Raw genomic sequence first — 56995 nt, forward strand, 5'->3', positions numbered from 1 at the left:
CGCCCCGGACCTGAGGGCAGCGGCCGAAGCGGCCGCGGCAGCCATCGCCTTCAATCAGGGCGAGGTGTGCATCGCCGGGTCGCGGCTGCTGGTCGAGCGCTCGATTAAGGCGCGCTTCCTGGCACTGGTGGCGGAGGCGCTGCAGGCGTGGGCGCCGGGTCATGCCCTGAATCCCGACACCCGCGTCGGCGCCCTGGTGGACGAGGGCCATCTGCGCACCGTGCTGGGCTTCATCGAAGCCGGCCGCGCCGAGGGTGCGCGACTGGTGAGCGGCGGCGCGCGGGCCCTGAGCGAAACCGGCGGCAGCTACGTGACCCCGACCATCTTCGACGGGGTGGACAATGCCATGCGCATCGCCCGGGAAGAGATCTTCGGCCCGGTGCTCGCGGTGATCGACTTCGATGACGAAGAAGAGGCCGTGCGCATTGCCAACGACACCCCCTATGGGCTGGCCGCCGCCGTCTGGACCAGTAACCTTTCCCGCGCCCATCGCGTGGCCCGCGCCTTGCGTGCGGGCAGTGTCTGGGTCAACCAGTATGATGGCGGCGACATGACGGCGCCCTTCGGTGGCTTCAAGCAATCCGGCAACGGACGCGACAAGTCGCTGCACGCCTTCGACAAATACACCGAACTCAAGGCGACCTGGATCAAGCTCTGAACAGGCGCGGCGGCCCGGGCGTTCGCGCCGGAGCCGCAGGCAGAGGACTCTCACCATGCAACAACACGTCGACAGTTACTACGCGGCTTCGCGCAACCTCCACACCGAATACCCGGCGCTGCAAGACAGTGTCGACAGCGACGTCTGCGTCATCGGCGCCGGTTACACCGGGCTTTCCACCGCGCTGTTCCTGCTGGAGCACGGCTTCAGCGTGACGGTGCTGGAAGCGGCGCGGGTCGGCTTCGGCGCCTCCGGGCGCAATGGCGGCCAGATCGTCAACAGCTACAGCCGCGACATCGATACCATCGAGCGCCAGTTGCCGCCCAGGCAGGCGCAACTGCTGGGCGAGATGGCCTTCGAAGGCGGGCGCATCATTCGCGAGCGCATCGCCCGCTACGACATCCAGTGCGATCTCAAGGACGGCGGCGTGTTCGCCGCCCTGACCGGCAAGCAGCTCGGTCACCTGGAAGCCCAGCAGAAGCTCTGGGAGCGCTACGGCCATACCCAGTTGCAACTGCTCGACAAGGCCGCCATCGGCAAGGTGGTCGGAACCGATCGCTATCTGGGCGGCTTGCTGGACATGAGCGGCGGCCATATCCATCCGCTCAACCTGGCCCTGGGCGAGGCGGCGGCCGTGGCGTCCCTGGGCGGCAAGATTTACGAGCAGAGCGCGGCAGTCCGTATCGACCGTGGCGCCAATCCGGTGGTGCATACCGCCAATGGCCAGGTGAAGGCGCGCTTCGTGGTGGTGGCCGGCAACGCCTACCTGGGCGGACTGGTGCCGGAGCTGGCCGCCAAGTCCATGCCCTGCGGCACCCAGGTGCTCACCACCGAGCCGCTGTCCGAGGACATGGCGCGTAGCCTGCTGCCCCAGGACTATTGCGTGGAGGACTGCAACTACCTGCTCGACTACTTCCGCCTCAGCGCCGATCGCCGGCTGATCTACGGCGGTGGCGTGGTCTATGGCGCGCGAGATCCGGCGGACATCGAGGCGATCATCCGGCCGAAGATGCTGCAGACCTTCCCGCAGCTCAAGGGCGTGAAGATCGACTTCACCTGGACCGGCAACTTCCTGCTGACGCTGTCGCGCCTGCCCCAGGTGGGCCGCCTCGGCGACAACATCTACTACTCCCAGGGCTGCAGCGGTCACGGCGTCACCTATACCCACCTGGCGGGCAAGGTGCTGGCCGAGGCCCTGCGCGGCCAGGCCGAGCGCTTCGATGCCTTCGCCGGCCTGCCGCACTATCCCTTCCCGGGCGGGCAGCTCCTGCGCGTGCCCTTCACCGCACTGGGCGCGACCTACTACCAGCTGCGCGATCGCCTCGGTATCTGACCCTGTCCGCCCGCCGCGTACCGGCGGGTTCTCTGGAGATAAGCCATGTCCCCTATGCCCCTGATCGGCGTGACGGCGTGCCGGCAGACGCTCGGCAAATACGATTCCCATACCGTTGGCGACAAGTACGTCGAGGCGGCGGGTCATGCCGGTGTGCCGGTGGTGCTGCCGGCGCGCAGCGTGCCGAGCGACCCGCAGGCGCTGCTGGCGCACCTGGACGGCCTGCTGTTCACCGGCTCGCCTTCCAACGTCGAGCCCCATCACTACCAGGGATCGGCGAGTCTCGCCGGCACCCAGCACGATGCCGCCCGCGACGCCTACACCCTGCCGCTGCTGCGCCTGGCCATCGACCGCGGCATCCCGGTGTTCTGCATCTGCCGCGGCTTCCAGGAGCTGAACGTGGCCCTCGGCGGCAGCCTGCACCAGCGGGTGCAGGACCTGCCCGGGCATGACGACCATCGCGAGCCCCAGAGCGAGCTGCTCGCCGAGCAGTACGCGCCCACCCATCCGGTCGCGGTGCCGCCCGGTGGGGTGTTCGAACGCCTCGGCCTGCCGGCCAGCTTCCAGGTGAATTCGCTGCACAGCCAGGGCATCGCGCGCCTGGCGCCCGGGCTGCGTATCGAGGCCCAGGCGCCGGATGGCCTGGTGGAAGGGGTCTCCCTGGCCGACGCCCCGGGCTTCGTCGTCGGCGTGCAGTGGCATCCCGAGTGGAATTTCCGCGACAACCCCGAATCCCTGGCGCTGTTGGACGCCTTTCGCGACGCCTGCCAGCGCCATGCCGCCGCGCGCTAGGCACCTTGCCGCCTACGCCGGACTCTGAATAACAATTCCAACCGCAGGGCAGAGACCTATGACTGAACAGCGCAAGGGCACGCCGGCCGGCGGCTCGGATACCGCCGGGCCGGCAGCCCTGGCCGATCCGTCCGCCAAGGGCCTGGCTGCCGGCTCCCTGGGTTTGCTCGCCTGCGTGGTGCTGGGCATTTCCACCATTGCCCCCGTCTACACCCTGACCGGTGCCCTGGGGCCCACCGTGCGCGAGGTGGGCGTCTATCTGCCCGCCGTCTTCATCGTCGGTTTCCTGCCGATGCTGCTGGTGGCCCTGGGGTATCGCGAGCTGAACGCCGTCGATCCGGACAGCGGCACCTCCTTTACCTGGTCCACCCGCGCCTTCGGACCCATGATCGGCTGGATCGGTGGCTGGGGGCTGGTGACGGCCACCACCATCGTCCTCTCCAACCTCGCTGGCGTGGCGGTGGACTTCTTCTACCTGTTCCTCGCCCAGCTCAGCGGGCGGGCGGAGTTGGCCACGCTGTCGCAGCACCTGCTGGTGAACATCGTCACCTGCTGCGTGTTCATCGCCATCGCGGTCTGGATCAGCTGCCGCGGCATCGGCATGACCATGAGCGTCCAGTACGGTCTGGTCGCCCTGCAGCTGCTGGTGCTGATCGGCTTTTCCCTGGCGGCCTTCAGCGCCGCGCCGGAGGCGGCGCCGGTGGTCTTCCACCCGGAATGGTTCAATCCCTTCAACGTCGAATCCTTTTCCGCCTTCGCCGCGGGGCTGTCGCTGTCGATCTTCATCTTCTGGGGCTGGGATGTCTGCCTCACGGTGAGCGAAGAGTCGGTGGGCAGCCAGAAGGTGCCAGGGCGGGCGGCCACGGTCACGGTGCTCTTGATCCTGCTGCTGTACCTCTTCACCGCCGCGGCGACCCTGCAATTCGCCGGCATCAGCGAAGCCGGCCTGGGCCTGGGCAATCCGGAGATCCAGGAAAACGTCTTCGCCCACCTGGCCGGACCGGTGATGGGGCCGCTGGCGATCCTGATGTCCATCGCGGTGCTGGCCAGTACCGCCGCCTCGCTGCAGTCCACCTTCATCTCCCCGGCCCGCACCCTGCTGGCGATGGGGTACTACGGCGCGGTGTCGCGGCGCTTCGCCCACATCTGCCCGAGATCGCGCACGCCGCGCTATGCCACCGTTGCCGCCGGCATCGCCACCGGCGGCTTCTATGTGGTCATGCGCATCCTCAGCGACAACGTCCTGGCCGACACCATCACCGCCCTGGGCATGATGATCTGCTTCTACTACTCGCTGACCGCCTACGCCTGCGTCTGGTATTTCCGCCGCAGCCTGTTCGCCAGCCTGCGCCATGCACTGCTGCGCGGCCTCTGTCCGCTGCTCGGCGCCCTCATCCTTTCGGTGATCTTCTGGCAGACCGCCCTCGCCAGCCTCTCGCCGGACTTCGGCAGCGGCTCCCACCTCGGCGGCATCGGCCTGGTGTTCATCATCGCCGTGGTGATCCTGGGGCTGGGTCTGGCGCTGATGCTGTTCGCCCGCTGGCGTGCGCCGGCGTTTTTCCAGGGCGAGACCCTGGAGGCACTGCCGCACCAGGGCTGAATGGGGGCGGGCAGGGCGCCCGTCCCAAGGCTCAGTGACCCATGACCGCTGAACCGCTCGCCCGGGTGCCGGCGGGAAAGCCGTGGCGCCGGGCACTGGTGGCGATGGCCAGGGCGCCCAGGGCCAGCGCCACCACGGCCCAGCTCAGGGCCTGGGGGCCGATGCCTTCCAGCAACAGCCCGCCGAGGATGCCGCCCCCGGCGATGGCACTGTTCCAGGTCACCACGTTCATCGCCAGGGCCGCATCGGCACCACTCCCCGCGGTATCCGCCAAGGCGGTTTGCAGCAGGGTGGCCGCGCCGCCAAAGGTCAGGCCCCAACCGAAGACGCCCAGGTACTGCAGCAGCGCCGAGTCACGATTGAGCCCCAGCAGCAGCGCGATCGCGGCGAAGCCGGCAAGACTCACCAGCACGGCCCGCCGCAGGCTGTGATCGACGATCCGCCCGGTGATCCAGATCCCCGCCAGCGAGGCCACCCCGAAGGTCAGCAGCACCCGGTCGACCTGATCGCCCAGGCCGGCCTGGGCGACGAAGGGCGCGATATAGGTGTAGAGCAGGTTGTGGGCCAGCATCCAGGTAAAGACCACGCCGAGGATGGCGCGAATGCCGGGCGTGGCGAACACCTCGCGCAGTGGCAGGCGCTGGCCTTCGGTCTGCCCCGGATAGTCGGGCACCTTGGCCAGGACCCAGACGATCAGGCCCAGGGTGAGGGCGGACATGCAGGCGAAGGCCAGCCGCCAACCCAGCAGACCACCGAGCCAGGTCCCCAGGGGCACGCCCAGGGACAGGGCGACCGGTGTGCCGATCATGGCGATGGCCATCGCCCGGCCTTGCAGGCGCGGCACTACCAGACGCCGGGCATAGCCGGCCAGCAGACTCCAGGCCAGGCCGGCCGCGGCTCCGGCGGCGAAGCGGGCGCCCAGGGTCAGCGCATAGCTGGAGGAGAGGGCGGTGAGGGTGTTGAACAGCAGAAAGCCCAGGATGGTCGCCAGCAGCACCCGGCGGCGGCGCCAGCGCGCCGTTGCCAGGGTGAGGGGGATGGCGGCGGTCAGCGAGCCGGCGGCATAGGCGGTCACCGTCTGCCCGGCCAGGGCAGGGGAAACCTGGAGCCCCTGGGCGATCTCGGGGAGCAGGCCGGCTGGCAGGGTCTCGGTCATGATGCAGATGAAACCGGTCATGGCCAGCGCCAGCAGCGCGGCGACTGGCAGGCGTTCAGGATCGGAGGTCGCGGTCACGGGTAGGCTCCTTAGATATGTATCGATCGGTACATATCTAAGCAGCAGATGCTCTGGCTGGTCAATTAATTCTGTATCGTCTAGTATAAAAATCGAATCTGACGAGGAGTATGGCTGTGGCTCAGCTAGGGCGTCCGCGGTCCTTCGACCGGACCCAGGCAATCGATGACGCGCTGCTGCTGTTCTGGCGCTATGGCTATGAGGCGACCTCCCTGAGTCGGCTCAAGGCGGCAATCGGCGGCGGTATCACCGCGCCCAGCTTCTATGCGGCCTTCGGTTCGAAGGAGGCGCTGTTCAAGGAGGTGGTCGCCCGCTACATGGAAACCCATGGCCGGGTGAACGATCCGCTGTTCGACGAGACCCTGGCCCCGCGAGAGGCGATCGCCGCGGCCCTGTCGCGCTCCGCGCGGATGCAATGCGATGAGCGCCTGCCCAAGGGTTGCCTGGTGGCGCTCGGCACCCTGGGCTCCTATGCGGATGAAGACTCCAGCCTGCCGCTGCCCCTGCGCGAGGCCCGCGCCCGGATCCGCGCCGGTCTGCTGGCCTGCGTCGGGCGCGGTATCGCCCGCGGCGACCTTGCGCAAGGCACCGACGCTCATGCCCTGGCGACGCTGTTCGAAGGCTTTCTGCTGGGCATCTCACCCATGGCGCGGGATGGCGTGGCATTGCCGGTCATCGAGGGCGCCATCGCAATGGCGATGACGCTGTGGGACGGCCAGCGGTCTTGATCGCACGGGCATGTCGTCAGGGGGCCTGTCGTTCACCGGTGGGCGCGGCGGGCGAGAGGTCTGCCAGCGCGATGCGGTCGATGACGTCCTGATAGGGGACGAGATCGAGAAAGGCCTCGACCTGGGTCGCCCGTTCCCCGGCCATCTTGAAGATCCAGACGTATTCGTTGCGATAGGGCGCGCCATCGCGCGCCGTGGCCGTACCCATCCAGCGCACCACGACCTGGTCTTCGCTCGCCCAGATACCCTGGACCCGAGGCACGATGGGCGTGGCCAGGCGCTGCGCGAAGGGGCGTACGGCGCGCCGCAGAAAGTCCTCGCGACCGTGGTAGGTGCCCGCCGCCGGCCCGCTGCCCTGGATGGTCCAGACCACCGTGGGTGAGAGCAGGTCGTCGAAGAGACTGCCACGGCCCGCGCTCCAGTTCGCGAAGGCCCGCTCGACCAGGCGCTGGTTGCGTTCAGGGGTGGCTTCGGCGGCTGCGACACCGCTCCAGGGACCACTCAGGACGGTGAGCGACAGCAGCAGGCTGCTGGCAAGACGCTTGGCTGGATTCATGGCGGTACGCTCGCAAAGGACGGGATGAGGTAGGCAGCGGCGCCGCCAAAACGGCACCCGCCCGAAACCCACCTTAGGCCGCTGGCGGCGGCCGCATAACCGGCGCGCGACTGGACACTCCGGTTAGCGCGCCTTGACGCCAGAGGTCACGAGTCGGTTCCGGCCGCCGGATGAAGCCGGGCGGTCAGCGTCCACGCCATCTCCGCTCACCCCACCAGCGGTGGCGTCCGCGGTGGTATTTGACGCTTGGAGCCGGTTGCCTCATAGGCGGCGGCCAGGCGGAGCAGGTTGGTGTCGTCATAGGCGCGACCGGCGAAGGTCAGGCCCACCGGCATGCCGATGTCGGCCATCACGCCCATCGGCACGGTCACGGTCGGTACGCCCAGGTGGCGGATGGCGAGGTTGCCGTTGGCTACCCAGACGCCATTGCTCCAGGCGATGTCGGCCGAGGCCGGGTTGATCTCGGCATCCGCCGGCGCCACGTCGGCCACGGTGGGAAAGAGCACGGCGTCCAGGCCCTGGGCCTGCAGCCAGTCTTCCAGGTCCAGCTGGCGTGTCCGTTCCAGGCCGCGCAGGCCGTCGGGGAGGCTGGTGATCTGCTCCAGGGTCTTGAGGCCCCGTTCGGCCATGCGCACGTATTCGGCCATGCCGGCGGCCAGGTCGCCTTCCCGATTGGGCAGGGTGCCGGGCTCGTGGGGAAAGATCAGCTCGCCTTCGACGTCCACCAGGCGATTGAGCCTGGGATCGTTGTTGTCGCGCAGGAAGGTGTCGAAGCCCCAGGCGGACAGGTCCCAGAGTTCGTCATGAAGAAACTCGCTGGGGACGATCCCGCGGTTGAACACCGTGGGCGCGCCGGGGCGGTCGCCTTCGCAATTGGAGACCAGCGGGAAGTCCACCTCGATCACGCTGGCGCCGGCGGCTTCCAGCGCCGCGCGGGCCTGTTCCCAGAGGGCAATGACCGAGTCGCGGGTCTGGATGCGCTGACCGGTGGGACCGCCGATGCCGGGATGCTCGCTGGTGCCGGCGTCCGGGTCCTGGTTGATGAACATGCGCGGCACGCCCAGGCGCTTGCCGGCCAGGGCATTGGGACCGGCCGCCAGGGCCGGATAGGACGCCGGGCGTACCGCCGAGGCCGGCGGCAGCGGCACCCAGGGTTGCAGGCGCCAGAGGTCGCCGGAGGTGTCGGGATCGTCCGCCACCACCACGTCGAGCACTTCCAGCAGATCGGCCATGGTGCGGGCATAGGGCACCACCACGTCCATGGTCGGTGTCAGCGGCCAGTTGCCACGCACCGAGATGACCCCGCGCGAGGGGGTGTAGGCGCACAGGCCGTTGTTGGACGCGGGGCCGCGCCCGCTGGACCAGGTCTCCTCGGCCAGGCCGAAGGCGGCGAAGCTGGCCGCGGTGGCGGTGCCGGCGCCATTGGAGGAGCCGGAGGCGAAGGGTGCGGTCAGGTAGCCGGCGTTGTAAGGACTTTCCGCGCGGCCATAGACGCCGCGCTGCATGCCGCCGTTGGCCATGGGCGGCATGTTGGTCTTGCCCAGGCAGATGGCGCCGGCGGCGCGCAGCCGTTCGACGGTGAAGGCGTCGCGCTGGGCGACCAGGTCCTTGAAGGCCGGACTGCCGGAGGCGGCAGTGAGGCCCTTGACCAGGTAGCTGTCCTTGGCGGTGTAGGGGATGCCGTCCAGCGGTCCCAGGGTCTCGCCGCGGGCGCGGCGACGGTCGGACGCGGCGGCTTCGGCCAGGGCCTCGGGGTTGCGCACCACCACGGCGTTGAGCGCCGTGGCGCTGGCGGGCGGGTCGTAGGCGTCGATCCGGGCCAGGTAGGCCTCGACCAGTTGCACCGCAGTGGTCTGGCCGGTTTCGAGTGCGCGACGCAACTCGGCGATGGAGCGTTCGGTAACTTCGATCATGGTGGGTCGCCGTTGAGGATTCCGCGGTCCGGGGGCGGCGGCTGCCAGAGCTCCCGGGAGAAAAAAAAGCACCGGTGCAGTGTACACCCGAAGCCTGCCGGCTTCTGATTGCGCCCGCGCATGGAGGCCTTGCCGGATCGCCCATGCAGGTTGGCCTGGCGACCTCTATCCTTGGCCTGAATTGAACCTCTTCGCCATGCCTGGCGGCGATCGGCAACCGGAGTCGAGCATGTTGAAACGCCTGAGCAACGAGCGCACGGTGCTGCGCTTTTCCATTGCCGTCACGGTGCTGCTGGCGGTCGTGGGTATCGCCTTCGGAGTGCTGTCCGGCTCCTATGCCATCGTCTTCGACGGCTTCTATTCACTGACCGACGCCTTCATGAGCGGCGTGGCGCTGCTGGTGGCCATGCTGATCCACCGGCATGCGCAGGAACCGGAGGGCGATCGGCGGCTGGCCGAGCGCTTCAACATGGGTTTCTGGCACCTCGAACCCATGGTCCTGGCCCTGAACGGCAGCGTGCTGTGCATCGTGGCCTGTTATGCGCTGGTCAACTCGATCATCAGCCTGATGAGTGGCGGCAAGGCCCTGGCGTTCGGCATGGCGCTGCTCTATGCGCTGGTCGCGGCCCTGAGCTGCTTCGGTTTCGCCGCCCTCGTGCACCGGCTGAACCGCGACATCCAGTCGGACTTCCTCAGGCTCGACATCAAGAGCTGGATCATGTCGGGCAGCATCTCGGCCGCCCTGGTGGTGGCCTTCCTGGTCGGCGCCCTGGCCCAGGGGACGGCCTATGCCTGGATCACGCCCTACATCGATCCCCTGGTGCTGTCGATCATCTGCGTGCTGATCATTCCGATACCGCTGAAGCTGGTCTGGCAGGCCTTCAGCGAGATCCTCATGGTGACCCCGCCGGCGCTCAAGCAGCAGGTCGATGAAGTCGCCCGGGGCATGGTCACGCGCTTCGGCTTTCTCGACTATCGCGCCTATGTGGCCAAGGTCGGACGGGCGCGGCAGATCGAGCTGTACTTCATCGTGCCCCTGGGGTGGCCGGCCAAGACCCTGGACGAATGGGACGCCATCCGTGACCAGATCGGCGAGGCCATCGGCGGCGAGGGGCCGGACCGCTGGCTGACCATCGCCTTCACCACCGATCCGGCTTGGTCGCGCTAGCCATGTACTGCTAGCGCGCTGTGCAGAGGCGTTCGACGTCCGCGGCCAGTTGCTGGAGGATGACGCGGTCTTCGGCCTGCCCGAGTGTGGCCTCGGCCCGGGCCAATGCCAGGCGTGAATGCCGCAGGCATTCGCGCCTGATCCGCGCATCACCCTGGACCGCCAGGCGCGCGAGGGCTTTCTGCAGGCGCATGCCCACTTCCACCAGCGGCGCCGCATCGCGCCCCACCGGCAGGAAGAAGTCGTCGAACAGATCGTCCAGCGACAGGTCCGGCACTTCGATCCGCGGATAGCGGGGCTCGACCGGCTCGCGTCTTTCGGTGAGGGCGGTCAGCAGGCGTTGCGCGCGACCGAGGATGGCGATGGCGGTACCCGAGTCGCTGCGGGAGGGCACCAGTGCCCCGGTGGCGATCTCGCCCAGTACCGTCAGGCCGAAGCGCGGATCCTGGTCGTGTACCCGGCGGGCATCCAGGGTGAAGGCGGCGCGCAGGCGCTCGTCCTTTTCCGCAGGCAAGCCCTCGACCCAGAGCAACGGCTGCGCCGGATCGAGGAAGGCCCCGGGCAGGGCGGCCAGGCGCAGGCGACCCTGGTCGCCGCAGAGGTCCGCCAGCAGCGGCATGTCCACCCGTTGCAGATAACCGGTGCGGTCGGCCATGACCGGGCGGCCACTGGCGGGCTCATCGACGGGCGCCGCCACCCCGCCCAGGTAGGGGTGGGTCAGCCAGCGCTGCAGACTGTGTGTGGCGGCGTCTTCGATGCTGTCGCTGGTGGCATCCAGTTGGCCCAGTCGCGACAGATGGTCGATCCAGCGCAGCAGGGTGAAGACGATCAGCAGGATCACCACCAGGGTCACGGCAAAGAGCACCACCCGGCCGTTGTCGCCGTAGAGGCCGGTGCTCAAGGCGATGATGCCGACCAGGCTGAACAGGAAGGAGCCGAGAAAGGTGGCCAGGGCGTTCTGCGTGGTGCTGTCTTCCAGCAGCAGCGGATAGGCACGGGGCGTCACGCTACTGGCGGCGGCGTTGTAGGCCGTCACCATGGTGCTCAGCGAAAAGGTGGTCACCGCCAGCATGCTGCTGGCGATGATGGTGAGGATCTTGTCGACGGCATCGGCGCCGACCTTGGCCGGCAGCGTCGCCGGGATATGGTCCCGCAGGAGCAGGGCGAGGAGGGCGGTGGCCACGCCGGCGACCGAGAACAGCGTGGCGCGAAACCACAGGCGTCGCTGGAATCCGCGCAGGACCCAGCCCAGGCGGGCCAGCACCGGCCGTCAGCCCATGGCCGGCGGGACGGGGGTGGCGCTCAGCTGGGCGAGACGCTGGTCGGCCTGTTGCCTGAGCTTGTCGCGCATCTGCCGGGCGGCTTCGCGGGCATCGCCGGATTTTAGGCCGTTGCGGTCGGCGTCCACGGTGGTGAGCACTGCACCCAGGGCGCCATGCACCAGGCGGCCGCCGGCCAGGGTGTCGCTGCGCAGCGGTTCGACGGTGAGCGGCGTGGCGATGACGGCGAGATCTAGGGCTTCCAGGCACAGCTGAGCGGTGGCGATGGGGATCTGCACGGCGTTGGCCGCGGCCAGGTTGAGCGCCTGCTGGCGGCGTTCGCCCTCCGCGGTGGCGCCGCTGGCCTGACGATCGGCTTCGAGGTAGTTGGCGAATGCCTGGACGTCGGCATCGGCGCAGGTGCTCAGCGCTTCCTGCAGGCGCTCGCCCACGGCGATCAGGTCGGCATGGCGGGTCACCGGCTGGCGCTGCTGGCTGAGCTTCAGGCCCTTGAGGATCAGCGCGACACCCAGGCAGGCCGCTACGGTGGCCGCCGCGCCACTGCCCGGCGTGGGCAGGGTGGAGCCGGTCCCGTCGCGGAACTGGGCGAGGGTCTGCTGCCAGAGAGTAGAGGTTTCGTTCATGCCAACCGCCTGCGAGCAAAAGGGAAGGGGATTCGGTCACGACCGACCGCAGTTTGGATCGTGGGAAACGGCTGAGGTTCGCACGCTAAGTGCAATAAGGGACAGGCTTTATTTCGATTTGCGTCGTACCTTGGGAGGCGTTTCAGTTAGGGTAATCCTGAAACGGGAAGTTACAAGGAGCCTCCTGCGGATGCTGCTGCGCTCGCCTGGATCACCCGCGACACCTGCCTGATCTTCCGCTGTGTGGCCGTCATTCTGGTCGTCGTCCTGCTCATTGGCGTCACCCGTCTGCCAACCTTGCTGTCCATCCTCAATGGTAGCTTCATCGCTGGGCGACCCGCCGAGACCGTGGCCAAGAGGTTCAGCAAGGGGGAAGGTGGCATCCTCGGCGAGGCCGGCATCATCATCGCGCCGGGTTCCAGGCTTGGTGCGCTGATGGCCGAATCCGGCGCCGCCGACCGCATCGCCAGTACTTTGCTGGGACTGGGCAAGGGCCGCAGCCTGCCGTGGGGCATGGCGCGGGTGACCAAGGTGCGCGCGTCCTTCGGCCTGGAGCTCAAGCAGACCCTGGGGGTCTGGCCGGTGCCCCAGACTCTGGTTTCCATCACCGGCCTTGCAGGTACGCTATTGTTGTCGCTCTGGATCTGACGAACACCTGCCCATGGATAATGACTCCACCTCGAACCGGCCACGGCGCCGCGATCTCTTTCTCGGCTTCTTCGGCCTGGGCATCACGGCCTTCGGCGGGGTGCTGCCGCTGGCGCGGCGCTACCTGGTGGAGAAGCGGCGCTGGCTGTCGGCGGAGGAGTTCACCGAATTGCTCGGCCTCTGCCAGTTCCTGCCGGGCGGCAACATCATCAATCTCTCGGTGGCGGTGGGCATGAGATTCGCCGGCTGGAGCGGCGCTCTGGCCGCTGCCGCCGGGCTGCTGGTGGGCCCGACCCTGGTGGTGGTCGGCCTGGGCGTGCTCTACGACCGCTACCACGACGATCCCCTGGTGGGTCGCGCCTTCGCCGGGCTCGCCGCAGCGGCGGCCGGGCTGCTGGTGGCCATGGCGGTCAAGCTCGTCCAGCCCCTGCGCGGGCGCTGGCTGGCGTTGGGCATCGCCTGCCTGGCCTTTCTCGCCCTGGCGCTGCTCAAGCTGCCGCTGCTCTGGACCATGCTGGTGCTCACCCCCATCAGCGTGCTGCTCAGCTATCGGCAGGGCCTATGAGTACGACCCTGCTGACGCTGGCGCTGATCTTCACCCAGCTGTCGCTGCTGGCCTTCGGCGGTGGCAACTCGGTGCTGCCGGAGATGCAGCGCCAGGTGGTGACGGTGCATGGCTGGATGAGCGCCGCCGACTTCGCCGCGCTGTTCGCTCTGGCCCAGGCTGCGCCCGGTCCCAATCTGATGATCGTGCCGTTGATCGGCTGGCATGTGGCCGGCTGGCCGGGGCTGCTGGTGACCTCCCTGGCCAAGTTCGTGCCGTCCTCGCTGCTGACCCTGGGCGTGCTGCACCTCTGGCAGCGCTTCGCCGACCGGCCCTGGCGCCGTCATCTGCAGGCCGGGCTGGTGCCGGTCACCGTCGGCCTGGTGGCGGCCAGCGCCTGGCTGGTGGGCAGCAGCGTGGCCACCGCGCCGCTGTGGGTGCTGATCCTGGCGGCGGGCGCCCTGGGCTCGCTGTTCACCCGCTGGCACCCGCTGTGGCTGCTGGCCGGCGGAGCACTGGTCGGGATAGTGTTTGGTAGCTAAGCCAAAAAAGCTGGGCAAGATCGTCTAGCCATCGACCCGAGGACATAACCTTGCAGCTAAGCCATCGGCCGGTCCAGGACAGTGACCTGCCCGCCCTATGCGAATTTTCCAAAAACCCCACGGAGCTGATGTTCTGGTTTCCCCGTGCCCACTTCCCGCTCACCCCGGTTCAGTTGCAGGCCGCCATCGCGGAGCGTCGCGACAGCCGCATCGTGGTGGCGGGTGGGCGAGTGGTGGGATTTTCCAACTTCTGCAGGTGGGCGGATGAGGTGTATGCGATTGGCAATGCCGTCGTTGATCCCGCCTACCGGGGGCAGGGGGTCGGACGTTACCTGCTGAAGATGATGATAGAGCGCGCGTTCGAGACGCACGGCGCTCGTGAAGTGGTTCTTTCCTGTTTCAACGCAAACGTGGCGGGGCTACTGCTCTACCAAACCTTGGGCTTCACCCCCTATGCCATCGAAGAGCGACGTTCGGTTGCCGATGAGCGGGTGGCGCTGATTTATCTCAGACTGCCACGGCCTTGCCAGTGATCACCCGTCCCCAGAATCCCTCGCTGCGCGAACTGCTGTTCACGGTGCGCGGCTCCATCGTCCAGGCGATCTGGCCCAAGCTGCTCTATGTGATGTTGCTGAGCCTGGCGGTGACCCTGAGCCATGGCGTCATCCTGCGCTTCGACTTCGGCCTCACCACCACGCCCCTGACCCTCTGGGGCCTGACCCTGGCGATCTTCCTCGGCTTTCGCAACACCACGGCCTACCAGCGCTTCTGGGAGGCGCGCGGTCTGTGGGGCGAGCTGCTGATCGCCGGACGCAACCTGGCGCGCCAGGTCGAGACCCTGTTACCCGGGCTGAACGCGGCCGAGCGCCGCCAGTTGCTGACCCCGCTGCTGGCCTTCGGTTATGCCTTGCGTGACCACCTGCGCCGCGAAGCGCCGTCTGCCGATCTGCAACGGGTGCTGGCGGGGGAGGAGAGCCTGCTCGCCGTCCCTCACCGACCCAGTGCGCTGATCCGCCGGCTTGGCACCATGCTGGTTGCCCGGGCACAACAGGAAGGGCTTGGTGATCCACTGATCGCCAATGTCGACAACCAGCTGGACCGGCTGACCGCGGTGCTCAGCGGCTGCGAACGCATTCGCCAGACGCCCATTCCCTATCCCTACATCCTGATGCTGCACCGGGTGGTGCACGTCTATTGCTTTCTGCTGCCGTTCTGCCTGGTGGACAGCCTGGGTTGGTTCACGCCGCTGGCGGTTCTGGTGCTGGCCTACACCTTCTTCGGCCTGGACGCCCTGGGCGACCAGATCGCCGACCCTTTCGGCACCCAGCCCAACCATCTGCCGCTGGACGCCCTCAGCCGCGGTCTGGAGATCGCCGTGCTGGATCTGCTGGGCGAGCCTACGCCGGAGCCGATCCGCGCGGAGGCGGGGTTGCTGAGATAAGGGTGGACCGCGGCTCTGGCGCCGAACGCCTGCACGAATAGCCCCCTCTCCCCCTGGGAGAGGGCTGGGGTGAGGGCATGCCTCAAAGCGGACGCTGGGCATGACGGTACGCCCAGGATGGTAGCCTGATCATTGAGCAGGAGCTTGCCGGGTCCGCCAGAGACGAACGCCTGCGCAGATCGCCCCCTCTCCCCCTGGGAGAGGGCTGGGGTGAGGGCACGCCTCGCTGCGGACACTGGGCATGACGGTACACCCAGGATGGTAGCCTGATGATTGATCAGGAGCTCGCCGGTTCCGCCAGAGACGAACGCCAGCACGATTCGCCTCCTCTCCCCCTGGGAGAGGGCTGGGGTGAGGGCGCGCCTCGCTGCGGACACCCAGTGGAAAAGGCTGCGCCGTTTTCCACGCTACGCCTGTCGATATGCCCGCTGGCGATTCAGTCGTCCGCGTCCTTGGGTACTCGCCGAGGACGCCTCACCAGCTCCCCGCGACAATTCGGACAGCGCTCCTGCATCGGCCCGGCGGCGCATTCCGTGCAAAAGGTGCACTCATAGGAGCAGATCACCGCCTCTTCGCTGCCCATCGGCAAGGCCTTGGCGCAGTGTTCACACGAGGTCCGCATTTCCAGCATGGCTGTCTCTCCCTGATCAGGCGCCAAAGCGCGCCGCATAGTCCTGGGGGCTGACCGCCAGGTGTTTGTGAAAGGTGCGCCGGAGATTTTCCGGATGGCCGAAGCCGCACAGGCGCGAGACCGTACCGATGGACGCCTGGCCATCCTGCAAGAGCACCCGCGCCGTCTCCAGGCGGACCTGCTCGACATAGCGGCCCGGGCCCATGCCGACCTCGCGGCTGAACAGCCGCGACAGGGTGCGTGGTGCCATATGGGCACGCTCGGCCAGGCGCTCCAGTCCCAGGTCTTCCCCCAGGTGACCGGGAATCCAGTCGAGCAGGGCGGCCAGCCGTGGCGTCCGTCCCGGATCGGGCGCCAGACAGGCGCTGAATTGCGCCTGGCCGCCGGGACGGCGCAGGAACATCACCAGCAGAGACGAACGCCTGCTCGGATCGCCCCCTCTCCCCCTGGGAGAGGGTTGGGGTGAGGGCACGCCTCGCTACGACACCCAGTGGAAAAGGCTGCGCCGTTTTCCACGCTACGCCTGTCGATATGCCCGCTGGCGATTCAGTCGTCCGCGTCCTTGGGTACTCGCCGAGGACGCCTCACCAGCTCCCCGCGACAATTCGGACAGCGCTCCTGCATCGGCCCGGCGGCGCATTCCGTGCAAAAGGTGCACTCATAGGAGCAGATCACCGCCTCTTCGCTGCCCATCGGCAAGGCCTTGGCGCAGTGTTCACACGAGGTCCGCATTTCCAGCATGGCTGTCTCTCCCTGATCAGGCGCCAAAGCGCGCCGCATAGTCCTGGGGGCTGACCGCCAGGTGTTTGTGAAAGGTGCGCCGGAGATTTTCCGGATGGCCGAAGCCGCACAGGCGCGAGACCGTACCGATGGACGCCTGGCCATCCTGCAAGAGCACCCGCGCCGTCTCCAGGCGGACCTGCTCGACATAGCGGCCCGGGCCCATGCCGACCTCGCGGCTGAACAGCCGCGACAGGGTGCGTGGTGCCATATGGGCACGCTCGGCCAGGCGCTCCAGTCCCAGGTCTTCCCCCAGGTGACCGGGAATCCAGTCGAGCAGGGCGGCCAGTCGTGGCGTCCGTCCCGGATCGGGCGCCAGACAGGCGCTGAATTGCGCCTGGCCGCCGGGACGGCGCAGGAACATCACCAGTCGGCGCGCCACCGCCAGCGCCAGCGGACGTCCGAGATCGGCTTCCACCAGCGCCAGGGCCAGATCGATGCCGGCGGTGACGCCGGCCGAGGTAAAGACATGGGGATCGCCATCGTGCCCCAGGGGGTCGTAGGTATGCAGGCGATCGCCCTGAACCTCGATGGCCGCAAAGGTGACGAGTTCGTCGACATAGGCCCAGTGGGTGGTGGCGCGGCGACCGTTCAGCAGCCCGGCGCTGGCCAGCAGCAGGGCGCCGGAACACACCGAGCCGACCCGTCGCACCCGGGGTTCCAGATCGCGCAGCCAGGCCTGCAAGCCGGCATCCTGGCGTAGCGTCTCGATGCCTATGCCGCCGGGAATCAACAGGGTATCCACCTCGCCCACGTCGAGGTCGTACCAGCTCTGTTCGGCCTGGATACCGATACCGGCCGAAGTCCTGACCAGCCCCTCGGCGGCGCCCAGCAGGCGCAGCTGGTAATAGGCAGGCAGTCCCTGGCGTTCCCGTTCCAGATTGGCCGAGGCGAAGACCTGCAGCGGGCCGGTGACGTCCAGGCTCATGACGTCAGGGTAGAGCAGCGCAGCGATCAGCGGCATGGATGGCTCTCCGTAGCGATTTGGCGAGCATGCCTCGGCGTCCATGTAGGCGACAAGGTCAAAGACCCCACGGATCTCGCCATCCGGTGGCAGGTTGGATTTGGCGTGACCCGCGCCCGGCCTTATCATCGCCGCCCATGAACTACACCGATCCCAAGCAACTGGCGCCCCTGCTGGAAGCCATCCTGCTCGCCGCCGGCCGACCCCTGACCCTGGAACGCCTGGCCGAGCTCTTCGAAGAGTACGAACGGCCCGAGCCCGCGCATCTGCGCGCCGGCCTCGCCGTACTCGGCGGCTCCTGTCGCAAACGCGGCTTCGAACTCAAGGAAGTGGCGTCCGGCTACCGCCTGCAGGTACGCGAGCAATACGCGCCCTGGGTCGGACGCCTCTGGGAAGAGCGTCCGCCACGCTATTCCCGCGCCATGCTGGAGACCCTGGCGCTGATCGCCTATCGGCAGCCCATTACCCGTGGCGAGATCGAGGAGGTGCGCGGGGTGGCGGTCAACAGCCAGATCGTCAAGACGCTGCTGGAGCGCGACTGGATCCGCGTGGTCGGCTATCGCGACGTGCCCGGCCGCCCGGCGATGTTCGCCACCACCAAAACCTTTCTCGACTACTTCGACCTGCGCAGCCTCGACCAGCTGCCGCCCCTTGCCGAGGTGCGCCAGCTGGAACCCGAACCGGCCTCGGTGCTGGAAGACCCCGAGCTGAGCCTGGCGGCGCTGGGGGGAGGGGAGCCGAAGGACGAGGAGGACACCCTGGTGATCCCCGAGCGCACCAGTTTCCGTACCCTGCTCACCGAGCTGGACGCCATGGAGACCGGCCTCAAGACCGATTTCGATGACCTGCGCCAGGCGGCGGACGAGGAAGACGAGGGTTGAGTCAGGCCTGTTGGGCTTCGCGCTGCTCAACCCAACCTATCTACTGAACCACCCTCTTCAGCCGGAAAGGGCCGGGCTTACGGGGCATGCCCAAGCGGAAAAGGCTGCGCCGTTTTCCACGCTACGGTGCTCCCCTGACTGCGGAAGACGACCCTCGCTCGATCAACCCCCTCTCCCTGTGGGAGAGGGCTGGGGTGAGGGCCGGGCTTACGGGGTATGCCCAAGCGGAAAAGGCTGCGCCGTTTTCCACGCTACGCTGCTCCCCTGACTGCGGAAGATCACCCCTCGCTCGAATAACCCTCTCTCTGTGGGAGAGGGCTGGGGTGAGGGCTGGGCTTACGGGGCATGCCCGAGCGGAAAAGGCTGCGCCGTTTTCCACGCTACGGTTTTCCAGTTATCAGATGCGCATCGCGGCCATGGCAGTGCGCCGTAGCGACCGCTCCTGCAGCAGCTGGACCTTTTGTAGGAGCGGCCCATATCCGCGATAAAGACAATTTCTCCTATCTCCGGAACTCTCCGTAAGAGCCGCCGCATCGGTGGACCAACCTTGCCGCAACCGAAAACGAAAAAAGCGCCCGAAGGCGCTTTTTTCCAACCCAGACCTAGAGGTCTCAGGCCGGCGCGTTGACCAGCGCCTTGCAGGTATCGAGCATGCGGTTGGAGAAGCCCCACTCGTTGTCGTACCACGCCATGATCTTCACCAGCTTGCCGCTCACCTTGGTGTGGTTGGCGTCGAAGATCGACGACAGGCGGTTATGGTTGAAGTCGATGGAGACCAGCGGCTTGTCGTTGTAGCCCAGGACCGGCGAGGCTTCGGCCGCCGCCTTCATGAAGGCGTTGATGGTCTTGGCGTCGGTTTCCTTGGCGGTCAGGATGGTCAAATCGACCAGCGACACGTTGATGGTCGGCACCCGCACCGCCATGCCGCTAAACTTGCCTTGCAACTCCGGCAGAACCAGGCCCACGGCCTCGGCGGCACCGGTCTTGGTCGGAATCATCGACTGGGTGGCCGAACGCGCCCGGAAGGGGTCGGAGTGGTAGACGTCCGACAGGTTCTGGTCGTTGGTGTAGGCATGGATGGTGGTCATCAGACCGTTCTCGATACCCAGTTCGCGCTGCAGCACCTGGGCGACCGGCGCCAGGCAGTTGGTGGTGCAGGAGGCGTTGGAGATGATCTGGTGCGACTGGCGCAGGATGTTGTCATTGACGCCATAGACGATGGTGGCGTCCACGTCCTTGCCCGGTGCCGAGATGATTACCTTGGAGGCGCCGGCTTCCAGGTGGGCAGCGGCCTTGTCGCGGCTGGTGAAGAGGCCGGTGCATTCGAACACCACGTCGACCTTCAGATCCTTCCACGGCAGCTCGGCCGGGTTGCGGATGGCCGTCACGGCGATGCGGTCGCCATTGACCACCAGCTTGTCGCCCTCGACGGACACCTCGGCAGGGAAGCGGTCATGAACGCTGTCATACTGTAGGAGATGCGCATTGATGGCGGCGTCGCCCAGGTCGTTGATCGCGACGACCTCCAGGTCCTGGCGATAGCCCTCGGTGTACAGCGCCCGCAGCACGTTGCGGCCGATGCGTCCAAAACCATTGATGGCAATACGAATACTCATTGAGAGAAACCTCGCGATAGCTGGGTTTTGTTGTAAAAAACATTACACATGACGCGTGCTAAGCGGAATAATAGCGCCAATTTGGCTGTGAATGTTTGAAATAACAACAAATTTAGCCCGGTGGAGAATCGAAACCATGCATCCTCGCGTCCTCGAAGTCACACAGCGGTTGGTGGAACGCAGTCGTCCGACCCGTGAGCGTTACCTCGCCATGATCCGGGCCGCCGCCAGCGACGGTCCGCAGCGCGGCAAGCTGCAATGCGCCAATTTCGCCCATGGCGTCGCCGGGTGTGGATCCTCGACGGATAAGCAGCGCCTCCGTTTGATGGACCAGGCCAACGTCGCCATCGTTTCCAGCTACAACGACATGTTGTCGGCTCACCAGCCCTATGAGCACTATCCGGAGCTGATCAAACAGGCCCTGCGCGAGATCGGCTCCGTCGGTCAGTTCGCCGGTGGCGTGCCGGCCATGTGCGACGGCGTGACCCAGGGCGAGGCCGGCATGGAGCTCAGCCTGGCGAGTCGTGAAGTCATCGCCATGTCCACCGCCGTGGCGCTGTCGCACAACATGTTCGACGCCGCGCTGCTGCTGGGCATCTGCGACAAGATCATCCCCGGCCTGATGATCGGCGCGCTGCGCTTCGGCCATCTGCCGATGATCTTCGTCCCGGGCGGCCCCATGCCATCGGGCATCTCCAACAAGGAGAAGGCGCGCGTGCGCCAGGCCTTCGCCGAGGGCAAGGCGACCCGCGAAGAGTTGCTGGAGTCGGAGATGAAGTCCTACCACAGCCCTGGCACCTGCACCTTCTATGGCACCGCCAACACCAATCAGGTGGTGATGGAGGTCATGGGCCTGCACCTGCCGGGCTCCTCCTTCGTCAATCCCTACACCCCGCTGCGTGACGAACTCACCCGCGAGGCGGCGCGCCAGGTGACCCGCATCACCCATCAGGGCGGCAACTTCATGCCGCTGGGCGAGATCGTCGACGAGAAGTCCATCGTCAACTCGGTGGTAGCCCTGAGCGCCACCGGTGGCTCGACCAACCACACCCTGCACATCCCGGCCATCGCCCAGGCCGCCGGTATCCAGCTGACCTGGGACGACATGGCCGAGATCTCGGCGGTCACCCCGACCCTGGCCCAGGTCTATCCCAACGGCAAGGCCGACGTGAACCACTTCCATGCCGCCGGTGGCGTCAACTTCATGGTGCACACCCTGCTCGAAGCCGGACTGCTGCACGAAGACGTCAACACCATCATGGGCCGTGGCCTGTCGCGCTACCTGCAGGAACCCTTCCTGGTGGACGGCAAGCTGGAGTGGCGCACCGGCCGGGCCGAAAGCCTGGACGAGGACATCCTGCGTCCGGCCAGCCGGCCGTTCAACGAGGAGGGCGGCCTGCGCGTCATGCAGGGCAATCTCGGGCGTGGCGTGATGAAGGTGTCGGCGGTGGCGCCCAACCATCAGGTGGTGGAAGCCCCGGCGCGGGTCTTCCATGACCAGAGCGAACTGGCGGCCGCCTTCAAGGCCGGCGAGCTGGAGCGCGACTTCGTCGCGGTGGTACGTTTCCAGGGGCCCAAGGCCCTGGGCATGCCCGAGCTGCACAAGCTCACCCCCTACCTCGGCGTGCTGCAGGATCGCGGTTTCAAGGTGGCGCTGGTCACCGACGGCCGCATGTCCGGTGCCTCGGGCAAGGTCCCGGCGGCGATCCACCTCTGTCCGGAAGCCATCGACGGCGGGCCGCTGGCCAAGGTCTGTGACGACGATCTCATTCGTGTCGATGGACGCACCGGAGAGCTGAAGATTCTGGTCCCGGCGGACGAATGGATGGCTCGCCAGGCGGTCGAAGCGCCCCAGGGCACCGGGGTAGGCTGTGGTCGTGAGTTGTTCGCCTTCATGCGCGGCGCCATGAGTACCGCCGAATCGGGTGCCAGTGCATTCACTTCCAGTCTGGAGGCGCTGAAATGAGTTTGGCTTTGGTTGGCGACATCGGGGGCACCAATGCCCGCTTCGCCCTGTGGCGCGACGGTCGCCTGGAGGCCATCGAGGTCTTCGCCTGTGCGGATTACGCCTGTCCGGAAGATGCCGTGCGCAAGTATCTGGCGCAGAGCGGCGTGGCGCTGGATGACATCACCGCCGTGTGCCTCGCCTGTGCGGGCCCGGTGGGCGAGGGTGATTTCCGCTTCACCAACAATCACTGGGTGATCAAGCGCGAGCAATTCTGTCGCGAGCTGGGGCTGACCCATCTGCTGCTGATCAACGACTTCACGTCCATGGCCTGGGCCATCGCCCGCCTGGACCCGGCGGACTCCGTCCAGGTGCGCGACGGCACCGCCTTGCCGACCCGTCCGCGCCTGGTGATCGGGCCAGGCACCGGCCTGGGTCTCGCCAGCCTGGTACCCAGTGGCAAGGATCGCTGGATCGTGTTGCCGAGCGAGGGTGGTCACGTCGACCTGCCGATCAACACCCAGCGCGAATTCGATATCTGGAAGATCCTCAAGCGCCAGTTCGGCAACCACGTCTCCGCCGAGCGCGTGGTGTCCGGCAGCGGCCTGGTCAACCTCTATCACGCGAGTTGCGAACTGGACGGCCGCACCGCCGCCCTGCACAGCGCGGCGGACATCTGCGAGCTGGCGCTCAAGGGTGACCCCTATGCCGACGCCGTGCTGGAGCAGTTCTTCATCTGGCTGGCGCGGGTCGCCGGCAACGCGGCCCTCACCCTGGGCGCCCTGGGTGGCGTCTACATCGCCGGCGGCATCCTGCCGCGCTTCGTCGAGCGTTTCCAGAGCGGGGCCTTCGCCCATGCCTTCGCCGACAAGGGCAAGACCAGCAGCGCCTACCTCAAGGACATCCCGGCCTGGCTGGTGACCGCCGAGTACCCGGGGCTGTTCGGTGCCGGCGTCGCCCTGGACCAGACCATCGCCGAAGCGCGCCAGGTCTAAGAGCCTGTTCAAAGTCTGCTGCGCGTCGGCCAAACTGCGTTAAAATGGCTTCGGAATGCTCATTTACCACTCGTAAACTCCGCTTCCTCAGCCATTTTTGCCTTGTTTGGCTCTAGCTCGCGAGCCTTTGAACGGGCTCCGATCCACTCCGGAGCCGGGCGACTACTCAAGGTCGCCCGGCCCCGGTATGCTGCCGGCACTACCGGTAGCTGGCCTCGGGCCAGAACAACAAGAGCGAACATCGCCATGTCCACCCTGGGCAAATCCCTCCTGGTCGTCGACGACGACGGGGAAATCCGTGAGCTGCTCGAAGCCTACCTCACCCGTGCCGGCTATCTGGTGCGCGCCGTCGGCGATGGCCGCGAATTGCGCCGGGCGCTGGGCGACTTCGTCCCCGATCTGCTGATCCTCGATGTCATGCTCCCCGGCGAGGACGGCTTCGCCCTCTGCCGCTGGATGCGCGAGCAGTCGAGTTGCCGACAGGTCCCCATCATCATGCTCACCGCCAGTTCCGACGAAGCGGATCGGGTCATAGGCCTGGAACTGGGCGCCGACGACTACCTGGGCAAACCCTTCAGTCCGCGCGAATTGCTGGCCCGCATCAAGGCGCTGCTGCGCCGTGCCGGCTTCGGCGAGACGCGCCCGGCGGCCACCGGTCTGCTGACCTTCGACGACTGGCGCCTGGATCCGGTCAGTCACCGGCTGTTCCATCGCGATGGCGAGGAGGTCATCCTCTCCGGCGCCGATTTCACCCTGCTCAAGCTGTTTCTCGACCATCCCCAGCAGATACTCGATCGCGACACCATCGCCAATGCTACCCGCGGGCGCGAGGTGCTGCCGCTGGAGCGCATCGTCGACATGGCGGTCAGCCGCCTGCGTCAGCGGCTGAGAGACACCGGCAAGTCGCCGCGACTGATCCGCACCGTGCGTGGTTCCGGCTACCTGCTCGCCGCCGAGGTCAGCGGACTGGTCGCCGATGCGGTGTAGCGGTCCGCTCGCGCGGCTGGTGCCGCGCTCCCTGCTGGCGCGGATGCTGCTGCTGACCCTGCTGGCGGTACTGCTGGCCCAGGGCGCCTCGGCGCTGTTCTGGTCGGCTTCCCTGCGCAGCGACCGCAACCAGGGCTTGCAGACCGCCGCCCGCAGCCTGGGCTATTCCATCGCCGCCAGCGTGCGCTATTTCAGCCTGCTGCCGCCGGCCTATCGGCCACTGGTGCTGGAGCAGTTGCGCAACATGGGCGGCACGCGCTTCTTCGTCTCGCTCAACGAAAAGCCGCTGACCATGCAGGCGCTGCCGGACACCCCCGGCCGCCGGGCGGTGCTCCAGGGCGTCGAGGCGGTGCTGCGCGAGCGCCTGGGCGCGGCCATGCCCATGTACGTGGAATTCATCGGCCCCCAGCAGCTGCGGCTGTTCAACGGCGCCGTGGCCCTCGACGAACTGCCGCGCTCCTGGGCGCACTATGCCCTGAGTCTGGAGCCGCTGGAGCCGCCGGTACTAGTGACCCAGATCCGCATCGGCGAAGGGGAGTGGGTCTATCTCGCTACCCTGATGCCGGCGCCCTACTACAGCCTGGACGAGTCCTGGCTGCCCTTGCAGCAGCTGCTGTTCATGGTCTTCAGCAGCGCCTTCCTGCTGCTGTTCATCGGCCTGCTGATCCGCTGGCAGAGTCGCCCGCTCAAACGGCTGTCGCGTGCCGCGCGGGAGCTGTCGCTGGAGGTCCATACGCCGCCGGTGCGCGAGGAGGGCGCCCAGGAGATCCGCGAGGTTACCCGCGCCTTCAACGCCATGCGCGAACGCATCGCCCGCTACCTGGACGAGCGCGCCCAGCTGTTCAGCGCCATCTCCCACGACCTGCGTACGCCCATCACCCGGTTGCGCCTGCGCGCCGAACTGCTGGATGACGAGCTGATGCAGGCCAAGCTGGTGCGCGATCTGGACGAGCTGGATCTGCTGGTCAAGGGGGCCCTGCAGTGCGTCAAGGACACTGACATCCACGAGAACCTGGAGCCGGTCGACCTGCAGGCGCTGCTGGAACAACTGGTGGAGCCCTTCACCCAGGAGCAACCGCCGCGGGCGCGCCTCACCGGGGAAGCCCGGGGCACCCTGCTGGGCAAGCCGCTGGCGCTCAAGCGCTGCATCGGCAATCTGCTGGACAACGCCCTCAAGTATGGCTACCGCGCCCACCTGCAGGTGGAAGACGACGGTCATGCCTTCGTCCTGCATGTCGACGACGAAGGACCGGGGGTGCCGGAGCAGGAACTGGAGCAGGTGTTCCAGCCCCATGTCCGCCTGGCCACCGACCGCCATGGCTATGGCCTGGGCCTGGGCATCGCCCGCAACCTGGCTCACGCCCATGGTGGCGAAGTGGAGCTGCGCAATCGCCGCGAGGGCGGTCTGCGGGTCACCCTTACTCTCCCGCGCACCTGAGCATTGGTGTGACGTTATGTCACCAGCTCGTGACAAAACTCCTTCCCTTCGTTACCCACGGCCGCAGGCGTCTGACTAGACTCCGCCCAGCTCCAATAAAAAAACAACAAGGAACGACCCCCTCATGAATGCGTTGAATCGTCTCGCTCTCGCCGTTTCCCTTTCCTGCGCCGCGCTCGCCGCCCCCCTGACCGCCCATGCCGGTGAGGTCGAGGTGCTGCACTGGTGGACCTCCGGTGGCGAGGCTCGCGCCGTCGATGTCCTCAAGCAGCTGATGCAGAAGCAGGGCGATACCTGGAAGGACTTCGCCGTGGCCGGTGGCGCCGGCGAGGCCGCCATGACCGTGCTCAAGACCCGCGCCGTGTCCGGCAATCCGCCGTCCGCCGCCCAGCTCAAGGGCCCCGACATCCAGGAATGGGCCAGCATGGGCTTCCTGGCGGACATCAGTGACATCGCCAAGCAGGGCAACTGGGACACCATCCTGCCCAAGCGCGTGGCCCAGACCATGCAGCACGATGGCGAGTACGTCGCGGTGCCGGCCGGCATCCACCGCATCAACTGGCTGTGGATCAACCCCGCCGTCTTCAAGAAGGCCGGCGCCAAGGTCCCCACCACCCTGGACGAATTCTTCGAGGCCGCCGACAAGCTCAAGGCCGCCGGCGTCGTACCCCTGGCCCATGGCGGTCAGAACTGGCAGGACGGCACCATCTTCGAATCCCTGGTCATGGCCATCATGGGTCCGGAAGGCTACGACAAGGTCTTCGTGCAGACCGATGCCGACACCATTCGCAGCGACAAGATGGTCGAGGTGTTCAAGACCTTCAAGCGCGTCAAGGGCTATGTCGATCCCAATGCCGCCGGTCGCGACTGGAACCTGGCCACCGCCATGGTTATCGAGGGCAAGGCGGGCATGCAGATCATGGGTGACTGGGCCAAGGCCGAATTCACCGCGGCCGGCAAGAAGCCGGGCGTCGACTACGAGTGCGTGGTGATGCCGGGCACCCAGGGCGACTTCATCTACAACATCGACTCCCTGGCCATGTTCAAGATCAAGAACAAGGACAACCAGAAGGCCCAGGACGACCTGGTGCGCACCGTCATCGACAAGCCCTTCCAGGAGGTGTTCAACCTCAACAAGGGCTCCATCCCGGTGCGCAACGACATCGACCTGGCCAAGTTCGACAGCTGCGCCCAGCAGTCCGCCAAGGACTTCCAGGCGGCCAATGCCGATGGCAAGGCCGAGCCGAGCATGGCGCACAGCATGGCCAATACCAGCTATGTGCAGGGTGCGATCTTCGACGTGGTGACCAACTTCTTCAACGACGCCAACGCCGATCCGAAGAAGGCCACCGAGCAACTGGTCGCTGCCATCCAGGCCGCCAAGTAAGGTCAATCGCGGCCATGGCGGTCCGCCGCTGCGGCCGCTCCTACAGCTAAAAATCGACCTGTAGGAGCGGCCCATGGCCGCGATCCATCAGGCACCCAAAGCCCAAATAATACCACCCCTTGGGAGCGCCCCATGGCTCTTACCGAAACCCTTCCCGTCGCGACGGTCAGTCGACGCCCGGACCGGCTGCAGCGCCTGCTGCCCAAGCTGGTGCTGGCGCCCACGGCCATCGCCATGGTCGTCTGTCTCTATGGCTACATGCTGTGGACGGCGGTGATCTCCTTTACCAACTCGCGCTTCCTGCCCAGCTACAACTTCGCCGGCTTCGCCCAGTACGCGCGACTCATGGAAAACGATCGCTGGCTGGTGGCCTGCAAGAACCTGGCGATCTTCGGTGGCCTGTTCATCCTGCTGAGCCTGGCCATTGGCGTCTTCTTCGCCATCCTGCTGGACCAGCGCATCCGCCGCGAAGGCTTCATCCGCACCATCTACCTCTATCCCATGGCGCTATCGATGATCGTCACCGGCACTGCCTGGAAGTGGCTGCTCAACCCCGGCATGGGGCTGGACAAGCTGTTGCGCGACTGGGGCTGGGAAGGCTTTCGCTTCGACTGGCTGGTGGATCCCGACCGGGTCATCTACTGCCTGCTGATCGCCGCACTCTGGCAGGCCTCGGGCTTCGTCATGGCCATGTTCCTCGCCGGTCTGCGCGGCGTGGATTCCTCCATCCTGAGAGCCGCCCAGGTCGACGGGGCAGGGCTGCCGACCATCTATCTGCGCATCGTCCTGCCCAGCCTACGGCCGGTGTTCTTCAGTGCGGTGATGATCCTCGCCCACATCGCCATCAAGAGCTTCGACCTGGTCATGGCCATGACCGCGGGCGGTCCCGGCTACGCCTCGGACCTGCCGGCGGTGTTCATGTACCAGCACACCTTCACCCGCGGCCAGATGGGCCTGGGGTCCGCCAGTGCGGTGCTGATGCTTGGCGCGGTGCTGGCGGTGCTGGTGCCCTACCTCTACTCGGAATTGCGGAGCAAGCGAAATGGCTAAGGCTCTAAACGTCAATCGCGTGGCCATCCACGCCACCCTGATTATCGCCTGCGCGGTCTATCTGGTGCCGCTGCTGGTGATGCTGCTGACCAGCTTCAAGACCCCGGACGACGTTCGCACCGGCAACCTGCTGAGCCTGCCCCTGGACTGGACGATCATCGGCTGGCTCAAGGCCTGGGACGTGGTGCACAGCTACTTCTGGAACTCCTTCATGATCACCGTCCCGGCGGTGCTCATCTCCACCTTCATCGGCGCGCTCAACGGCTACGCCCTGTCGAAGTGGCAGTTCCGCGGTTCGAATCTGCTGTTCAGCCTGCTGCTGTTCGGCTGCTTCATTCCCTTCCAGGTGATCCTGCTGCCGATGTCCTTCACCCTCGGCCAGCTGGGCCTGGCCAACACCACCGCCGGCCTAGTGCTGGTGCACGTGATCTACGGCCTGGCCTTCACCACGCTGTTCTTCCGCAACTACTACGTGGGCATCCCCGATGCCCTGATCAAGGCGGCGCGGCTGGACGGGGCGGGCTTCTTCACTATCTTCTTCAAGATCCTGCTGCCGCTGTCCACGCCGATCGTGATGGTCAGCCTGATCTGGCAGTTCACCCAGGTATGGAACGACTTCCTGTTCGGCGTGGTGTTCGCCAGCGGCTCGTCGCAGCCCATCACCGTGGCCCTGAACAACCTGGTCAACACCAGCACCGGCGCGAAGGAATACAACGTCGACATGGCCGCCGCCATGATCGCCGCGCTGCCGACGCTGCTGGTCTACATCTTCGCTGGCAAGTATTTCGTCCGGGGCCTGACCTCGGGCGTGGTCAAAGGATAAGGAAGGCCACCATGGCAGCTCTCGAACTCAAAAGCGTACGCAAGACCTACGGCAACGCCGCCCAGGAAGCCCTCAAGGGCATCGATATCCGCATCGACGCGGGTCAGTTCCTCATCCTGGTGGGCCCCTCCGGGTGCGGCAAATCCACCCTGATGAACGCCATCGCCGGCCTGGAAGACATCAGCAGCGGCGCCATCTGCCTGGACGGCGAGGACGTCACCCAGGTCGAGCCCAAGGATCGGGACATCGCCATGGTGTTCCAGTCCTACGCCCTGTATCCGACCATGACCGTGCGCGAGAACATCGCCTTCGGCCTGAAGATCCGCAAGACCCCCAGGGAGCAGATCGACGCCGAGGTGGCGCGGGTCAGCAAGCTGCTGCAGATCGAGCACCTGCTCGAGCGCAAGCCGGCGCAGCTCTCCGGTGGCCAGCAGCAGCGGGTGGCCATGGGTCGCGCCCTGGCGCGCCGGCCCAAGCTCTATCTGTTCGACGAGCCGTTGTCCAACCTCGACGCCAAGCTGCGGGTGGAGATGCGCACCGAGATCAAGCTGATGCACCAGCGCCTGCAGACCACCACCGTCTACGTCACCCACGACCAGATCGAAGCCATGACCCTGGGCGATCGGGTCGCGGTGATGAAGGATGGCGAGGTGCAGCAGTTCGGTACTCCGGAGGAGATCTACAACGATCCGGCCAATCTCTTCGTCGCCAGCTTCATCGGCTCGCCGCCGATGAACTTCGTGCCGGTGCGCCTGGAAGCGCGCGAGGGCAGGGTGGTCGCCCGCGTCACCGGCGATACCGGCGACAGCCAGGTGGATTTGCCCGATCTGGATCCGGCGCTCGCGGGCCGAGAGGCTATCCTTGGGGTGCGTCCGGAGCAGATCCAGTCGGCGCATCCGGCGGACAACGCGGTGCCAGGCATCCTGACGCGGATCCAGGTGGTCGAGCCGACCGGTCCCGACACCCTGCTGTATGCCGAATGGAACGGCACCAAGGTCTGCTGCCGGGTCGCTCCGGGCGAAGCGCCGCGGGCCGGCGACCAGGTGCTGTGGCGGATCGATTCGCGACGGGCGGTGCTGTTCGATCCTGCGAGCGGTCGCCGACTTTCTTGAACGTAGCTCATGGCTGAAACGTTACAGCAATGGTAAGGTCCGCCCGCCGCCGCGCCTGACGTCGGGTTGCGGCCCTACCAGAGGCCAGGAGTGCACCTCCGGCCGCCGTGACAGACAGGAGAACAACAATGGCACTACCCCGCGTCGTGGTCTTTGGCGAAGCCCTCACCGACATCGTCCAGGGTAATCCTGGCGAATGGCGGGGTTATCCGGGCGGTGCCCCCTGGAACGTGGCGCGTGGCCTGGCCCGGCTGGGCGTGGCAAGCGCCTTCGGTGGCGCCATCAGCCAGGACGGTCTGGGTGACGAGATCGCCTGGCAGTCGGAAACCGCCGGCCTCGATACCCGCTTCCTGCAGCGCGTCGCCGCCGATCCGCTGGTGGCCATCGTGCCGTCAAGCCGTCCGCCGCGCTATTTCTTCGCCGGCGAAGCCGATCTCCAGTTCGACCCGGCGCTGCTGCCCGAAGGCTGGCTGGAGGCCGCCGAGGTCTGCCATTTCAGCTGCATCAGCCTGGCCCGCTATCCGCTGGCCGATACCCTGCTGGACCTGGCCCGCCAGGCCAAGGCTGCCGGCAAGCGCCTGAGCTACGATCCCAACTGGCGCAACCTGATGGACGATCGCTATCGCCAGCAGACCTTCCCCGAGCTGGTGCGCCTGGCCGACGACATCAAGCTATCCGACGAAGACATCCGCCAGATCTATCCGGGCCTGGACGAGCGCGCCGCGCTGGACGAATTGCGCGCCCTCAATCCCCATGCGCGCATCCTCTTCACCCGCGGCGAGCACGGCCTGGTGCTCTATACGCCGGAAGGCGAGTGGCAACAGGCCGCCATCGCCGTGGACGTGGCCGACACCGTGGGTGCCGGTGACGCCTGCATGGCCGGCTGGCTGGCCTCCGGCCTGCTGGGCCTGACCGACCTGCAGCAGCGCCTGAGATTCGCCGCGGCCAGTGCCTCGGTGTCCTGCCGCCATGCCGGCGCCTATGCGCCGACCCGTGCCGATGTCGAAGCCCTGCTGCAGGTGAGCCCGCACTAGACCGCTTTCCCACAACAACAATAGCCGCCAAGGAAACCCGATGGACTTCCCCGATTTTCGTCGTCGCGACACCCTGCTGGAGCACGTCCGCCATACCCTGGCGTTCTACCATCCCCGCTGTGTCGATCCGCAGGGCGGCTTCTATCACTTCTTCAAGGACGACGGCACGGTCTACGATCGCCAGACCCGCCACCTGGTCTCCAGCACCCGCTTCGTCTTCGATTTCGCCATGGCCTACCGGCACTATGGCGATCCGGCCTTTCTGGACGCGACCCGCCATGGCCTGAGATACCTGCGCGAGCGGCATCGCCAGGCCAACGGCGGCTATGCCTGGCTGCTCGACGGCGACACCGTGGTGGATGGCACCAATCACTGCTATGGCCTGGCCTTCGTGGTGCTGGCCTACGCCCACGGCTTGCAGGCGGGGATCGAGGAAGCGCGCAACTGGCTGAGCGAAGCCTGGGAATCCCTGGAGACCCACTTCTGGCGTGAAGCCGATGGCCTCTATGTGGACGAGATCAGCGCCGACTGGCAGACCGTGGCGCCGTATCGCGGCCAGAACGCCAACATGCACGCCTGCGAAGCCCTGCTGGCCGCCTTCGAAGCCAGCGGCGAGGTGCGCTACCTGGATCGCGCCGAGACCCTGGCGCGCAACATGACCCAGCGTCAGGCGGCGCTGACCCAGGGGCAGGGCGGGGTGGCCGACGAGGTCCCCGGTGGCCTGGTCTGGGAGCACTACCACAGCGACTGGTCCATCGACTGGGACTACAACCGCGACGATCCGGCCAACCTGTTCCGGCCCTGGGGTTTCCAGCCGGGGCACCAGATCGAATGGGCCAAGCTGCTGCTGATCCTCGAACGCCATCGCCCCCAGCCCTGGTTGCTGCCGCGGGCCCAGGCGCTGTTCGATGTCTCCTGGCGCCTGAGCTGGGATGGCGAGCACAGCGGTCTCTATTACGGGTTCGCCCCGGATGGCTCGCCCTGCGATCCGGACAAGTACTTCTGGGTGCAGGCCGAGGCCCTGGCCGCCGCCGCGTTGCTCGCCGAGCGCAGTGGCGAGGCCCGCTATTGGGAACACTATCAGGCGCTCTGGCGCTACAGCTGGACGCATTTCATCGATCACGAGCACGGTGCGTGGTGGCGCCTGCTCGACCGTCGGAACCACAAGTACTCCGACGACAAGAGTCCGGCCGGCAAGGTCGACTACCACACCATGGGTGCCTGTTACGAAGTCCTCAACGTCCTGCCGTAAGTATTAGAGACGCGGGTTTCGGGCCCAAGGTGTCATCACTTCAATAAAAAGGGATCTCAGTAATGAACAAGCAAAACCACAAGAATCGTCCGGGGCGCGCACTGCCCCTGGTGTCGCTGCTGGCCCTGGCGGTCGCCGCGGGTGCCCAGGCGGCGCCCCAGGCCAATCCGGGTGGCAACTTCAGTGGCGTCAACAACACCGAGGCCGCCTTCGAGCCGCTGGGCAACACCATGACCGGTGACTGGGGTGGCGTGCGCAAGGACCTGCGCGACAAGGGCTGGGACATCAAGCTCGAATACGTCGGCGAGGGCGCGACCAACCTGCGTGGCGGCTACGACGACGATCGCACCGGGCGCTGGAGCTCCCAGTACATGTTCGGCCTCTGGGGCGACATGAACAAGATCGCGGGTTGGGAAAACTCGGTGTTCAAGCTGGCCATCACCTCCCGTGACGGCCGCAACCTGACCGATGACCGCATCACCGATCCGCGCGTGGGCGGCTACTCCTCGGTGCAGGAAGTCTATGGCCGTGGCCAGACCTGGCGTCTGACCCAGCTGTGGCTGTCCAAGGGCTTCTTCGATGGCCGTCTGGACATCAAGGCCGGTCGCTTCGGCGAAGGCGAGGACTTCAACTCCTTCGAGTGCGACTTCCAGAACCTGGCGTTCTGCGGTTCCCAGGTCGGCAACTGGGAAGGCGTCTGGTACAACTGGCCGGTCAGCCAGTGGGCCCTGCGCGTCAAGTACAGCCTGACCTCCGAGCTGTTCGTCCAGGTCGGTGCCTACGAGCAGAATCCGTCGCTGCTGGAAACCGGCAACGGCTTCAAGCTCAACGGCAGCGGCACCAAGGGTGCGGTCCTGCCGGTGGAAATGGTCTGGTCGCCCAAGGTCAACGGCCTGCCGGGCGAATACCGCGTCGGCTACTACTACAGCACCGCCGATGCCAACGATGTCTACGAAGACGTCAATGGCAACTCCGCCGCCCTTACCGGGCTGGATTACAAGGAGCACTCCAGCAAGCACGGCTACTGGGTCGTGGCGCGTCAGCAGATCACCGCGCACAACGATGATCCGAGCCGCGGCCTGTCGGTGTTCGCCAACTTCACCGCCCATGCCAAGGACGTCAACAAGGTCAGCAACTACGTCCAGGCCGGTCTGGTGTACAAGGGCCCCTTCGACGGTCGTCCCAAGGATGACATCGGCTTCGGCGTCGCGCGCATCAGCACCAACAGCGACTTCCGCGACAACCAGCGCGCCCTCAACCAGGCCGCCGGTGCCACCGACTACGATGATCCGGCCTACACGCCCCTGCAGCACAACGAGTACGACGCCGAGATCTACTACGGCGTGCACGTGACCAACTGGCTGACCGTGCGCCCCAACCTCCAGTACATCAAGAGTCCGGGTGGCGTGCGTGAAGTCGACAATGCCGTGGTGGGCGGCCTGAAGGTTCAAGCGGTTTTCTAAATCGCCCCCATAGCCCGCCATCCTGCCGGATGGCGCTGGACAGGGCCCTGCGGTGGTTATACTGCAGGGCCTTTTTCATTTCCGAGGTTGCCGTGGGTAAGGTCGAAAGTCCCTGCATCAGCCAGTGCAAGATCAAAGACGACGTCTGCCAGGGATGTGGCCGCAAACGCTCAGAGATCAAGGGCTGGAAAGAATTGAAGGACCGCGAGCGCAAGGAAGTCATCGATAAATCGAAGAAGCGCCTGAAAAAGCTCAAGAAGGGTTGATACGTTCCTGTTGGCACCCTAGGTTGGGTGGAGCACAGCGAAGCCCAACGGTGCCCAGGCCACCGCCGCATTGTTGGGCTTCGACGATAAAGCCGTCTCAACCCAACCTACATCCTGCCCGGCCAGCCCTCTTTCCCGAGAAGGCTGGGGTGAGGGCGCCGGAACCAGCACCTTAGGTTGAGCGCAGCGAAGCCCAAAAGGCCAAGCCAGCCCCCCCACTGTTGGACCTCGAGGATAAAGCCTCCTCAGCCCAACCTGCGCCTGATGGAGTCGAGCGCCCGCTCGGCCAGCCCCCTCTCCCTGCGGGAGAGGGTTGGGGTGAGGGCGCTTTTCGCCAACGAACACCCGGGTGGAAAAGGCTGCGCCGTTTTCCACGCTACGGTTAACCGGGCCATCAAACGCGGCTCACTATGCCCGCTCCACCTCATCCAGCAATCCCATGAACGCCTGCGCCGCATTCGAATGGGTGCGCTCAGTATGCAGGATGTACCCCAGGCGCCGCTCCAACTGAATCCCCGGCAGCGGCAGCCGGCGTACCTGATCGTCCAGCAGGGTCCGCGGCAGCACGCTCCAGGCCAGGCCGATGGACACCAGCATCTTGATGGTCTCCAGGTAGTTGGTGCTCATGGCGATATTGGGTATCAGCCCCTGGGCATCGAACAATCCATGCACGATCAGCCGGGTAAAGGTATTGCCGCCGGGAAACACCGCCGGATGCCGCGCCACATCGGCCAGGGTGACCTCCGCCTGGTTCGCCAGCGGATGTTCGGGCGCTGCCACGAAGTCCAGGGGATCGCTCCATACCGGCACCGCCTTGATCGGCGCCGCGGTCTGAGGCGCCAGGGTGATGATCGCCAGCTCCACCCGCCCATGCAGGATTTCGTCGTAGGCGGCTTCCGAATCGAGAAAGCGGATATCCAGGGCGACGTCGGGATAGTCCCGGGTGAAGCGCCTGAGGATCGGCGGCAACCGGTGCAGGCCGATGTGGTGACTGGTCGCCAGCGTCAGCCGGCCACCGATGGCACCATTGAGATTGGTCAGCGCCCGCCGGGTGTCATCGATCACGTCTAGAATCTGATAGGCGCGGGGGAGCAGGGCGCGTCCGGCCTCGGTCAGGCTGACCTCGCGGCCGATGCGATCGAACAGTCGGAGCCCCAGCTGCAGCTCCAGGGCCGCGATGCGCTTGCTCACCGCCGGCTGGGTCAGGTGCAGGCGCTCGCCAGCGTCGGAGAAACCGCCGGTTTCGGCCACCGCGACAAAGGCGTTCAGATTGGCGAGGTCCAAGACGTCGAATTCCTATTGGTTATGCGCTTCATGAAAAAGATGAATTTGTTTCATGCGAGCCTAACGCGGTATCTTTGACCCCACAAGCACCAAGGGCATGCAAAGGCCCGTGCCGTTCCACGCCTGATGAGGAATCCACCCATGGCTGGCAAGACGCTCTACGACAAACTCTGGGATATGCACTTGGTCAAGCAGCGCGACGACGGTTCCGCGCTGCTCTACATCGACCGCCACATCATCCACGAAGTGACCTCGCCCCAGGCCTTCGAAGGCCTGCGTCTGGCCGGCCGCAAGCCCTGGCGTCTGGACGCCAACCTGGCGACCCCCGATCACAACGTGCCGACCACCCCCGATCGCAAGGAAGGCCTCGATTCCATCAAGGACGAGATCTCGCGCATTCAGGTCCGCACCCTTGACGAGAACTGCGACGACTTCGGCGTCACCCAGTTCAAGATGAACGACGTCCGCCAGGGCATCGTCCATGTGATCGGCCCGGAGCAGGGCGCCGTGCTGCCCGGCATGACCGTGGTCTGCGGTGACTCCCACACCTCCACCAACGGCGCCTTCGGAGCCCTGGCCCATGGCATCGGCACCTCCGAGGTCGAGCACGTGCTCGCCACCCAGTGCCTGGTGGCCAAGAAGATGAAGAACATGTTGGTGAAGGTGGAGGGTGAGTTGCCCTTTGGCGTCACCGCCAAGGACATCGTCCTCGCGGTCATCGGCAAGATCGGCACCGCCGGCGGTAACGGCCATGCCATCGAATTCGCCGGCAGCGCCATCCGCGCCCTGTCCATGGAAGGCCGCATGACCATCTGCAACATGTCCATCGAGGCCGGTGCCCGGGTCGGCATGGTGGCGGTGGACCAGACCACCATCGACTACGTCGAGGGCCGTCCCTTCGCGCCCATCGGTGCCGTCTGGGAGGCCGCCGTTGCCCAGTGGCGCGGCCTGGTGTCCGATGCCGACGCCCACTTCGACACCGTCGTCGAACTCGACGCCACTCAGCTCAAGCCGCAGGTCAGCTGGGGCACCTCGCCGGAGATGGTTCTGGCCGTCGACCAGCAGGTGCCGGACCCGGCTCGCGAAGCCGATCCGGTCAAGCGCGGCTCCATCGAGCGCGCCCTGAAGTACATGGGCCTCAAGGCCAACCAGCCGATCACCGACATCGTGCTGGATCGCGTCTTCATCGGCTCCTGCACCAATTCCCGCATCGAGGACCTGCGCGCCGCTGCCGCCGTGGCCAAGGGCCGCAAGGTGGCCGCCACCCTCAAGCAGGCGCTGGTGGTACCTGGCTCCGGCCTGGTCAAGGCGCAAGCCGAGCGCGAAGGCCTGGACAAGGTGTTCATCGAAGCCGGTTTCGAATGGCGTGAGCCGGGCTGCTCCATGTGCCTGGCGATGAACGCCGACCGCCTGGAGAGTGGCGAGCATTGCGCCTCCACCTCCAATCGCAACTTCGAGGGCCGTCAGGGTGCCGGTGGCCGTACCCACCTGGTGAGCCCGGCGATGGCCGCCGCTGCCGCCATCGCCGGTCGTTTCGTCGACGTCCGCGACTTCGCCAACGCCTGAGGAGCCTGACCATGCAAGCCTTTACCCAGCACACCGGTTTGGTCGCACCCCTGGATCGCGCCAACGTCGACACCGACCAGATCATTCCCAAGCAATTCCTCAAGTCGATCAAGCGCACCGGCTTCGGCCCCAACCTGTTCGACGAGTGGCGCTACCTGGACGTCGGCCAGCCCGGCCAGGACCACAGCAAGCGTCCGCTGAACCCTGAGTTCGTGCTCAACCAGCCGCGCTACCAGGGCGCCAGCATCCTGCTGGCCCGTGAAAACTTCGGCTGCGGTTCCAGCCGCGAACACGCGCCCTGGGCCCTGGATGGCTACGGTTTCCGTTCGGTGATCGCGCCGAGTTTCGCCGACATCTTCTTCAACAACAGCTTCAAGAACGGTCTGTTGCCGATCATCCTCAGCGATGCGGACGTCGACGAGCTGTTCCGCCAGGTCGAAGCCAACGAGGGCTACCAGCTGGTGGTCGATCTCGAAAGCCAGACCGTGCGCCGTCCCGATGGCGTGGCGCTGTCCTTCGAGATCGACGCCTTCCGCAAGCACTGCCTGCTCAATGGCCTGGACGACATCGGCCTGACCCTACAGGATGCCGACGCCATCGGGAGTTTCGAAGCCCGCTATCGCCAGAGCAGTCCCTGGATGTTCCCCAGCGCCTGAACCCAGTCGCCGGCCCGCGCGGCCGGCGCTCTTTTCGGAGGCTCCATGAGCGGTGACCACGAGCAACACGTACAGCAGCAATTCGGCGCCACCGCCGAGGCCTATCTGACCAGTGCCGTCCATGCCCAGGGCGCCGAGCTCCTTGAGCTGCGCGACGCCGTGGCCCAGCGGGAAGGGGCCAAGGTGCTGGATCTCGGGTGCGGTGGCGGTCACGTCAGCTACAACGTGGCGCCGGTGGCCGGGCAGGTGATCGCCCTGGATCTGGCCGAGGAAATGCTTTCGGTGGTCAAGCGCAGCGCGGCCGAGCAGGGCCTGGACAACATCAGCGTTCAGCCCGGCATGGCCGAGCACCTGCCCTTCGGTGATGCCAGCTTCGACTTCGTCTTCAGCCGCTATTCGGCGCACCATTGGCGCGACATCGGCGCGGCCCTGCGCGAAGTGCGCCGGGTGCTGCGCCATGGTGGCGAGATGGCCATCATCGACGTGATCTCGCCGGCCAATCCGCGCCTGGATACCTATCTGCAGACGGTGGAAATCCTGCGCGACATCAGCCACGTGCGTAACTATTCCTTCGCCGAGTGGCACCGCCTGCTGGATATGGCCCGGCTGGGCGTGACCCGCTGCCGTCGCCAGCGCCTGTGCCTGGACTTCGCCAGCTGGACCGCGCGCATGCGTACCCCCGAGCCGCAGTGCCAGGCCATTCGCAGCCTGCAAAGCAAGATCGGCCAGGAAGTGCGCCAGTATTTCGAAATCGACCGCGACGGCTCCTTCACCGTCGACGTCATGGTTCTCTGGGCTCAGCCCATCTGATGTAAGACAGGAAAAGACAATGAGCAAGCAGATCCTCATCCTGCCGGGCGACGGCATCGGTCCGGAAATCATGGCCGAGGCGGTCAAGGTGCTGGAAGTGGTCAACCGCGACCATGACCTCGGCTTCGAACTGGTCCATGACGACCTGGGCGGCGCCGCCATCGACCGGTACGGCGTGCCCCTGGCCGATGAGACCCTGGCGCGCGCCCGCGCCGCCGATGCCGTGCTGCTGGGCGCCGTGGGCGGTCCCAAGTGGGACAAGCTCGAACGCGATATCCGTCCCGAGCGTGGTCTGCTGAAGATCCGTTCCGCGCTGGGCCTGTTCGGCAACCTGCGCCCGGCCATCCTATATCCGCAACTGGCCGAGGCCTCGACCCTCAAGCCGGAAGTGGTCTCCGGTCTGGACATCCTCATCGTCCGCGAGCTGACCGGCGGCATCTACTTCGGCTCGCCGCGCGAGACCCGGGTGCTGGAGAACGGCGAGCGCCTGGCCTTCGATACCCTGCCGTACAGCGAAGGCGAGATCCGTCGCATCGCCCGCGTCGGCTTCGACATGGCCCGTCTGCGTGGCGGCAAGCTGTGTTCGGTGGACAAGGCCAATGTCCTCGAGTCCAGCCGCCTGTGGCGCGAAGTGGTGGAGGAGGTGGCCAAGGACTATCCGGACATCGAACTTAGCCACATGTACGTCGACAACGCCGCCATGCAGCTGGTCCGCGCACCCAAGCAGTTCGATGTCATCGTCACCGACAACATGTTCGGCGACATCCTCTCCGACGAAGCCTCGATGCTGACCGGTTCCATCGGCATGCTGCCCTCGGCGTCCCTGGATGCCCACAACAAGGGCATGTACGAACCCTGCCACGGCTCGGCACCCGACATTGCCGGCCAGGGCGTGGCCAACCCCCTCGCGACCATCCTCTCGGTGGCCATGATGCTCAGGTACACCTTTGGCGCCGCCGCGGCGGCCGAGGCCATCGAGGCGGCGGTGGGCCAGGTGCTGGACCAGGGGCTGCGGACCGGTGACATCTGGTCGGAAGGCAAGCAGCGGGTCGGTACCCGCGAGATGGGCGAAGCAGTGGTCGCCGCCCTCGCAAGGCGTTAATCTGATCGGCCGCCGGGGGAGGCGGCCGTCCTCAAGACAATAAAGGTGCAGTAGCGATGAAACGTGTAGGTCTGATCGGTTGGCGTGGCATGGTGGGCTCCGTGCTCATGCAGCGCATGCTCGAAGAACGGGATTTCGACTTGATCGAGCCCGTGTTCTTCACCACCTCCAACGTTGGCGGCGAAGGCCCGGCCATTGGCAAGGGCGTGGCGCCGCTCAAGGATGCCTACAGCATCGACGAGCTCAAGACCCTCGACGTCATCCTCACCTGCCAGGGCGGCGACTACACCAGCGAGGTGTTCCCCAAGCTGCGCCAGGCCGGCTGGAAAGGCTACTGGATCGACGCGGCCTCCAGCCTGCGCATGCAGGATGACGCCGTCATCGTGCTGGACCCGGTCAATCGCCGCGTCATCGACCAGGCCCTGGCCGATGGCCGCAAGGACTTCATCGGCGGCAACTGCACCGTCAGCCTGATGCTGATGGCCCTGGGCGGGCTGTTCGAAGCCGGTCTGGTGGACTGGATGAGCGCCATGACCTACCAGGCCGCCTCTGGCGCCGGTGCGCAGAACATGCGCGAGCTGATCCGCCAGATGGGCGCGACCCACGCCGCCGTGGCCGACAGCCTGGCCGATCCCGCCAGCGCCATCCTCGATATCGACCGCCAGGTCGCCGAGACCCTGCGCAGCGAAGCCTTCCCCACCGAGCAATTCGGCGTCCCCCTGGCCGGCAGCCTGATCCCCTGGATCGACAAGGAACTGCCCAACGGCCAGAGCCGCGAGGAATGGAAGGCCCAGGCCGAGACCAACAAGATCCTCGGTCGCTTCAAGAATCCCATCCCTGTGGACGGTATCTGCGTGCGCATCGGCGCCATGCGCTGCCACAGCCAGGCGCTGACCATCAAGCTGAACAAGGATGTGCCGCTGTCCGACATCCACGGTCTGATCAGTCAGCACAATCCCTGGGTCAAGCTGGTGCCGAACAACCGCGAGGTCAGCATGCGCGACCTCACGCCAGCAGCCGTCACCGGCACCCTGAGCGTACCGGTCGGCCGGCTGCGCAAGCTGAACATGGGTTCCCAGTACCTGGGCGCCTTCACCGTGGGCGACCAGCTGCTGTGGGGCGCCGCGGAGCCGCTGCGGCGGATGCTGCGCATCCTGCTGGAGCAGTGAGCCGACGGCTAAACGTTTGCTTATAGAGGAGGGCCGCCAGTAAAGTGCGGCCCTCTTTCGTTGCGGACCGTCCCATCATGACTGCCAGAGATATCGCCCTCGTCGGTGCCACCAGTGCCTACGGCGAAGCCATTCGCGAACTCCTCGACGAACGCGACGTGCCCCTCGGGCGGTTGCACCTGCTCGCCAGCGGTGAGTCGGCGGGGCAGAATCTGCCCTTCCGAGGCAGCAATCTGCGCGTCACCGGCCTCGACGGCTTCGATTTCGCCCAGGTCGGCATCGTGATCCTGGCCGCGCCGGCCGCCGTGGTCGAAACCCTGCGGCCGCAACTGGTCGCTGCCGGTTGCGCCGTGCTTGATCTCAGCGGCGCCTCGGCCGCGCTGTCCGTGCTGCCACGTATCAATGGCGACCGCCTCGACCAGCTCCCGGCCGCCGCCTGGCTCGGTGTTCCCCTGGCAGCCGCCCAGGCGGCCGCCAGCGTGGCAGCCGTGCTCGCTCGCTTGAATACACTCCATGATGCTTCCCTGACGGCGTGCCTGGCCGCCTCCGGCGCCGGCCGTGGTGGCGTCGAGGAATTGGCGCGGCAGGCCACTGAATTGCTCAACGGTCGACCGGTCGAGGCGCGGCTGTTCGAAGGACAGCTGGCCTTCAATCTGCTCGGTCGCACCGGCGCAGCGACAGCGGATGGCTATACTGCCCAGGAACATCGTTTGCTGGACGAATGTCAGCAGGTGCTGGGAGCGCGCTTGCCGGTGCTGGACGTCACTGCCGTGCAGGCGCCGGTGTTCTTTGGCGACAGCCTGGCGCTCAGCTTGAGGGCCCAGGCGCCCTGGCAGCTGGAGCAGGTGCTGGAGGCCCTGGGTGACGAGCCGGGCCTGGCGCTCGACGAAGAACTCGATTGCCCGTCTGCCGTGGGCGATGCCCTGGGCCGGGAAGAGGTGCTGGTGGGACGGGTGAGGCTGCATCCGCGGGATGCCCGGCGGCTGGAATGCTGGCTGGTGGCGGACAATGTCAGATTATCGGCACTGACGGCCGTTCAGCTGGCCGAATTGTTGCTTAAACAGTCGGCCTAAAAGATACTTCGTGAAATGCTTCGCTCTTTTGGCTTGAGCAAAAGGGCAGTGGACGTGGCACGCAGCGATGGACACAGGCGCCCGCACGGTGGCGCGATCGACAGCTTCTAAAAAGGGACGGTCATGGTTCGAGTTCAGAAACTGGTGCGGGCAATTGCAGCGGCGAGCGCCTTGATGTCTGGCGCGGCCCAGGCCCTCAGCCTGGGGGAGATCCACCTCAATTCGGCCCTCAATCAGCCCTTCGATGCCACCATCGATCTGTCGGACCTGCGTGACCTCGGTACCGCCGAGTTGCGCCCCAATCTGGCGTCCGTCGAGGATTTCGGCAAGGCCGGTGTCGACCGTGCCTTCTTTCTCAACGATCTCAAGTTCACCCCGGAGGTGCGCAACGGGCGCACCGTCATCCGCGTAACCTCGGCGCGTCCGGTGCGCGAGCCCTATCTCAACTTCCTGCTGGAAGTGAACTGGCCGAGTGGCCGGATCCTGCGCGAGTACACCGTGCTGCTGGATCCGCCGCTCTATACCCCCCAGGCTGCGGCAGCGCCGTTCGCGCCCCAGGTGCCGGCCACGCCGCGAGCGCGCGCCAACACGCCGAGCGCACCGCGTCCGGCCACGCCGCCTGCCGCGCCAGCACCGAGCGCGACCCAGACACCGGGCACCTATACCACCGAGCGGCGCGATACCCTCTGGGAAGTGGCGGCGCGCAATCGCCCGGCCGCCAGCGTCACCGTCGACCAGACCATGCTGGCGATCCAGGATCTGAATCCCGACGCCTTCATTGATCGCAACATCAACCTGATGAAGAGCGGCCAGGTGCTGCGCCTGCCCGATCAGGCCCAGGCCGGAACGCGTCCCCAGCGCGAGGCGGTGGCCGAGATCGCCCGCCAGACCCGTGCCTGGAAGCAGGGCGGCGACGGCGCGCCTGCCGGGACGCCGCGCCGGCAGGTGGATGCTTCCGCCCAGCCGAGTGGCAACGAGGCCTCGACGCCTGCCGCCCCCAAGGACAATCTCAAGCTACTCTCCGGTCAGCCTGCCGGCCGCGCGGGCGAATCCGCCGGTGGCAAGGGTGGTGATCAGTCCCTGGCCGATCGCCTGGCGGTGACCCAGGAAAGCCTGGACACCACCCGCCGCGAGAACGAAGAACTCAAGAGTCGTCTGGGCGATCTGCAGTCGCAGCTCGACAAGCTGCAGAAGATCATGCAGCTCAAGGACGCCCAGCTGGCGCGGATGCAGGCCAACATGGCCAATCCCCAGGCCGCGGGTCAGCCGGCCCAGCCGCCGGCGACGCCCGAAGCGGCGGCTCCGGTGACGCCTGCGCCGGCCGAGAACACCCCCGCACCCACGCCCCAGGAAGCGACCGCCGCCGCGCCGGTCGCTCCGGTCGACGCCTCTGCACCCACCACCTCGCCGCCGGCCAGCGAGGCGGGTACCGGCGCGGCGCCGCCTGCGGCCAGCGAGCCCAAGGTCATCCCGGTCACGCCCAGCACCCCGGCGACCGAGCCGACCGAGGCCACCAACAGTTTCCTCGACGAGATCCTCAGCAATCCGCTCTGGCTCGGCATCATCGGCGGCAGCGCCTTGCTGGCCCTGCTGGTCCTGCTGATGATCAACTCGCGCCGCAACGCGGTGAAGGAGGCCGAGCGCGAGCGTGACGCCGAAGCTGCGCGCACCGACACCGTGTTCGACGCCGATCCCGAATTGGGCGATCACCATGCCCTCGCCGGGCTGGAGCTGAACCAGGGCAGCCAGGACGCGGCGCGTGACGCCGACGCCCAGGACGATGCCCTGGGTCAGGCCGACATCTACATGGCCTATGGCCGCTTCAGCCAGGCGGCCGAGGTGCTCAAGAAGGCCAGCGACCAGGAACCCCATCGCGCCGATCTGCGCCTCAAGCTCATGGAAGTCTATGCCGAGATGGGCGACAAGGACGGCTTCCAGCGCGAAGAGCGCGAACTCAAGGAGATCGGCGGCGCCCAGCCGGCGGTGGAGCACCTGAAGTCGCGCTATCCGGCCATGGCCACCGTCGCGGTCGCCTCGGCTGCGGTCGGGGCCGCCGCGCTGGCCGCTGCCCACGAACTGAGCGAGGAGCAATCGCGCAATCAGGGCTTCACGGCCACCGAGGACAGCCAGGACTTCGATCTGTCCCTGGATGACTTCGGCAGCGAGGATATCCAGGGTCATCAGCCTGCCGGTCCGGCGGAGGAACCCCTGTTCGGTGAAGCCTTCGCCGATGCCCAGGCCAAGGCGACCGACCCGCGCGACGATTTCGACTTCGATCTCAATTTCGATGCCGAGCCCGCTGCCACACCTGCGGCGACTCCAGCTGCCAAGGACGATGACTTCGCCCTGGACTTCAGCGAATTCGAGCGGCAGGGCGACCTGGCGCACGACGAGCCGACCGCGGGTTCCAGTGCGGCTTCGGCCTTCGACGAGCCACTGGATGCGCCCACGCCGCCGGCGGCCGACGCCGAGCTGCCCGCAAGTTTCGACCTCTCCGACTTCGACGACGAGCAACCGGCGCCCAAGCGCGAAAGCGACGAGGAATTCGCCGCCCGCCTGCAGGAGGCCTCTCGCCAGTTCGATGCGGAGACCACCAGTGGCACGGCGGGTAGCGACGGTCTGGACGACTTCGACTTCCTGTCCGGCGAAGACGAAACCGCCACCAAGCTGGATCTGGCACGCGCCTACATCGACATGGGCGATCCAGAAGGTGCCCGGGACATCCTCGACGAGGTGATTGCCGAGGGGAATGCCGGGCAGCAGCAGGAAGCCCGGGAGATCATCGCCCAGCTCAGCTAAGGCTGGCCGGACTTGGCAGAGGAGGGGAGGCGCTATAAGCTGCCTCCCCTTTTTTTTGCCTGGCCGTCGCCTTGGATTTTCTAGACCCCACGATCATCGTTCCACCGCAGCGCATCGCCCTGGGCGTCGAGTACAAGGGTGCCCGCTATCGCGGCTGGCAGCGCCAGCAGCCCGGTGTGCGCTCCGTGCAGGAGACCCTGGAAGACGCCCTCTCCGAGGTCGCCGCGGCGCCCATCGCGCTGCATTGCGCCGGGCGTACCGATTGCGGGGTGCACGCCACCGGCCAGGTGGTGCATTTCGAGTCACCCGTCGCCCGGCCGCTCAAGGCCTGGGTGATGGGCACCAATGCCAATCTGCCGTCGGATATCAGCGTGACCTGGGTCAAGCCGGTCAGCAACGAATTCCATGCCCGCTTCAGTGCCATGGCCCGGCGCTATCGCTATGTGATCTACAACGATCCCATCCGACCTGCGCACCTGGCGGAGGAGGTCACCTGGAATCACCGTCCGCTGCGGATCGAACCGATGCGCGAGGCGGCCCAGGTGCTGCTCGGCACCCACGATTTCACCTCCTTCCGAGCCAAGGCCTGCCAGGCGAAGTCGGCGATCAAGACCATCCATCATCTGCGTCTCTGGCAGAGCGGACGGCTGATCGTCCTCGACATCCGCGCCAATGCCTTCCTGCACCACATGGTGCGCAACATCGCCGGGGTGCTGATGGCGGTGGGCTGTGGCGAGCGGCCGGTGGCGTGGGTGAGCGAGGTCCTGGCCGCGCGCGAGCGGCGGCTGGGTGGCGTCACCGCCCATCCCTATGGCCTCTACCTGGTGGACGCCGAGTATCCCGAGAGCACGCCCGTGCCGAAGCGGCCGCTGGGTCCGCTGTTCCTGGGGCATATCCCCGAGCTGGATGACCCCCAAGGCTGACGCTGCGCGGGTGGTCTGCTAACATTCATCGATTTGGAACGAGGTCATTCCGGTTTGGCTAACGTTCGAGTGAAGATCTGCGGGATCACCCGGGTCGAGGATGCACTGGCCGCGGCGTCTGCCGGCGCCGATGCCATCGGCCTGGTGTTCTATGCGCGCAGCCCGCGGGCGGTCAGCGCTGCCCAGGCCCGCCAGATCGTGGCGGCCCTACCGCCCTTCGTGACCAGTGTCGGGCTGTTCGTCGATGCCTCGCCCTGCGAGATCGAGGAGACGCTCGACGCCGTGCCCCTGGACCTCCTGCAATTCCATGGCGACGAGTCGCCGGCGCAGTGCGCCCGTTATCGCCGTCCCTACATCAAGGCCCTGCGCATGCGCGAGGAGATCGACCTCGCCGCCGTTGCCCGGGACTATGCCGGTGCCCGCGGGCTGTTGCTCGACACCTATGTCGCCGGCGTGCCCGGGGGCACCGGCCAGGCCTTCGACTGGACTCGGGTGCCGCAGGACCTGTCGCTGCCACTGATCGTGGCGGGTGGGCTGGACGCGGATAACGTCGCCACGGCCATCGCCGCGTCCCGGCCCTTTGGGGTGGACGTGAGTGGCGGCGTGGAGCAGGCCAAGGGCATCAAGGATGCCGCCGAGATCGCCCGATTCGTGGCGGCCGTGAGGGGTGCGCCCATCGCCTGATGTGACCCTCGTCGGGTGGTTGCCGTCCACACCTGCGACATATTCAAGCAGACCCGCCCCGGGTGGGTCTGACGTCCGGCTCCCCGGGAGCCGGCATGCGACAAGAGGGTAGCGGCCCGGGATACAGCGGGCGCTGCCGAACCTATTACAGATGCTCAAGGAAGGCGTGGCCCAGGCCACGCTGGGAGCCCATGCAAGTGGAGAGAGATGCATGAGCAATTGGCTGGTCGACAAACTGATTCCTTCCATCATGCGGTCCGAGGTGAAGCGCAGTTCGGTGCCGGAAGGTCTTTGGCACAAGTGTCCGGCCTGCGAAGCGGTCCTCTACCGTCCGGAGCTGGAAAAGAATCTGGACGTGTGCCTCAAGTGCGGTCACCACATGCGCATCAACGCGCGACGCCGCCTGGACATCTTCCTCGACGCCGAGGGTCGTGAAGAGCTGGGTACCGAGCTGGAGCCGGTGGATCGCCTGAAATTCCGCGACAGCAAGAAGTACAAGGACCGTTTCACCGCGGCGCAAAAGGAAACCGGCGAAAAAGACGCGCTGATTTCCATGCGCGGCACCCTCAAGGGCATGCCGGTAGCGGTCTGCGCCTTCGAATTTTCCTTCATGGGCGGCTCCATGGGTGCCGTGGTCGGCGAGCGTTTCGTCCGCGCGGCCAACGTGGCCCTGGAAGAGCGCTGCCCGTTGATCTGCTTCTCCGCCTCGGGCGGTGCGCGGATGCAGGAAGCCCTGATCTCCCTGATGCAGATGGCCAAGACCTCCGCGGTGCTGGCGCGTCTGCGCGAAGAGGGCATTCCCTTCATCTCGGTGCTGACCGATCCGGTCTATGGTGGCGTCTCCGCCAGTCTGGCGATGCTGGGCGACGTCATCGTCGCCGAGCCCAAGGCGCTGATCGGCTTCGCCGGTCCGCGCGTGATCGAGCAGACCGTGCGTGAAAAGCTGCCGGAAGGCTTCCAGCGCAGCGAGTTCCTGCTGGATCACGGCGCCGTCGACCTCATCGTCTCGCGCAAGGAATTGCGTGATCGCCTGGCGCGCCTGCTGGCGACCTTCCAGCACCAGCCGGTCCCGGCGGCCTGATGGCTTCGCGCAGCCTCGCGCAATGGCTGGCCTATCTCGAGCAGCTGCATCCGTCGGCGATCGACATGGGCCTGGACCGGGTGCGCGAGGTCGCGCAGCGGCTGGGCCTGACCCGGCCGGCGCCGCGGGTGGTGACCGTGACCGGCACCAACGGCAAGGGCTCCACCTGCGCCTTTCTCGCCAGCCTGCTGCGCGCCAGCGGGCAGCGGGTCGGCGTCTATGCGTCGCCGCACCTGGTGCGCTACAACGAGCGCGTCGACGTGGACGGCACCCTCGCCAGCGATAGCGATCTCTGCACCGCCTTCGCCGCGGTGGAAGTCGCCCGCGGCGAGATCAGCCTGACCTATTTCGAAGTGGGTACCCTGGCCGCCTTCTGGCTGTTCGAGCGTGCCCGGCTGGATGTCGCCGTCCTCGAGGTCGGTCTGGGCGGACGCCTGGATGCGGTCAACCTGATCGATGCCGATCTGGCGCTGGTCACCAGCATCGGCCTGGATCACGCAGAATGGCTGGGCGATACCCGCGACAGCGTCGCCGTGGAAAAGGCCGGAATCTTCCGCGCCGGCAAGCCGGCCCTCTGTGGCGATCTGGATCCCCCCGCGCCGCTGATCGACGCCGCCGAGCGCCTGGGCGCGCCCTTGCTGCTGCGCGGCGAAGCCTTCGATCTGCGCATCGAGAGTGCCGGCTGGTTCTGGCGTGGGCGTGATGCCCAGGGCAATGACCTGGCGCTGCCAGGCCTGCCGCTACTCGATCTGCCCATGGAAAATGCCGCCCTGGCCTTGCAGGCCTACGCGTTACTCGAACAACCCTGGCTGCCGCAGCAGATCGCGGCGGCGCTCCAGGCCACGCGCATGACCGGTCGGCTCGATCGGCGCCAGGTCGAGCGGGCAGGGCAGAGGCGCAGCGTCCTGCTGGACGTGGCCCATAATCCCCATGCCGCCGAATACCTGGCCCGCCGCCTGGCGATGAAGCCGGTCGCCGGCGTACGGCGCGCGGTGTTCGGCGTCCTGGCCGACAAGGACCTGGACGGCATCCTGGCGCCCCTGGAAAGTCTGTTCGCCAGCTGGGCAGTGGCGAGTCTGCCGACCCCGCGCAGTCGCGACGGTGGCGAGGTGGCCGCTCTCCTGGCGGCGCGCGGTGCGCGCGCCGAGGCCCATGCCTCGCTGCTGGCCGCCTTCGAGGCGCAACTGGCCGCCAGTGCGGCTGACGACGAGGTGGTGGTGTTCGGCTCCTTCTACAGTGTCGCCGAGGTCCTCGCGCAGCTCTCTTCCCCATCCGAATCCGCGGAGGCATAACCCATGCTCAAGCAAAGAGTCATCGGCGCGCTGGTGCTGCTGGCGCTGATCATCATCTTCGTCCCCATGCTCTTCAATCGCCAGGACGATGCCCGCAAGGTGGCGGTCGAGGCGCCGGGCCAGCCGGCCGCACCCACGGTGCCCAGTACCGAGGTGCAGCCGGTGCAGACACCCGAGGCGCCGCCGGTGGTGGTGGTGCCGGACGAGCCGGCCAAGCCGCTCGGCAAGCCGCAGACGCCGATCGCCGGCACCTCCGGCCAGGCGCCGACGCAGAATGCGCCGGCGAACCCCGCGCCGGCGCCATCCCAGCCTGCCGCGCCGGTCGCCAAGGCGCCCGCCGCCAGCGCACCCGTCGCCAGTCCTCCGGCGGCACCTGCGGCGGCCCCGGCACCCGCGGCCAAGCCGGATTCGCGCCTGGGCGCGGCCAATCTGCCCAACAGCTGGTCGGTCCAGCTCGCCAGCCTGTCGTCGCGGCCCAGCGCCGATGCCCTGCAGGCCAAGCTGCGCAGCCAGGGCTACAACGCCTATGTACGGACCGCCGACGGCATGAACCGGGTCTTCGTCGGGCCGGTGATAGAGCGCAGCGAGGCGGATCGCCTGCGCGACCAGCTCAACAAGCAGAATGGCGTCAAGGGCTTCGTCGTCCGCTTTCAGCCGGAGCGCGGTTAACCCGGTCACAAGGCTCTGCTAGAATGCAGGGCCTTTTTGTAAGTGGACCTTGCCGTGGGCTTCACCTGGGTGGACTGGGCGATCGTCGCCGTTGTCATCGTTTCCTGCCTGATCAGTCTCAGGCGCGGCTTCGTCAAGGAAGCGTTGTCACTGGCGACCTGGATCGTGGCCGGTGGCGTGGCCTGGGTCTTCGGTGGGGCCCTGTCCAATTACCTGGTGGACTATATTCAGGTGCCGTCCGGACGGGTGATCGCCGCCTGTGTCATTCTCTTCGTGCTGACACTGCTCGTCGGCGCCCTGGTGAGCTTCTTGCTTGGCGAATTGATCCGCGTCACCGGCTTGTCGGGCACCGATCGCTTTCTCGGAATGGCCTTTGGCGCCGCTCGCGGTGCGTTGCTGATCACCGTGGCGGTGGGGCTGCTGAGCCTGGGGCCGGTCCAGCAGGACGGCTGGTGGCAGCAGTCGGTGCTGGTTCCACATTTTCTCCTGGTGGCCGATTGGTCGAAGAATCTGCTGTTGGGCTTTGCCGGCCAATGGCTGGGCGCGACGCCCATGCCCAGTCTGCAACTGTTGCCACAGCTGGGGCCCAAGGCTCCTTGAACGGTTTTCCAGGCCTCGCACTGCCGGGGTCATCCTGCGATGGTTCGCCGTCGCATCACTTGAAACAGTGGGGTCGCGTCGCATGTGTGGCATCGTAGGTATCGTGGGCAAGACGAACGTCAACCAGTCGTTATACGACGCGCTCACCGTCCTTCAACATCGCGGTCAGGATGCCGCCGGTATCGTCACCAGCCTGGACGGTAAACTCTTCCTGCGCAAAGACAACGGCCTGGTCCGCGACGTCTTCCAGCAGCGTCACATGCAGCACCTGGTCGGCCGCATGGGCATCGGCCATGTGCGCTACCCCACGGCCGGCAGCTCCAGCTCCGCCGAGGCGCAGCCGTTCTATGTCAACTCGCCCTATGGCATCACCCTCGCGCACAACGGCAACCTGACCAACGTCGAGCAGCTGTCCCGCGAGATCTACGAATCCGATCTGCGCCACGTCAACACCAATTCGGATTCCGAGGTGCTGCTCAACGTCTTCGCCCACGAGCTGGCGGTGCGCAACAAGCTGCAGCCGACCGAGGACGACGTCTTCGCCGCGGTCTCCGAGGTCCATGAGCGCTGCCGTGGCGGCTATGCCGTGGTGGCCATGGTGACGGGCTACGGCATCGTCGGCTTCCGCGACCCCAATGCCATCCGGCCCATCGTCTTCGGTCAGCGTCACACCGAATACGGTGTGGAATACATGATCGCCTCCGAGAGCGTCGCCCTCGACGTGCTCGGCTTCACCCTGATCCGCGACCTGGAACCGGGCGAAGCGGTGTACATCACCGAAGACGGACGGCTCTATACCCGCCAGTGCGCGCAGAATCCGCAGTACGCGCCCTGCATCTTCGAGCACGTCTACCTGGCCCGTCCGGATTCCATCATCGATGGCATCTCGGTCTACAAGGCCCGCCTGCGCATGGGCGAGAAGCTCGCCGAGAAGATCCAGCGCGAGCGGCCCGAGCACGACATCGACGTGGTCATCCCGATCCCGGACACCAGCCGCACCGCGGCCCTGGAGCTCGCCAACCACCTGGGCGTCAAGTTTCGCGAGGGCTTCGTCAAGAATCGCTACATCGGCCGGACCTTCATCATGCCCGGCCAGGCCGCGCGCAAGAAGTCGGTACGCCAGAAGCTCAACGCCATCGAACTGGAATTCCGCGGTAAGAACGTGATGCTGGTGGACGACTCCATCGTCCGCGGCACCACCTGCAAGCAGATCATCCAGATGGCCCGCGAAGCCGGCGCCAAGAAGGTCTATTTCTGCTCGGCGGCTCCGGCGGTGCGCTTCCCCAACGTCTACGGCATCGACATGCCCAGCGTGCACGAGCTGATCGCCCACGGCCGCACCACCGAGGAAGTCGGCGAGCTGATCGGCGCCGACTGGCTGATCTACCAGGACCTGCATGACCTGCAGGAAGCCGTGCGCACCCGCAAGGCACCCAAGGTCGAGCAGTTCGACTGCGCGGTGTTCGATGGCGAGTACATCACCGGCGACGTCGATGCCGCCTATCTGAATCGGATCGAGCAGGCGCGCAACGACGCGGCCAAGGTCAAGCACAAGGCCGTCAGCGCCATCATCGATCTCTACAACGACTAAGGAGCTGCACATGAGCCAAGACTGGGATGCCGGACGCCTGGACAGTGATCTCGAGGGCGCGGCCTTCGAGACCTTGGCGGTGCGGGCAGGGCAGCAGCGCTCGCCGGAAGGCGAGCATGGCGAAGCCCTGTTCCTGACCAGCAGCTACGTGTTCCGGACCGCCGCGGATGCCGCGGCGCGCTTCGCCGGCGAGGTGCCGGGCAACGTCTATTCGCGCTACACCAATCCCACGGTGCGTACCTTCGAGACCCGCATCGCGGCCCTCGAAGGGGCCGAGCAGGCGGTGGCCACCGCCTCGGGCATGTCCGCCATCCTGGCCATGGTCATGAGCCTGTGCAGCGCCGGCGACCACGTGCTGGTCTCGCGCAGCGTGTTCGGCTCGACCATCAGCCTGTTCGAGAAGTACTTCAAGCGTTTCGGCATCGAGGTGGACTATCCGCCGCTGGCCGATCTGGACGCCTGGCAGGCGGCCTGCAAGCCCAATACCCGGCTGTTCTTCGTCGAGTCGCCGTCCAATCCCCTGGCCGAGCTGGTGGACATCGCCGCCCTGGCCGAGATCGCCCATGCCCAGGGTGCGCTGCTGGCGGTCGACAACTGCTTCTGCACCCCGGCGCTGCAGAAGCCGCTGGCGCTGGGTGCCGATATCGTCATCCATTCGGCGACCAAGTACATCGATGGTCAGGGCCGGGGCATGGGTGGCGTGGTCGCCGGCCGTGCCGAGCAGATGAAGGAAGTGGTGGGTTTCCTGCGTACCGCCGGTCCGACCCTGAGCCCCTTCAATGCCTGGCTGTTCCTGAAGGGCCTGGAGACGCTGAAGATCCGCATGCAGGCGCACAGCCAGACCGCACTGGTGCTGGCGCGCTGGCTGGAAGGCCAGCCCGGCGTCGAGCGGGTCCACTACGCCGGCCTGGAAAGCCATCCGCAGCATGGGCTGGCGTGCCGCCAGCAGAGCGCCTTCGGCGCCGTGGTGAGCTTCGAGGTCGCCGGTGGACGTGACGCCGCCTGGCGCTTCATCGATGCCACCCGGATGATCTCCATCACCACCAACCTGGGTGATACCAAGACCACCATCGCCCACCCGGCGACGACCTCGCACGGGCGGCTGTCGCCGGCCGAGCGTGCCAACGCCGGGATCCGCGACAGCCTGATCCGTATCGCCGTGGGTCTCGAAGACCTGGGTGATCTGCGCCAGGACCTGGCCCGCGGACTGGCGGCCCTATGAGTCTGACGTTCGCGCCGGTGGAATTGCGCGTCGCCCTGGTCACCGGCGCGGCGCGTGGGATCGGGCTGGGCATCGCCGCCTGGCTGGTAGCCGAAGGCTGGCGGGTAGTGGTGGCCGACATCGAGCAGGAGCGCGGCGCCAAGGTGGCCGCCGCCCTTGGCGAACGCGCCTTGTTCGTCGCCCTGGACGTGGCTGACGAGAGTCAGGTGGAGTCCGCCGTCGCCCAGGTGATCGGCCAGTTCGGGCGGCTGGATGCCCTGGTCAACAATGCCGGTCTCGCCACTGCCCAGGGCCAGCCGCTGGAAAGCCTGGCACTGGCCGAATGGCGCAGGGTGCTCGGGGTGAATCTGGACGGCCCCATGCTGCTGGCCAAGCATTGCGCACCCTATCTGCGCGAGCAGCAGGGCGCCATCGTCAACATCGCCTCGACCCGTGCCCAGCAGTCCGAGCCCCATGGCGAGGCCTACGCCGCGAGCAAGGGCGGGCTGCTGGCCCTGACCCACGCCCTGGCCATCAGCCTGGGTCCGGAAGTGCGGGTGAATGCGCTCTCTCCGGGCTGGATCGATGCGCGCGATGCCCATGTCCGCGAGGCCGAGCCGCTGTCCGCTGCCGACCACGAGCAGCATCCGGTCGGGCGGGTAGGGACGGTGGAAGACGTCGCGGCCTGCGTGGCCTGGCTGCTGAGCGGCAACGCCGGTTTCATCAGCGGCGAGGCCATCACCCTGGACGGCGGCATGACCCGCAAGATGATCTACCGGGAATAGCGCCTCGTAGAAAATATAATTGGAAAATTCCTTGACGGATCAAGGAGCTACGAGGAGAATGCGCGTCACCCGAAGGGGATGGCTGATTAGCTCAGCTGGGAGAGCACCTGCATCACACGCAGGGGGTCGGCGGTTCGATCCCGTCATCAGCCACCAAACTCTTCGGGAAGTGTTCCGCAAGGTACACGCAATGCGCGGCGGTAGTTCAGTCGGTTAGAATACCGGCCTGTCACGCCGGGGGTCGCGGGTTCGAGTCCCGTCCGCCGCGCCATACAAGTTGTTCCGGGTCCTCTGAACTGCCCGAACGACGCAAGAGAAGCTGCCCCAGGGCAGCTTTTTTTGTGCCTGAAGAAAAGGCCGGTCGATCGTTCGCGGGCTGGCGCCGCTCTGGCCGCCAGCGCCAGCCGGTGGCTCCGTTCAGATCACGAATTCCGCTACCACCTGCCGGAGACCGGCCGCCAGGCGCGACACCTCGTTGCTGGCGCTGGAGGTCTGGCTGGCACCTGCCGCGGTCTGGTCGGACAGGTCCTTGATGCTGATCAGGCCACGGTCGATGTCCTTGGCCACCAGCGCCTGTTCTTCGGCGGCCGTGGCGATCAGCGCCGTGCGCTCATCGATGCCGCCCATGGCGCCGGCGATGGCCCGCAGGGCACCATTGGCTTCCCGCGCAACGGCGAGGGATTGCTCGGCGGTCTGGCTGCTCTGCTGCATGGCCTTCACCGCGTCCGTCGAATCGTACTGGATGGTGCCGATCATGGCTTCGATCTCCCGCGTCGACTGCTGGGTGCGATGGGCGAGGGCGCGGACTTCATCCGCGACCACGGCGAAGCCGCGGCCCTGATCACCGGCGCGGGCGGCCTCGATGGCGGCGTTGAGCGCCAGCAGATTGGTCTGCTCGGCAATGGCGCGGATGACGTCGACGACGTTGCTGATTTCCTGGGCGCGACCCGACAGCGTCCGGATCTGACCGCTGCTCTGATCGACCTGGGTGGCCAGTCGTTCGATGGCGGTCAGGGTCGCGGCCACGTGCTCCAGGCCGGCCTGGGTAAGGGCGCTGCCCCGTTGCGAGGCGCCGGCGCTTTCCTCCGCATGGCGTGCCACCTCGTCCACCGCGGCGCTCATCTCCGTCACCGCCGTGGCGACCTGGCCGATCTCGTCGTTTTGCCTGAGCAGGCCGCGATTGCCATCGTCGATCACCGCGGTCATCTCTTCGGCGGCGGCGGCCAGTTGACTGGAGCTGTCCGCCAGATGGGCCACGGTCGCGCGCAGGTTGGCCTGCATGCCGGCCAGGGCGGTCAGCAGGCCGGCGGCCTCGTCGCTGCCCGCCACCTGGATATCTTCGGCGAGATCCTTGTTGGCGATCCGCTGGGCGATGCGCAGGGCTTCGCCGATGGGCACGGTGATGCTGCGCGTCAGCAGGAGGGCGAGGGCGACGGTGGCCAGCAGGGTGGCGAGGATCAGGCCGACGACCCAGGCCAGGCCGTGGTCGTAGATCCGGCCCGCCGCGATGCCCGACGCGACCGCACCACGGTCGTTCAGCGCGGCCAGGCTTTCGATCTGCGCCTGTACCTGGTCGGCGGCGATCCGCATGTTGCCATCGGCCAAGGCGGTGGCGCCCGCCAGGTCACCGCTGCGATAGAGGGTCGCGAAGCTGTCCAGCAGGCTCAGGTAGCCCGCGGCGCCGTTCTGTACGGCCTGGTAGAGCTGCTGTTCCGCGTCGCTGGACACCAGCGGCGCATAGTCCGCGATTTCCTTGGCGAAGCGGCTGCGCAGCTCGACCAGTGCCGTGGCCATTTCCGACCTGCGCCCCGAATCCTGCGTACCCAGGCTTCTCAGGCTTTCGAGGCGCAACCGGAGCAGCGCCGCGGTCATCTGCCCGGCCTGGCGCACGCTGGGCATCCAGTCCGTCTCCACCTCGATTTCCGACTGCCTGAGTTGCCGCATCTGGATCAGGGCGATGGCCCCAAGCGCGATGACGATTGCTACGATAATCGAGAAGGCCAAGGCCGACCGACGACCCACCTTGAGTGTGCGCATCATCATGACAGTCACCATGAAGGAGGCCCGAGGGAACACCGGGCTGGAGTTGTGATGTGCATCACACGCTATAGCGGGTGGCTTAGCGGCGGCTTAAGGCTGAGCCGCCCATCGGACCACTGGTCTGACGATGGCGGTGCGCCCTGAACAGGGCCGGGCGCTGCGAGGCAGCTGTCGCTTCAGGCGCGGCGATCCCTGGCGGCGCTAGCGGGCCGGGGCACCCATCTGCGCCGAGATGCGCGCCGTGGTAGCGAGCATCTGCTCGACGTACTCGGCCTTGAGGTCTTCACGGAAGCGGAAGCAGGGAAAGGACACGCTCAGGCCGGCCACGACCTGGCCGAAGCGGTCGCGGATCGGCGCCGCCAGGCACCTCATGTTGGCCTCGAATTCCTCGTGGTCTTCGGCAAAACCCAGCTCACGAACCCGCGCCAGCTCCGTCAGATAGGCGGCCAGGCTGTCGAGGGTGTTGGGCGTGCGGCGGACAAAGGTTTCCTGGGCGAGGATCTGGCGTACCTCGGCTTCCGCTCGCCAGGCCATCAGCACCTTGCCGATCCCGGTGCAATACAACGGCGCCCGCCGACCGATGCGTGAATACATGCGCAGGGTGTAGCGCGAGTCGAGCTTGTGCACATAGACGATGGCGCCCTCGTCGAAGATGCCCAGGTGGACGGTCTCGCCGGTGAGGTCGTTGAGCAGGCGCATGCCCGGCTCGGCCTCGCGGACCAGCTCCAGCTGGGGCAGGGCGCGGGCTCCCAGTTCGAACAGTTTGACGCTCAGCCGGTAGCGGTCTTCGGCGTCCTGGACCACATAGCCCAGGGCCTTGAGCGTCTGCAGGAAGCGGTGGACGGTGCTCTTCGACAGGTCCAGCTGCTGCGCCAGCTCCGAGACGCCGCAGTCGTCCTCGCGCTCGCCGAGGGCTTCGAGCACCGCCAGGGTACGCCCGACGGCGCTGACCATGTCGTTGCCGAGAATCTGATTCTTTTCCATCTAACCGCCGGTCGCCTGATTGCCGGAACACTGTTCCATTCTGATTGACGAACGCAGGAAAGGCCAGCAACACTGTCTTCCAGCGAATGGAACAACGTTCCAAAGTATTTCGCGCGTAAGGGTCTCTTTCCACCGCTGGCGGTCGCCGGGGGTGCGAACAAAAACAACAACGGAACCTGCGACGATGAAATCCATGACCAAAGTCCCGGGCGCTCTGGCGCCTGCCGCTCGTACCCCCGGCTGGTTGCCCCGTGCCCATCCGGTGTCCTGGCAAATGCTGGGCATTACCACCCTGGCGATGCTGATGATCTCGGTGGATCGCCAGCTGCTGCCTACCGTGTTGCCGGCGATCATGCAGGAATTCGGACTGGACGCCGCCCAGGGTGGCTGGCTCAGTTCGCTGAGTTTCGTCGGTACCCTGATCGGCGCCCTGGTGGTGGGGGTGCTGGCCGACAGCGTCGGCACCGGCCACCGCCGTGCCTGGAGCTGGGTGGGGGCCTGCGCCCTGACCATAGGCTCGGCCTTCGCCACCGTCTATGCGCGTTCGCTGGGCGCCCTGCAGGTGTTGAGATTCACCATGGGCCTGGGCACCGGCGCCATGGAGCCGGTCAACATCGCCGTGGCCAGTGAATTCTGGCAAAAGGAAAATCGCGGCTTCGCCCTCGGCGTCCACCACACCGGCATGCCGCTGGGGCAATTCGTCGGTCCGGTCCTGATGGGGCTGATCCTGGCCAATGGCGACTGGCGCGCCACCTTTCTCTGGATCCCGCTGATCGGCCTGCCGATCATCCTGCTGCAACTCTACCTGGGCCGCCGGCGCAACGAGGAGCAGGTCTATGCCTGGATCCGCGAGGAGGGGCTGACCGTTCCGGTCGACACCGCCGCGCCCGTCTCGCGCAATCCGCTGACCAACCTGCGCCAGGCCTTCGCCGAGCGCAACGTGCGCCTCTGCCTGGTGATGAACTTCCTGTTTCTCTGGACCGAAATGGGCGTGGCCACCTT

At 66.6% G+C, this 56995-nt stretch carries 52 protein-coding genes, 2 tRNA genes and 3 pseudogenes (2 of these 57 cut by a window edge); 43 read left to right on the forward strand and 14 right to left on the reverse strand.

The window, feature by feature from the left end:
• The 4 genes in view from OMP44_RS04170 to OMP44_RS04185 are tightly spaced (at most 58 nt apart) and all read left to right on the forward strand, a layout consistent with a single transcriptional unit that may run on beyond the window.
• Positions 1-658: the 3' end of an aldehyde dehydrogenase gene (locus OMP44_RS04170; protein ID WP_280306636.1), read on the forward strand. It extends 836 nt beyond the left edge of the window; 658 of the gene's 1494 nt are visible here — the last part of the coding sequence; its start codon lies beyond the left edge, outside the window; it ends in the stop codon at positions 656-658.
• Between the two features lie 55 nt (positions 659-713).
• Complete coding sequence (locus OMP44_RS04175; protein ID WP_187979536.1) at positions 714-1991, forward strand: NAD(P)/FAD-dependent oxidoreductase; 1278 nt, start codon at positions 714-716, stop codon at positions 1989-1991.
• A gap of 45 nt (positions 1992-2036) precedes the next feature.
• Positions 2037-2783: a gamma-glutamyl-gamma-aminobutyrate hydrolase family protein gene (locus OMP44_RS04180; RefSeq protein WP_280306639.1), complete on the forward strand. Its 747-nt coding sequence runs from the start codon at positions 2037-2039 to the stop codon at positions 2781-2783.
• A gap of 58 nt (positions 2784-2841) precedes the next feature.
• The gene (locus tag OMP44_RS04185; RefSeq protein ID WP_280306641.1) at positions 2842-4383 is read left to right on the forward strand and encodes an APC family permease; all 1542 of its coding nucleotides are present in this window, start codon (positions 2842-2844) and stop codon (positions 4381-4383) included.
• Between the two features lie 31 nt (positions 4384-4414).
• On the opposite strand, the gene OMP44_RS04190 is transcribed toward OMP44_RS04185, so the two are convergent.
• Positions 4415-5560 (reverse strand): MFS transporter, encoded by a 1146-nt coding sequence (locus OMP44_RS04190; protein WP_280306768.1) that lies wholly within the window; start codon positions 5558-5560, stop codon positions 4415-4417.
• 173 nt (positions 5561-5733) lie between these two features.
• Between OMP44_RS04190 and OMP44_RS04195 the strand changes: the two genes are divergently transcribed.
• A complete protein-coding gene (locus OMP44_RS04195) occupies positions 5734-6345 on the forward strand; it encodes a TetR/AcrR family transcriptional regulator (protein ID WP_280306643.1) in 612 nt (203 codons plus the stop codon).
• 16 nt (positions 6346-6361) lie between these two features.
• Here the strand turns inward: OMP44_RS04195 and OMP44_RS04200 are convergent, their stop codons facing one another.
• Positions 6362-6901 carry a nuclear transport factor 2 family protein gene (locus tag OMP44_RS04200; RefSeq protein WP_280306645.1) on the reverse strand — a complete coding sequence of 180 codons (540 nt, stop codon included), beginning with the start codon at positions 6899-6901 and terminating at the stop codon, positions 6362-6364.
• 206 nt (positions 6902-7107) lie between these two features.
• Positions 7108-8814, reverse strand: coding sequence for an amidase (locus OMP44_RS04205; protein ID WP_133860888.1), 1707 nt, complete (start codon positions 8812-8814; stop codon positions 7108-7110).
• Between the two features lie 229 nt (positions 8815-9043).
• Between OMP44_RS04205 and OMP44_RS04210 the strand changes: the two genes are divergently transcribed.
• Positions 9044-9982, forward strand: coding sequence for a cation diffusion facilitator family transporter (locus OMP44_RS04210; protein ID WP_133860887.1), 939 nt, complete (start codon positions 9044-9046; stop codon positions 9980-9982).
• Between the two features lie 10 nt (positions 9983-9992).
• Here the strand turns inward: OMP44_RS04210 and OMP44_RS04215 are convergent, their stop codons facing one another.
• Positions 9993-11246 carry a DUF2254 domain-containing protein gene (locus OMP44_RS04215; protein ID WP_133860886.1) on the reverse strand — a complete coding sequence of 418 codons (1254 nt, stop codon included), beginning with the start codon at positions 11244-11246 and terminating at the stop codon, positions 9993-9995.
• Positions 11247-11252: 6 nt separating this feature from the next.
• Positions 11253-11885 (reverse strand): cyclodeaminase/cyclohydrolase family protein, encoded by a 633-nt coding sequence (locus OMP44_RS04220; protein ID WP_133860885.1) that lies wholly within the window; start codon positions 11883-11885, stop codon positions 11253-11255.
• 210 nt (positions 11886-12095) lie between these two features.
• Here OMP44_RS04220 and OMP44_RS04225 point away from each other — a divergent pair.
• From OMP44_RS04225 to OMP44_RS04245, 5 genes and pseudogenes are all read left to right on the forward strand, one after another.
• Positions 12096-12419, forward strand: a pseudogene (locus OMP44_RS04225) (GntT/GntP/DsdX family permease); the annotation flags it as partial.
• 127 nt (positions 12420-12546) lie between these two features.
• Positions 12547-13098 carry a chromate transporter gene (locus OMP44_RS04230; RefSeq protein WP_133860883.1) on the forward strand — a complete coding sequence of 184 codons (552 nt, stop codon included), beginning with the start codon at positions 12547-12549 and terminating at the stop codon, positions 13096-13098.
• Positions 13095-13619, forward strand: coding sequence for a chromate transporter (locus OMP44_RS04235; RefSeq protein WP_280306649.1), 525 nt, complete (start codon positions 13095-13097; stop codon positions 13617-13619). The genes OMP44_RS04230 and OMP44_RS04235 overlap by 4 nt, the downstream gene beginning before the upstream one ends.
• A 50-nt stretch (positions 13620-13669) precedes the next feature.
• The gene (locus OMP44_RS04240) at positions 13670-14152 is read left to right on the forward strand and encodes a GNAT family N-acetyltransferase (RefSeq protein ID WP_280306651.1); all 483 of its coding nucleotides are present in this window, start codon (positions 13670-13672) and stop codon (positions 14150-14152) included.
• Positions 14149-15060 carry a bestrophin family protein gene (locus tag OMP44_RS04245; RefSeq protein ID WP_280306652.1) on the forward strand — a complete coding sequence of 304 codons (912 nt, stop codon included), beginning with the start codon at positions 14149-14151 and terminating at the stop codon, positions 15058-15060. Before OMP44_RS04240 ends, OMP44_RS04245 begins: the two co-directional genes overlap by 4 nt.
• A 436-nt stretch (positions 15061-15496) precedes the next feature.
• Here OMP44_RS04245 and OMP44_RS24790 read toward each other — a convergent pair whose 3' ends face one another.
• From OMP44_RS24790 to OMP44_RS04265, 4 genes and pseudogenes are all read right to left on the reverse strand, one after another.
• Positions 15497-15730 carry a DUF1272 domain-containing protein gene (locus tag OMP44_RS24790; RefSeq protein ID WP_348529675.1) on the reverse strand — a complete coding sequence of 78 codons (234 nt, stop codon included), beginning with the start codon at positions 15728-15730 and terminating at the stop codon, positions 15497-15499.
• Positions 15708-16100: pseudogene (locus OMP44_RS04255) on the reverse strand (helix-turn-helix domain-containing protein); the annotation flags it as partial. The pseudogene OMP44_RS04255 and the gene OMP44_RS24790, both read right to left, overlap by 23 nt.
• A gap of 137 nt (positions 16101-16237) precedes the next feature.
• Positions 16238-16471, reverse strand: coding sequence for a DUF1272 domain-containing protein (locus OMP44_RS04260; RefSeq protein WP_348529675.1), 234 nt, complete (start codon positions 16469-16471; stop codon positions 16238-16240).
• Entirely contained in the window at positions 16449-17435 is a 987-nt protein-coding gene (locus OMP44_RS04265; RefSeq protein WP_280306654.1) for a GlxA family transcriptional regulator, read from the reverse strand. The genes OMP44_RS04260 and OMP44_RS04265 overlap by 23 nt, the downstream gene beginning before the upstream one ends.
• Positions 17436-17572: 137 nt before the next feature.
• Here OMP44_RS04265 and scpB point away from each other — a divergent pair, with 137 nt between their 5' ends.
• Entirely contained in the window at positions 17573-18316 is a 744-nt protein-coding gene (gene scpB, locus OMP44_RS04270) for an SMC-Scp complex subunit ScpB (protein WP_280306656.1), read from the forward strand.
• A gap of 611 nt (positions 18317-18927) precedes the next feature.
• On the opposite strand, the gene gap is transcribed toward scpB, so the two are convergent.
• Positions 18928-19932 carry a type I glyceraldehyde-3-phosphate dehydrogenase gene (gap, locus tag OMP44_RS04275; RefSeq protein ID WP_017641313.1) on the reverse strand — a complete coding sequence of 335 codons (1005 nt, stop codon included), beginning with the start codon at positions 19930-19932 and terminating at the stop codon, positions 18928-18930.
• Positions 19933-20068: 136 nt separating this feature from the next.
• On the opposite strand from gap, the gene edd reads away from it, so the two are divergent.
• The 12 genes from edd (at position 20069) to OMP44_RS04335 (ending at position 33684) form a co-directional block, all read left to right on the forward strand.
• Complete coding sequence (edd, locus tag OMP44_RS04280) at positions 20069-21898, forward strand: phosphogluconate dehydratase (protein WP_158895346.1); 1830 nt, start codon at positions 20069-20071, stop codon at positions 21896-21898.
• A complete protein-coding gene (locus OMP44_RS04285; protein ID WP_280306661.1) occupies positions 21895-22872 on the forward strand; it encodes a glucokinase in 978 nt (325 codons plus the stop codon). Before edd ends, OMP44_RS04285 begins: the two co-directional genes overlap by 4 nt.
• 246 nt (positions 22873-23118) lie before the next feature.
• Positions 23119-23859, forward strand: coding sequence for a response regulator (locus OMP44_RS04290; protein ID WP_133860874.1), 741 nt, complete (start codon positions 23119-23121; stop codon positions 23857-23859).
• A complete protein-coding gene (locus OMP44_RS04295) occupies positions 23849-25297 on the forward strand; it encodes an ATP-binding protein (protein WP_280306664.1) in 1449 nt (482 codons plus the stop codon). Before OMP44_RS04290 ends, OMP44_RS04295 begins: the two co-directional genes overlap by 11 nt.
• A 124-nt stretch (positions 25298-25421) precedes the next feature.
• On the forward strand, positions 25422-26684 hold the full coding sequence (locus OMP44_RS04300) for an ABC transporter substrate-binding protein (RefSeq protein WP_208691501.1): 1263 nt from the start codon (positions 25422-25424) through the stop codon (positions 26682-26684).
• A 132-nt stretch (positions 26685-26816) separates the two neighbouring features.
• On the forward strand, positions 26817-27734 hold the full coding sequence (locus OMP44_RS04305) for a carbohydrate ABC transporter permease (RefSeq protein ID WP_058792075.1): 918 nt from the start codon (positions 26817-26819) through the stop codon (positions 27732-27734).
• A complete protein-coding gene (locus tag OMP44_RS04310; protein ID WP_007158674.1) occupies positions 27727-28557 on the forward strand; it encodes a carbohydrate ABC transporter permease in 831 nt (276 codons plus the stop codon). Before OMP44_RS04305 ends, OMP44_RS04310 begins: the two co-directional genes overlap by 8 nt.
• An 11-nt stretch (positions 28558-28568) precedes the next feature.
• Positions 28569-29669 (forward strand): ABC transporter ATP-binding protein, encoded by a 1101-nt coding sequence (locus OMP44_RS04315; protein WP_187979528.1) that lies wholly within the window; start codon positions 28569-28571, stop codon positions 29667-29669.
• A gap of 128 nt (positions 29670-29797) precedes the next feature.
• Positions 29798-30703 carry a carbohydrate kinase family protein gene (locus OMP44_RS04320; protein WP_187979527.1) on the forward strand — a complete coding sequence of 302 codons (906 nt, stop codon included), beginning with the start codon at positions 29798-29800 and terminating at the stop codon, positions 30701-30703.
• Between the two features lie 40 nt (positions 30704-30743).
• A complete protein-coding gene (locus OMP44_RS04325; protein ID WP_280306674.1) occupies positions 30744-31955 on the forward strand; it encodes an AGE family epimerase/isomerase in 1212 nt (403 codons plus the stop codon).
• 62 nt (positions 31956-32017) lie between these two features.
• On the forward strand, positions 32018-33418 hold the full coding sequence (locus tag OMP44_RS04330) for a carbohydrate porin (RefSeq protein WP_280306675.1): 1401 nt from the start codon (positions 32018-32020) through the stop codon (positions 33416-33418).
• Positions 33419-33510: 92 nt separating this feature from the next.
• Positions 33511-33684: a DUF1289 domain-containing protein gene (locus tag OMP44_RS04335; RefSeq protein ID WP_082900493.1), complete on the forward strand. Its 174-nt coding sequence runs from the start codon at positions 33511-33513 to the stop codon at positions 33682-33684.
• Positions 33685-34092: 408 nt separating this feature from the next.
• Here OMP44_RS04335 and OMP44_RS04340 read toward each other — a convergent pair whose 3' ends face one another.
• Complete coding sequence (locus OMP44_RS04340) at positions 34093-34968, reverse strand: LysR family transcriptional regulator (protein ID WP_133860866.1); 876 nt, start codon at positions 34966-34968, stop codon at positions 34093-34095.
• Positions 34969-35109: 141 nt separating this feature from the next.
• On the opposite strand from OMP44_RS04340, the gene leuC reads away from it, so the two are divergent.
• The 18 genes from leuC to OMP44_RS04430 all read left to right on the forward strand — a co-directional run bounded on the left by leuC (position 35110) and on the right by OMP44_RS04430 (position 53240).
• The gene (gene leuC / locus OMP44_RS04345; RefSeq protein ID WP_280306678.1) at positions 35110-36534 is read left to right on the forward strand and encodes a 3-isopropylmalate dehydratase large subunit; all 1425 of its coding nucleotides are present in this window, start codon (positions 35110-35112) and stop codon (positions 36532-36534) included.
• Between the two features lie 11 nt (positions 36535-36545).
• Positions 36546-37190 (forward strand): 3-isopropylmalate dehydratase small subunit, encoded by a 645-nt coding sequence (gene leuD, locus OMP44_RS04350; protein ID WP_133860864.1) that lies wholly within the window; start codon positions 36546-36548, stop codon positions 37188-37190.
• A 45-nt stretch (positions 37191-37235) separates the two neighbouring features.
• The gene (locus OMP44_RS04355; protein ID WP_280306681.1) at positions 37236-38000 is read left to right on the forward strand and encodes a class I SAM-dependent methyltransferase; all 765 of its coding nucleotides are present in this window, start codon (positions 37236-37238) and stop codon (positions 37998-38000) included.
• Positions 38001-38019: 19 nt separating this feature from the next.
• On the forward strand, positions 38020-39102 hold the full coding sequence (gene leuB, locus OMP44_RS04360; RefSeq protein ID WP_133860862.1) for a 3-isopropylmalate dehydrogenase: 1083 nt from the start codon (positions 38020-38022) through the stop codon (positions 39100-39102).
• Between the two features lie 56 nt (positions 39103-39158).
• Entirely contained in the window at positions 39159-40271 is a 1113-nt protein-coding gene (asd, locus tag OMP44_RS04365; RefSeq protein WP_133860861.1) for an aspartate-semialdehyde dehydrogenase, read from the forward strand.
• A gap of 77 nt (positions 40272-40348) precedes the next feature.
• Positions 40349-41344, forward strand: a complete 996-nt coding sequence (locus OMP44_RS04370; RefSeq protein WP_273862138.1) for an aspartate-semialdehyde dehydrogenase — start codon at positions 40349-40351, stop codon at positions 41342-41344.
• A gap of 174 nt (positions 41345-41518) precedes the next feature.
• Complete coding sequence (locus tag OMP44_RS04375) at positions 41519-44143, forward strand: motility hub landmark protein FimV (RefSeq protein ID WP_431312617.1); 2625 nt, start codon at positions 41519-41521, stop codon at positions 44141-44143.
• A gap of 71 nt (positions 44144-44214) precedes the next feature.
• Positions 44215-45066: a tRNA pseudouridine(38-40) synthase TruA gene (truA, locus tag OMP44_RS04380; RefSeq protein ID WP_187979519.1), complete on the forward strand. Its 852-nt coding sequence runs from the start codon at positions 44215-44217 to the stop codon at positions 45064-45066.
• Positions 45067-45120: 54 nt separating this feature from the next.
• Positions 45121-45750, forward strand: a complete 630-nt coding sequence (locus OMP44_RS04385; protein ID WP_280306686.1) for a phosphoribosylanthranilate isomerase — start codon at positions 45121-45123, stop codon at positions 45748-45750.
• 211 nt (positions 45751-45961) lie between these two features.
• Positions 45962-46831, forward strand: coding sequence for an acetyl-CoA carboxylase, carboxyltransferase subunit beta (gene accD, locus OMP44_RS04390; RefSeq protein WP_133860856.1), 870 nt, complete (start codon positions 45962-45964; stop codon positions 46829-46831).
• Positions 46831-48123 (forward strand): bifunctional tetrahydrofolate synthase/dihydrofolate synthase, encoded by a 1293-nt coding sequence (gene folC / locus OMP44_RS04395; protein ID WP_280306688.1) that lies wholly within the window; start codon positions 46831-46833, stop codon positions 48121-48123. The genes accD and folC overlap by 1 nt, the downstream gene beginning before the upstream one ends.
• A 3-nt stretch (positions 48124-48126) precedes the next feature.
• Positions 48127-48792, forward strand: coding sequence for an SPOR domain-containing protein (locus OMP44_RS04400; protein WP_273862135.1), 666 nt, complete (start codon positions 48127-48129; stop codon positions 48790-48792).
• A 54-nt stretch (positions 48793-48846) separates the two neighbouring features.
• The gene (locus OMP44_RS04405) at positions 48847-49392 is read left to right on the forward strand and encodes a CvpA family protein (RefSeq protein ID WP_017641289.1); all 546 of its coding nucleotides are present in this window, start codon (positions 48847-48849) and stop codon (positions 49390-49392) included.
• Between the two features lie 82 nt (positions 49393-49474).
• The gene (gene purF / locus OMP44_RS04410; protein ID WP_133860853.1) at positions 49475-50983 is read left to right on the forward strand and encodes an amidophosphoribosyltransferase; all 1509 of its coding nucleotides are present in this window, start codon (positions 49475-49477) and stop codon (positions 50981-50983) included.
• Between the two features lie 10 nt (positions 50984-50993).
• Positions 50994-52205 carry an O-succinylhomoserine sulfhydrylase gene (locus OMP44_RS04415; RefSeq protein WP_273862133.1) on the forward strand — a complete coding sequence of 404 codons (1212 nt, stop codon included), beginning with the start codon at positions 50994-50996 and terminating at the stop codon, positions 52203-52205.
• Entirely contained in the window at positions 52202-52969 is a 768-nt protein-coding gene (locus OMP44_RS04420; protein ID WP_273862132.1) for an SDR family oxidoreductase, read from the forward strand. Before OMP44_RS04415 ends, OMP44_RS04420 begins: the two co-directional genes overlap by 4 nt.
• A gap of 80 nt (positions 52970-53049) precedes the next feature.
• Positions 53050-53125, forward strand: a tRNA-Val gene (locus OMP44_RS04425).
• 38 nt (positions 53126-53163) lie between these two features.
• Positions 53164-53240, forward strand: a tRNA-Asp gene (locus tag OMP44_RS04430).
• Positions 53241-53386: 146 nt separating this feature from the next.
• Here the strand turns inward: OMP44_RS04430 and OMP44_RS24860 are convergent.
• The 3 genes and pseudogenes from OMP44_RS24860 to kdgR all read right to left on the reverse strand — a co-directional run bounded on the left by OMP44_RS24860 (position 53387) and on the right by kdgR (position 55993).
• On the reverse strand, positions 53387-54250 hold the full coding sequence (locus tag OMP44_RS24860) for a methyl-accepting chemotaxis protein (RefSeq protein ID WP_431312626.1): 864 nt from the start codon (positions 54248-54250) through the stop codon (positions 53387-53389).
• Positions 54242-55024 (reverse strand): annotated as a pseudogene (locus tag OMP44_RS24865) (MCP four helix bundle domain-containing protein); the annotation flags it as partial. The pseudogene OMP44_RS24865 and the gene OMP44_RS24860, both read right to left, overlap by 9 nt.
• Positions 55025-55210: 186 nt before the next feature.
• A complete protein-coding gene (gene kdgR / locus OMP44_RS04440; protein WP_133860849.1) occupies positions 55211-55993 on the reverse strand; it encodes a DNA-binding transcriptional regulator KdgR in 783 nt (260 codons plus the stop codon).
• Positions 55994-56186: 193 nt separating this feature from the next.
• On the opposite strand from kdgR, the gene OMP44_RS04445 reads away from it, so the two are divergent.
• Positions 56187-56995 carry the 5' portion of an MFS transporter gene (locus OMP44_RS04445; protein ID WP_273862130.1) on the forward strand. It continues 487 nt past the right edge of the window, so only the first 809 of its 1296 coding nucleotides appear in the window; it begins with the start codon at positions 56187-56189; its stop codon lies off the right edge, out of view.

The sequence above is a fragment of the Pseudomonas flavocrustae genome (assembly GCF_029872515.1).
Lineage (GTDB): Bacteria > Pseudomonadota > Gammaproteobacteria > Pseudomonadales > Pseudomonadaceae > Chryseomonas > Chryseomonas aestiva.

Coding starts and splice junctions, on each gene's coding strand:
- OMP44_RS04175 (WP_187979536.1), top strand. CDS start 714: ATGCAACAACACGTCGACAGTTACTACGCGGCTTCGCGCAACCTCCAC.
- OMP44_RS04180 (WP_280306639.1), top strand. CDS start 2,037: ATGTCCCCTATGCCCCTGATCGGCGTGACGGCGTGCCGGCAGACGCTC.
- OMP44_RS04185 (WP_280306641.1), top strand. CDS start 2,842: ATGACTGAACAGCGCAAGGGCACGCCGGCCGGCGGCTCGGATACCGCC.
- OMP44_RS04190 (WP_280306768.1), bottom strand. CDS start 5,560: ATGACCGGTTTCATCTGCATCATGACCGAGACCCTGCCAGCCGGCCTG.
- OMP44_RS04200 (WP_280306645.1), bottom strand. CDS start 6,901: ATGAATCCAGCCAAGCGTCTTGCCAGCAGCCTGCTGCTGTCGCTCACC.
- OMP44_RS04205 (WP_133860888.1), bottom strand. CDS start 8,814: ATGATCGAAGTTACCGAACGCTCCATCGCCGAGTTGCGTCGCGCACTC.
- OMP44_RS04210 (WP_133860887.1), top strand. CDS start 9,044: ATGTTGAAACGCCTGAGCAACGAGCGCACGGTGCTGCGCTTTTCCATT.
- OMP44_RS04220 (WP_133860885.1), bottom strand. CDS start 11,885: ATGAACGAAACCTCTACTCTCTGGCAGCAGACCCTCGCCCAGTTCCGC.
- OMP44_RS04230 (WP_133860883.1), top strand. CDS start 12,547: ATGGATAATGACTCCACCTCGAACCGGCCACGGCGCCGCGATCTCTTT.
- OMP44_RS04235 (WP_280306649.1), top strand. CDS start 13,095: ATGAGTACGACCCTGCTGACGCTGGCGCTGATCTTCACCCAGCTGTCG.
- OMP44_RS24790 (WP_348529675.1), bottom strand. CDS start 15,730: ATGCGGCGCGCTTTGGCGCCTGATCAGGGAGAGACAGCCATGCTGGAA.
- OMP44_RS04260 (WP_348529675.1), bottom strand. CDS start 16,471: ATGCGGCGCGCTTTGGCGCCTGATCAGGGAGAGACAGCCATGCTGGAA.
- OMP44_RS04265 (WP_280306654.1), bottom strand. CDS start 17,435: ATGCCGCTGATCGCTGCGCTGCTCTACCCTGACGTCATGAGCCTGGAC.
- scpB (WP_280306656.1), top strand. CDS start 17,573: ATGAACTACACCGATCCCAAGCAACTGGCGCCCCTGCTGGAAGCCATC.
- gap (WP_017641313.1), bottom strand. CDS start 19,932: ATGAGTATTCGTATTGCCATCAATGGTTTTGGACGCATCGGCCGCAAC.
- edd (WP_158895346.1), top strand. CDS start 20,069: ATGCATCCTCGCGTCCTCGAAGTCACACAGCGGTTGGTGGAACGCAGT.
- OMP44_RS04285 (WP_280306661.1), top strand. CDS start 21,895: ATGAGTTTGGCTTTGGTTGGCGACATCGGGGGCACCAATGCCCGCTTC.
- OMP44_RS04290 (WP_133860874.1), top strand. CDS start 23,119: ATGTCCACCCTGGGCAAATCCCTCCTGGTCGTCGACGACGACGGGGAA.
- OMP44_RS04295 (WP_280306664.1), top strand. CDS start 23,849: ATGCGGTGTAGCGGTCCGCTCGCGCGGCTGGTGCCGCGCTCCCTGCTG.
- OMP44_RS04300 (WP_208691501.1), top strand. CDS start 25,422: ATGAATGCGTTGAATCGTCTCGCTCTCGCCGTTTCCCTTTCCTGCGCC.
- OMP44_RS04305 (WP_058792075.1), top strand. CDS start 26,817: ATGGCTCTTACCGAAACCCTTCCCGTCGCGACGGTCAGTCGACGCCCG.
- OMP44_RS04310 (WP_007158674.1), top strand. CDS start 27,727: ATGGCTAAGGCTCTAAACGTCAATCGCGTGGCCATCCACGCCACCCTG.
- OMP44_RS04315 (WP_187979528.1), top strand. CDS start 28,569: ATGGCAGCTCTCGAACTCAAAAGCGTACGCAAGACCTACGGCAACGCC.
- OMP44_RS04320 (WP_187979527.1), top strand. CDS start 29,798: ATGGCACTACCCCGCGTCGTGGTCTTTGGCGAAGCCCTCACCGACATC.
- OMP44_RS04325 (WP_280306674.1), top strand. CDS start 30,744: ATGGACTTCCCCGATTTTCGTCGTCGCGACACCCTGCTGGAGCACGTC.
- OMP44_RS04330 (WP_280306675.1), top strand. CDS start 32,018: ATGAACAAGCAAAACCACAAGAATCGTCCGGGGCGCGCACTGCCCCTG.
- leuC (WP_280306678.1), top strand. CDS start 35,110: ATGGCTGGCAAGACGCTCTACGACAAACTCTGGGATATGCACTTGGTC.
- leuD (WP_133860864.1), top strand. CDS start 36,546: ATGCAAGCCTTTACCCAGCACACCGGTTTGGTCGCACCCCTGGATCGC.
- OMP44_RS04355 (WP_280306681.1), top strand. CDS start 37,236: ATGAGCGGTGACCACGAGCAACACGTACAGCAGCAATTCGGCGCCACC.
- leuB (WP_133860862.1), top strand. CDS start 38,020: ATGAGCAAGCAGATCCTCATCCTGCCGGGCGACGGCATCGGTCCGGAA.
- asd (WP_133860861.1), top strand. CDS start 39,159: ATGAAACGTGTAGGTCTGATCGGTTGGCGTGGCATGGTGGGCTCCGTG.
- OMP44_RS04370 (WP_273862138.1), top strand. CDS start 40,349: ATGACTGCCAGAGATATCGCCCTCGTCGGTGCCACCAGTGCCTACGGC.
- OMP44_RS04375 (WP_431312617.1), top strand. CDS start 41,519: ATGTCTGGCGCGGCCCAGGCCCTCAGCCTGGGGGAGATCCACCTCAAT.
- accD (WP_133860856.1), top strand. CDS start 45,962: ATGAGCAATTGGCTGGTCGACAAACTGATTCCTTCCATCATGCGGTCC.
- folC (WP_280306688.1), top strand. CDS start 46,831: ATGGCTTCGCGCAGCCTCGCGCAATGGCTGGCCTATCTCGAGCAGCTG.
- OMP44_RS04400 (WP_273862135.1), top strand. CDS start 48,127: ATGCTCAAGCAAAGAGTCATCGGCGCGCTGGTGCTGCTGGCGCTGATC.
- purF (WP_133860853.1), top strand. CDS start 49,475: ATGTGTGGCATCGTAGGTATCGTGGGCAAGACGAACGTCAACCAGTCG.
- OMP44_RS04415 (WP_273862133.1), top strand. CDS start 50,994: ATGAGCCAAGACTGGGATGCCGGACGCCTGGACAGTGATCTCGAGGGC.
- OMP44_RS04420 (WP_273862132.1), top strand. CDS start 52,202: ATGAGTCTGACGTTCGCGCCGGTGGAATTGCGCGTCGCCCTGGTCACC.
- OMP44_RS24860 (WP_431312626.1), bottom strand. CDS start 54,250: ATGCAGGCCAACCTGCGCGCGACCGTGGCCCATCTGGCGGACAGCTCC.
- kdgR (WP_133860849.1), bottom strand. CDS start 55,993: ATGGAAAAGAATCAGATTCTCGGCAACGACATGGTCAGCGCCGTCGGG.